This window comes from Bradyrhizobium ferriligni, assembly GCF_056837965.1.
The window spans coordinates 1-57118 of the sequence record NZ_JBXEJO010000058.1 but is presented as its reverse complement, the minus strand read 5'-3'; the positions used below and the strand labels follow the sequence as shown (position 1 = coordinate 57118).

Sequence of the window (57118 nt, the reverse complement as noted above, 5' to 3'; positions counted from 1 at the left end):
GAGCTTGTCTGCGGCATCCAGTGCTGCAAGCAGCTGTGCATAGCCGGCGTCGATCTTGCCGCCGCGCGTCAGCGCGACGGCGTTCTTGATCTGCGCGGCGATCGCCTGCGTGCTGCCGCCGCCTTGCGCCGGCGCACGCCTGGCGGGGGCGTTCTGCGCGGCGGCGATGTCGAACGTCGCGGTCAAGACAGCGCCGAGCGCGAGCACGACACCGAGCGATGCGGCGGCCCTGCGCGCGCGTGCGAAACCCCCGGCGATCGTCATCAACAGCACATCCTCATCCCCAAACGCGTCATCGGATGGCGTCCCCAAATGACGGCGGCGTTGCAGCCGGCGTGCCTGGCTTTAGCGGCGCGGCGTTGCATGAACAAGACAGCGCGGCCGGCCGCGTGGCGGAAGCGGCTTGCCCAGCCTGTGCTTCTTGGTCGCGGCCGGCGGCTTCGGCGTTCATGCCTCGCGTCCGCAAATGCTGCCGTGCGGTGGGTCGCTCGCCGCCGCTTGCAGGCCACCGGCAGTCAAGCTATCGGATGATGTTACCGCCGGTTGCGCCGGCCCGCCTGCCGTTCGCGCCGAGCCGAGGGAATGGCTGGCGGCGGAGCCGCGCACGCCGGCGCACTTTCCCGGCAGCCGTCTTTCGCATCGGTGTGCAAACGAGCGACGGCCGAAAGCTGAGCTTTTTCTGACCATCGTCACTTGCGCCATGCCGTCCGATTCGCGTATGAGGCGCATCCTTCTCTTTCTACAACCATTCCTTCGAGAGCCGATCGCCGATGTCCAACGCCACAATCGACGCCAACAAGGCGCTCGTGCTCGCGCATTACGACGCCGTGACCAACCGCCACGATCCCGATGCGATCCGCGCGCAGCTGGCGCCCGACTTCTTCGACCATGCGGCGGGCAAGCGGCTGAGCGCCGAGGACGTGATCGCGCATTCGGCCGCGATGCATGAGACCTTCGCCGACCTGTCGGCGGTGGCGGAATGCCTGGTGGCCGAGCGCGACATCGTCGCCGGCCGCTTCGTCTGGCGCGGCCGGCACCGCAGCCCATGGCGCGGCATTCAGCCAACCGGCCGCCACGTCGAATTCCGCGGCATGACGTTCTGGCGGATTCAGGACGGCAGGATTTCCGAGCGCTGGGCGGAGATCGATTTCGTCGGGCTGGAGCGCCAGCTCAGGGATTGAGGGAAATCTGCACGACTTCGCCGCGCTGCGACCGTGATCCTCTGCTACAGATCATCGCTGCCGCCTTACCGCTTCATATTTGCGCGAGGATAAACGCATAGACTTCTTTGCGCCATTAAGGTGGCAATAAAATTGGGGAGGGTGAAAATCGCTAACTGCCTTACGAATGCCCTCCAGTGAAAGAGTCGGTTGCATCACCATTACATCGCTTAGAACTAAGCCGTACGCGACGTCGCGTGCCTGGAAATACTCCTCGAATTCCTCTCGTGAGATCGCTGTTTGGTTGCCGAGCGATCGCCAAATCTGCGTCGGAGACCCGCTCGCTATTCTGACTAGATTTGCATAACCGCATATTGCCGCAGTTGGCGCTGTGGCATAAATCCAAACCCGAGTGCCTTGGGCAATCTTCAGTCGGCGTCTCCGAAGCTCGACAGTCTTCTTCCCATGAAAAAGATTGTCCGCATGCTGAGGTTTCAAGGATATTAGGATATCTCTTGCTTCATTCATCGGAATAGCCTGCATCGACAATTGCAGCTAGTTGTTCGTCCGTGATCGGCGTGGCCGAAACAAGGTTGGTTTTAGTCACGCAGCCCATCTGCCGCAGCGCTTCAAACGAGACCGGGTTTCGTAGAGCGACAAGATTGTCGAAGGTGGTGGCAAGCACACGGCTGGACTTTGTCAGCATCTCAATATCATCGACGACGCCGCCTCTCTGAAGAAGCTCTGGCGCTCCTCTAGAGGGAATTGAGGTCGAGTCCACAATCCTACCAAGAGCAACAATCGCTCCCCGTCCGCCGCCACGTTTAGACTCGTAGAAGGCAAGTGCCGCTCCCCGAATCATAGCACGTGAGGCCCTGATCGTGTTGAAGTATGTTCGCCGCGTAAGAAAGTGAGCCTCAGGAACCTCCAGGAACGAGAATTGCCGATCGGTCCCTAAGAGGTCAGCCGCGTAGGATCGCGTTATCGGGACTATGACGGCGTTTCGCTTCGGCAAAGCCAGCAGGGTCGGCGAGAGCAACGTCTCAAAGTCATAGAGTTGAACGGCGCGCGCATCTCCGTTAGATGCAATTCTAATATCTGGTTTATCGTACCTCGGGCATTCTTTCTGGACGCTTAGCCCGGCGAGTCTCTCAACAGAGAGACGAACTCTGTTCCAATTGGCTTTTGTGACAGGCTGTCCCAAAGCCATCTTTGCAAGTTCACCGCGCCCGCTGACGTGTTGGAATCCCTGACCGATGGCGACCCTGCGCGTGATCGGATGAGTCGGAATGTCAGTCATCAGCATTCTGCACGGAGCTTTGGCCGAACAATAGCGTACCTGATCGGAGATGAGGTAATCCGCGACAGTCGATGAAAATGGATGCTCTTGGCGTACGCATACGACGCTGCGAGACGGGTGATCGAGCGCGCTCGAGACCCGCATGATGGCAACGCCTATGATTCCATCGTCGTCAAGAACGGCTAGCTGGCGACATTCCGCGCTAGCTATTTCTGGCTCCAGGGAAATGCCTTCACTCGCAACGAACGCGATTAGGTCTGAAAGGGACACCACAATTTGCCGCACTCGGAGGATTGGAAAGATTCCACCAAAGAGCAGGTGCCCGACATAGGAGACTTTGTCTCCGTCTTGGGAAACGAGCAGAATGAGCTTTTTCTGTCTCGCAGCTTCCGCGTAAGCCGGCTCGGGAAGAAAACCAAGTGCGCCACGCTCGCTATCTGCCTGCTTGCGGATCGAATCCAGAAAGGGAAGGATATCGATAAAATCACGTCGGATAAAAAACTGTTTAGCCATTTCCTCTACCCTACGTTGAGATGTTATCCACCTCCCAAGATTTGGCAAGTGGTTGAGGACTGAGGACGATTGACTTCAATAGGCTCGTATGAACTCCTCGATGCATGCTAAAAATCGTTAGATTTCGATCTTAGGTAACCGGTGAAGGGGGCAAGTCGAAATGTATCGATTCCGAGTGGCTCTATTTCTAACTTTGGCTTTTGCCACCCCCTCCTACGCCGCCCGCTGCGGCGGCAGTTTTCCGGCCTTCGTCCAGTCGTTCTCGCAGGAGGCGGCGAGCGCCGGCATCCAGCAGGACGTGATCTCGGCGGCGCTCGGCGGGGTGCAGCAGGATGGCGGGGTGCTCGCCTTCGACCGGCGGCAGCGCTACACCTTCAACAAGACCTTCGAGCAGTATGTCGCAACCCGGGTCGGGCCCGGGCGCATCAATGGCGGCCGCGCGATGCTGCAGCGGCACGCCGCGCTCTTGTCGAAGATCGAGCAGCAATACGGCGTGCCGCGCCAGATCCTGGTCGCGATCTGGGGGCTGGAGACCGATTTCGGCAAGGGCGACATGGGCAAGCTGCCGGTGTTTCGCGTGCTCGCCACTCTGGCGCATGATTGCCGCCGCACCGATCTGTTCCAGGGCGAACTGCTCGCCGCACTCAAGATCGTGCAGCGCGGCGATCTCCGTCTGAACGACATGATCGGCGCCTATGCCGGCGAGATCGGCCAGACCCAGTTCCTGCCGTCGTCCTACATCAAGTACGGCGTCGATTTCGACGGCGACGGCCATGTCGATTTGCGCCACTCGGTCGCCGACGTGCTGGCCTCGACCGCGAACCTCCTGCACACCAGCGGCTTCAAGATGGGCGCGCCCTATGGCGAGGGCACCGCGAATTTCGAGGCGATGCGCGAGTGGAACAGGGCGGTGATCTATCGCAAGACCATCGGGTATTTTGCCGATCAGCTCATAGGGCGGTGAGGGCGCGGCGGCCTTGTCCGTCATTGCGAGCGGAGCGAAGCAATCCATCTTTCGGCACATGCGGGACGATGGATTGCTTCGTCGCTTCAGCGCAAAATTGCTTCGCAATTTTGTCGCCGAGCTCCTCGCAATGACGATTGTTTCCATCGGGCCGCATCACGCATAGAGAAATGGATTCCGGGCCCTCGCTTCGCGAGCCCCGGAGTGACGGAATGAGTAATGTCCCATGGAAACCATCGGCAGCCAAAAGATCTGGTCGTTCTTCGACCGCCGCGGATGCCAGGTCGCGAAGAACGCGGCGGTGCGGGAGGGGCCGGGCCATCGCGTCAGTTCTTATCTGGAGCTCGCCACCAAGATCGCCGAGCTGCAATTCCTCAACCGCGACCATGTGCTGCTGTTTCGCGGCCAGGGCGCCGACTACAGGAACATCAAGCGCAACTCGTCGCTGAAGCCGACGCTGTTTCGCGGCGGCCGCGGCAATCCCGATCAGGCGACGCTGGTTGGGCGGTTCGATGCGCTGCAACGCGCCGAGCGGATCCTGATCGCCGAATACGCCAGGGAAAAGCTGCTCGGACTGGAGAGGCTGAAGCGGCATCGCATCCTGCGCTGGTCGATCCTGCAGCATTACGAGGTCTGCACCACGCCGCTGCTCGACGTCACCCATTCGATCCGGATCGCCGCCTCCTTTGCCTCGCTGGCTGAGACCGGCACCGCCTTCCTCTATGTGCTCGGCGTGCCGAATCTGAGCGGCGCGATCACCGCGAGTGCCGAGGCTGGCCTGCAGATCGTGCGGCTCGCCAGCGTCTGCCCGCCGTCGGCGGTGCGCCCGCACATCCAGGAGGGCTATCTGCTCGGCGAGTATCCGGAGATGTCCGGCACCGAGCAGAAGGAGAACTACCTTCCCTATGAGATGGATTTCGGCCGGCGGCTGGTCGCAAAATTCTCGTTCGCGCCGGCGTCGTTCTGGAAGAACGACAATTTCCCGCAGGTGGCGAAGAGCGCGCTCTATCCCTCGGAGCGGAGCGATCCGCTGTTCCGGCTGGCGCTCGGGGTGAAGAGGCAGCTCGGCGGGTAATCTCGTGTCGCGATGACGCGCAGGCGTCACTCGCAGGCATATGGATGACCCGCGGGCCGTGCGACATCCTCGGTGTCGTGCCAGGCTTGACCCGGGACCCATAACCACCAATTTCCGTGTTGCACGACGCTGCGGCCCAGCGTGTCTCACCAACTCAATCTTGTGGTGATGGATCCCGGCTTTCGCCCGGACGACGGGTGTATGCGCGTCTGCGCCACCGGGCCTCACGTCGCGGCATCGTGCACTGCTCGTGCAGCATCCTCGCTGTCGTCCCGGGCTTGACCCGGGACCCATAACCACCAATGTCCGTGTTGCATGACGCTGCGGCCCCAGCGTGTCTCACACACCCGATCTTGTGGTTATGGGTTCCGGCCTTCGCCGGGACGACGGGTGATGCGCGGGTTACTCCGCGCCATTGCGCTACTGGCTCGCTCTCGCGGCATCGCGCGCCATCCGCCTCGCCGCCGTCTTCTCCATCATCCGTTGCATCGTCTTCCAGTATGTCGCCGGGCGGAAGCGTTGCAGCAAATCCATGAAGTATGCGTCCTTGCCGATCAGGATGCGCGGCTGGTTTTTCTCGATGCCGGCGATGATGCGCTGCGCGGCCGCGGTCGGCGTGGTCCTGGCCAGCGCGTCGAAGCGCTCGATCGATTGGGCGCGGCGGGCATTGTCGGTGACGCCGGTGCCGGCGCGCGAGCTGCGCGCGATGTTGGTGGCGACGCCGCCGGGATGCACGACGGACAGACGCACCGGGCTGTTCGCCACCGCAAGCTCGTGGCGCAGGCTTTCCGAGAAGCCGCGCACCGCGAACTTGGCCGCGCAATAGGCGCTCTGCCCGGGCGGGGCGATGATGCCGAAGATCGAGGAGACGTTGACGATATGCGCCTCGCGCTGCCGCGAAAGCTGCGGCAGGAAGGCGCGGGTGCCGTGCACCACGCCCCAGAAATTGATGTTGAACAGCCACTCCATCTGCGCCTGATCGAACTCGCCGAACTCGCCGAGCAGCGCGACGCCGGCATTGTTGACGACGATGTTGAGCGAGGGATGCGCTGTAACGGCGGCCTCCGCGAACGCCGTGATCTGGTCCGGCTCGCTGACGTCGAGGCGGTGCACGGTGACCTTGCGCGGGCTCGCTTTCGCGATCTCCGCGGCGGCGGCGTGCAGGCCGGCCTCGTCGCGGTCGGCGATCGCCAGATCGCAGCCGCGCAGCGCCAGTTCATGCGCGAGCGCGCGGCCGATGCCGCTGGCGGCTCCGGTCACGGCGGCGGCGGATCCAGAGATCGCGGTCATGTCAGGTGAGCTCCATCTCAACGGGGGTGGTGGTTGCCAAGCGGGGAACACGGAATTTCCACGCTTTTCTCAAATTGGAACTGAACCATCCAGTGATTTTAGGCATTTAACCTATGTTACGCGCTCGAACCGAAGCATTCAAACCAAGGGAGCCACATCCATGGGACAGTCAAAGCCCTATCGTGCGAAGGCCCTGGTGGTTGAGGACGATCCGATGCAGCGCGAGATGATCGGGCTGCTGCTGGAGGAAAGCGAGTTCGACGTCATCGCCTGCGAGAGCGCCGAGGCCGCCGAGCTGGTGCTGCAGGGCAACGGCGAGAACGTCGTGCTGATGATGACCGACGTCGAATTGGCCGGACACATGACCGGCGTCGAGCTCGCCCATGCCGCGAAGAAATACAGACCCGATCTCGACGTGATCGTCACCTCGGGCAAGCCGCTGCGGCAGCGCCTGCCGGACGGGGCCTTGTTCTGGGCCAAGCCCTGGGCGCCGCTGGACGTGATCCGGGTCGCCGAGATGAAGGCGTCGGAGCTTTCGCATCGCGGATGGCGCAGGTCGTCATAACGGGGTGTCGGCGCGGGCGCCGGGCGGAGGCCCGGCAGCCGCTTCCGCCGTCCCCCTCGCCGTGATATTGGCGGACGATGTCCCGCCCGCCGAGGGTTTGAAGTGACGGATTTGCAGTGACGGATTTGCAGTGACCTGGTCCTTCCTGCTGACGACGCTGATCGTGGTGGCCTCGCCCGGCACCGGCGTGCTCTATACGCTGGCGGTGGCGCTGACCCGGGGAGCGCGGGCGAGCGTGGCAGCGGCGTTCGGCTGCACGCTCGGGATCGTGCCGCAGATGATCGCGGCGATGCTCGGGCTCGCGGCCATTCTGCACACCAGCGCCGTGGCGTTCGCGGCACTGAAATGGGGCGGCGTCGTCTATCTGCTCTACATGGCCTGGCAGGCGTTGCGCGAACGCGGCGCGCTCGCCGTCGAGACCGAGATCAAGCCGCGCTCGCGCCGGCGGGTGATCGTGACCGCGATCCTGATCAACATCCTCAACCCGAAGCTGTCGATCTTCTTCCTGGCCTTCTTGCCGCAGTTCATCGCGGTCGACGAGCCGCACCCGCTGGCGCGGATGGCCGAGCTCAGCGGTGTGTTCATGGCGATGACCTTTGCGGTGTTCGCGGTCTACGGGCTGTTCGCCGCCTCGGTGCGCGACCGCGTCATCACCCGGCCGAAGGTGTTGGCCTGGCTGCGGCGGAGCTTTGCCGCGGGCTTTGCCCTGCTCGGCGCCAGGCTCGCCTTCGCCGAGCGCTGACGTCGCGGCCGACACGCCCTGACGCAGGCAATAAAAAAGCAGGCGTTGCGCCTGCTGCCTTGCGCCCCGTCAGTCGGGGCCGATCGATGTAGGGCCGGTGAATTCGAGGTTGCTGTCGCTGCGACCGGTTGTCCCGGTCCGGGTGCCCGGGCAGGGCAAGAGCCGCTACCCGGGCTGGAATTCGTTACTTCTTGGCGGCCTTCTTCTTGGTGGCCTTTTTCGCCTTCGCCTTCTTCGCCTTCTTCGCTTTCTTAGCCATAGTATCCTCTCAGGGTTTCATGGATTGAACGCGACTCCGAGGCATGCTTGGCGGAGGGCCAGCCTCGCAACATCCTCGATATCAAACTCAGCAGATTCGGAGGCTGCTGCCGCGTGCTGTCACGGCGCCGTCATCGTGTTATCCACAGCTGTTACGTGTTTTCGCCAGTTTTTCGCAAAGCGCGGGCATGTCGCGCGTCGCGGCGTCATCGCATCCGTCATGCTTAACGATGCGCAAACGGCGGATGCGCAGATCTTCATCAATTCAAAACCACAGCACGGATTGCCACGTCGCGGGTGACGCTCCGTTAAGTGGCGCGGCCGCATGCTCTTCCGTAAGACAACGGGGATTGTCATTGGAGGAAACGCCCGGGGGGCGGACGGTCATTTCAGGAGAGGCGAGGCCGATACGGCTCTCGAACAGGGGCGATGTTGAGCGTTCCGACGCTTTGGACGGTATTCATTATCAATTTTCTCGCGCTCGGGCTGATCTGGGCCTATGTCGCGCGCAGCTATCCTGCTTTCGGCGCGGCGCGGTTCTGGACCGCATCCGCCTTGGTCGCCTCCGCCGGCGCCACCTGCGCGATGCTTCGCGTGATGCTGACGGACTCGCTGGTGCCGCTGCTTGCGGCGGGGACCTTGATGGTGTTCGCCGCCGGCCTTGCCGCGATGGGCATCGAGCGGTTCTACGACAAGCCCGCGACCTGGCGCGCCACCCTGCTGACCACGGCGCTGGCCTTCGCCGGTCTCGGCACCTTCATCTTCGCCTATGACAGCATGCCGATGCGCATCCTGGTCTACACCATTGCCCAGGTCACGCCGTTCGCGCTGACGCTGAAGCTGTTGCTGTCGTCCGAGAACGGCCGCGTCAGCCCCGGTGCCCGGCTCGCCGGCATCGTCGCCTCCGTGCTGATCGGCATCTACGCGCTGCGCGCGGTCGGCGCGCTGCTGCAGCCCGGCGAGTTCTCTTTCGTCCGCTTCTCTGCGGGCCAGTCGCTGGTGATCCTGCTGATGGTGTTCCTGTCGATGGCGCTCAATTTCGGCTTCCTGCTGATGGCGATCGACCGGCTGCGCAACGAGGTCGCCGACCTCGCGCTGCTCGACGATCTCACCGGCGTCGGCAATCGCCGCCATCTCTTGCAGCGGCTGACCGAGGAATGCGCGCGCTCCGACCGTAACGGCGAGGCGTTCGCGCTGCTGGTGATCGATCTCGACGGCTTCAAGGGCATCAACGACACCCATGGCCACGCCGCCGGCGACGCCTGCCTGCAGCACTTCACGCTGATGGCGCAGACGCGGCTCCGCCCGGGCGACATGCTGGCCCGCACCGGCGGCGACGAGTTCTGCATCGTGCTGCCGTCCTCGACGCTGCGCGAGGGCGCGATGATCGCGCGCCGCGTGCTCGAGGTCTGCCGCGCCGATGCCGAGCAGTGCACCGGCAAGGACATCCCGATCGCGGTCTCGATCGGCGTCGCGCAATGGACCCGCGAGATCGGCCTGCATCCCGATCGCCTGGTCGCCGCCGCCGACCACGCGCTCTACGACGCCAAGAAGGGCGGCAAGAACGGCTACGCGACCTACGAGCCGAAGCCGGCGCCGGAGATGGCCGATCCGCTGGAGGCGACCCTGCGCAAGCGCGCCTGAGCGTGCTAACGAGCGACCGAACGACGCCGGGACTTCCGCAATGACGCCTCGCCTGCTCGCCGCGCTTGTTGCGCTCGTCCTGTCCTCCGCCGTATCAGCCCAAACCCCCGATCTCGCGGCCATCGCGCGATCGCAAGGCACGCCCGAGATTCCCGGCTTGAAGATGATCTGGCTGGCGCCCTGGGGCGATGTCGCCAAATCGCATCCCTGGCGAAACATCATCGTGCACCAGACCGAGGGGCCGCAGGGCTCGGCGCGATACGGCGCCGAGGCGCAGCACAAGAATCCGACCCGGCGCGGCGTCATGGTCTGGGTCGAAACCGACGGCACGGTCTACTGGTCGGTCGCCGACAACCTCGTTCCGACCCACACCGACGGCGCCGATCGCAACGACAACAAATACATCGACAACAGCAAGACCTATCGCCAGGTGAACAAGGATACCTCGATCGGCGTCGAGTTCGCCGGCAATTACCCCGACGTCACGACCGGCCCGACCGACGCGCAGGTCGCGGCCTGGCGGGTGCTGGTGAAGGTGCTGCGCGCGCGTTACGGCATTCCGCCGGAGCGCGTCTACGCGCACAACTGGATCGACTTCAAGGACGCCCGCTACTGCGAGGGCTGCGCGCTCGCGACCATGGCGCGGCAGTGGGGCGAGTAGGGCGCGTACCCCATTAAAATCCGGGACGCCTTCTTTCCGGGGACGAAGCGGACACCCGATCCGGCCTCAGGGATATCGCCTCCTGACCTTATCGGAAGTCGGTGGGCCCAACCCGGCCGTCTACCGCTGACAGTTATCGGAGCCATTCGCCGGATCGGATGCCTCGCGGGTCAATGTCTCGGTGCAAGGCGACGTAATCGATCTCTCCGCGCGTGGTGCCGATGTCCATCAGCTCCGCGTCGCTTAGGTTGGACAGGGTGGCGCGCAATTCCTGGCGTTCGCGGCGCTCCCGAAAGGCATCCCAATATTTCCAGATGAAGCTGGAGACATGCCGGGTCGATACGGATGTCCGTTCCAGCCATGTTGTGCCGTGCGTCGAGCTCATCGCGCAGTCTCCATGGGATGGTGTTTCTTCCACGGCTTTAGCGCTCCCCTGTTGCCACCATGGTGTCAGGAGCCGTCATGGCCGGCACGAGGATGCCGCGAGAGCGGCGGGTAGGCTTGACCGGCGGCTTACATTTTCCTCACCTGCAGCTTATTCTTGCGATTTCCAGCCGGCCCAAGGCGCTACCCGGTTATCGGGGGCTCTCATCCGAGGGGATTCCAGGGGGATTGGCATCTTGCGCTATCTCTTCGAGGATTACGCATTCGACCTTGACCGGCGCGAGTTGTATCGCGGGGCGGACGTCGTCCGCATCGCCCCGCAGGTGTTCGATCTGCTCGATTATCTGATCCGCAACAGGGAGCGCGTCGTCAGCAAGGACGACCTCATCAATGCCGTTTGGAATGGGCGCAGCGTTTCGGATGCGGCACTGACGACCCGGCTGAATGTCGCCCGAAGCGCAATCGGCGATTCCGGGGAGGAACAGCGACTGATCAAGACGTTACCACGCAAGGGATTCCGTTTCGTCGGACAGGTGCAGGAGGTGCGAGAGGTTGCAGGTCCAGATCCGGCCGATACGCCCGAGAGCGCCCCTGCGGTACCCGACAAGCCCTCCATCGCCGTGCTGCCGTTCGCGAACATGTCTGACGATCCCGAGCAGGAGTACTTCGCGGACGGGATGGTTGAGGAGATCACGACCGCGCTTTCGCGGTTCAAATGGCTGTTCGTGATCGCGCGCAATTCGAGTTTCACCTTCAAGGGCAAAGCCGTCGACATCAAGGACGTCGGGCGCAGGCTTGGAGTCCGCTATGTCCTTGAGGGAGCCGTGCGCAAGGCGTCGGGGAAAGTTCGCATCACGTGCCAGTTGATTGAAGCGGCCACGGGCGCACACATTTGGGCGGACAGGTTCGAGCGTGACCTGACGGACGTTTTCGCGCTGCAGGACGACATCACGCTCGCTGTTGTCTCGGCTGTTCAGCCAGAGTTGTTTCAAGCGGAAATCGCAATGGCGTCGCGGCGGCGACCGGAAGACCTCACCGCATATGATCTTTATCTCCGGGCAACACAGCAAGCCGTCCGATCGACTCGCGAAAGTCTGGCCGAGGCACTCCGACTGGTCCAGCGCGCCCTGGAGCTTGACCCTGGGTTTGCTGCTGCGGCAGCTTTGGCAGGTGCCTGTCATTTGGAAAACGTGCTCAGGAGCTATGCGATCGACCAACAATTCGAACGCGAGGCAGCCCTTCGGCTTATGCGCCTGGCATTGAGCCTCGACGATCATGATCCAGGCACGTTGGCAACTGCCGCATTGATCTCGGCTCTTTTGGTCGGCGATTGTGAGGCTGAGATTGAGATGGCCGATCGGGCGGTCGCGCTCAACCCGAATTCATATAACACATGGAACCGCAGAGGCTGGGTCTATAAGATTGCGGGGCAGCCGGAGGAAGCGATCCGGAGCCTCGAACGCGCCATGCGAATGAGCCCGGTGGACCCGCTCCAATTCACAGCGTTAACCGGGATGGGATTTGCCCTTATTGAGCTTCGTCGCTTCGACGAGGCCATCGTTGCAGGGAGGAAAGCCCTGCGTCAGAACCCTTCCTATCCGGGCGCATACCGCTGCCTCGCGTCCGCTTTCGCCCATCTCGGACGGGACGCTGAGGCCCGTGAAGCGGCAGCCGGTGTGCTTGAGCTCGACCCCACTTTCACAATATCGGCGTGGATCGCTCGGAGCCGGCTATCAATACATGCGAAGCTGATGATCGAGGGTTTTCGGAAAGCGGGATTGCCCGAATGAGCCGCGCTCGTCCGCATCGACAGGCTGATTTATAGGGCCCGATTTGCCGCGGCGCGTTTCCGGAACCGGCGGCTCGAATGTGGACGATGGGTGTTGCAGGACAAGGGCCGGCGTTAACGACGCTTGGCGATTTCCAGCCTGAGCGAAATCGCTTCGAGGCTTGTTAAAACTTGCTGGGGTACCTCCTCCAGGCATAGGGATTTGGGGGAGATATGAGTAAGCGGGCCAAACGTGGAAAGACAGAGACGCTCGCACTGCCGGTGGCCGGAAGGGTTGCAATTGGCGCCATCGCCGCTGCCGCATTGGGGTACGGTTTGCTGTCGCGCCCGGCGAGCGTTCAGCCGATACGGAAGCAAGCCGCGCACCAGGTGCCGGTGCCATCTAGTCCGACGCCGTCGACTCCCATTCACGTAGCGGCGCCGGTTCAGGCTCCAGCGCCAGCTCCGGTTCCAATCCCGGTCCCCGCACCCCGGATCGAAACACCAAAAGCCGCTGATGCTCCCGGACGACTTGTTCGGCAGGTGGTTGACTACGTCAGTCACCAGCCGCCGGGCACCGTCGTCATCGATACCGGAAACACATTCCTCTATCTCGTTCTGAACGGCGGGCAGGCGATGCGCTACGGCATCGGTGTCGGCCGCGAAGGCTTCACCTGGTCCGGTGAACAGGTCGTGGCCCGCAAGACGGAATGGCCGGATTGGCGTCCGCCGGCAGAGATGCTTACGCGCCAGCCCTATCTGCCGCGGTTTATGGCGGGCGGTCCCGGCAATCCGCTCGGCGCCCGGGCGATGTATCTGGGCGATACCGAATATAGAATTCACGGCACCAACAAGCCCGATACGATCGGGAAGCGGGTTTCGTCCGGCTGTATCCGGCTGACCAATGACGACGTCACGGACCTTTATGAGCGGGTGAAAGTCGGAGCGAAAGTGATCGTGCTTCCGGCACAAGCTGCCCATCGACCATCCCAAAGCGCGCCGCCCGATGCTGGCGTCTCAGCGCAGGAGCCGGCGTCGCCGCCGAGCCGGCCCTTGGCAGCCAACGCGCAACCGCAGTCATCTCGACCGAAGATGGCCGACGCCCAGTAGCTCAATGCGGGACTTGCGTGGGTCTTGTTCGATGATCGCTTTCAAGTCCGAGCCGTAAGCTTCAAGGGCCTCAGGGCCTTTGCGCAGCTTCCGATCCGCGCCGGGATTACGACCTTGCGAGCCCAAACTCGTGGTGTCGAAGATTCGCAATGGAATCGACGCAGTGATAATCTAAGGTTGTGTCAGATGAAATGTCGTATCATCTCTAATCGCAGAGGGGGACAACATGATGCGTATGGCCAGCTGCCAGTGCGGACAGCTAAGTCTCACGGTTGAAGGCGAACCCGCCTTGGTTTCAGCCTGTAACTGCACGCGATGTCAGAAGCGTTCGGGATCTGCATTCGCACTTTCATCCCGATGGAACGCTAACCAGGTGAGGGATCGTTCGGGCAAGGGCCTAACTTATAGTCGCAAGGGTGCGTCAGGCGGGAACGTCCTATTCGTGTTTTGTCCCGTATGTGGTTCAACAGTGAGCACAAGTCTTGAACTTTTGCCCGACGTCATCGGCATTCCGGTTGGATGCTTCGCCGATCCAGCTTTCCCTGCGCCCAAGGTAGCTGCCTGGTGCGAGTCAAAGCTTGAATGGGTTCGTTTTCCTGATGGACTTCTCTTGCTGAGGGATCAGACCCAACCAATGGATACGCGCTAGGTGTCGTGGCGCTTTCGGATCAAGGCGGCCACTTCAACTCTGCGGCTGCGGTTCGGGAAACTTCCATTTGCCGCTAAGCGCTTCCGCTCGCGGGCGATACAGCCTGACTGTGTAATTCCAGCCCTTGGTGATCGGCAGGCAGTTCGCTACACCGCTCTCGCACCCGCCGAATTGAAGAGTGATAGAGCCATCAGGTCCCCTCTGAGCGGTTAGATTGTTGAGCGAGTAAGCATTGCTCGCATTCTTCTCGTAATATCCGTCCGCATTGTAAACGCTGACTGACCAGAAGCCATCCACAGGCACGTCCTTTACAGTGAGCTTGTAGACTGTGGTGCCGTCGTTCCTGGCTGGCGTGACGTTCAAATAGAGAGCGTCCTTGTCCGGATTGCCGCCCCATGCGGCGGCGGTCGCGATGAGATGCCGAACGGGATCGACCTGCTGCTTCGTTCCAAATCCCTTCCGAAAGTCAGGCAAGGTCGAGGCCAGGATCAGCAGCGCATCGCGAATCTTCTTTTGGCTCGCCGCATCCCAATTCGGAGTTTCAAGTTTTCCGGGGGCCTTCTGGCTGACCTTCACCGCATCTTGCAGTGCGTGAACCTGCTCCACATCCTTCGGATCGTTGGGATTCACAAGAGTCCGGATCGCCGTAACGATGTAGCGGGATCCGGTGTTCTCCTTCGTGAAAGTGTGCGATCCTTTGCCGTAGAACACGGCTGGTACGTAGTGGTCTTCATTGATGACCATCAGCGACATGAATCGTTTGCCTGCATCGGGCAACGTGATCGTGACTGGTCCCGCGTCAAGATCGAATACGCCCGATGTGTAAAGCGTGTCGCGGTTGAGACGAATGACAATTTGATGATCAATCGACGCTGGCTCACGCCGATGAAGCAATTTCCCCAAGCCTCCCTGCTTGGCAAGGTTGCTTACGTAGAGATCAGTCTCGGCGCGAATGAAATTGTCGACGGTGACTGGCACCGCAGCAGCCGGTGTCTGCGCATGCGTTGCGCTGCCGATTGCCGATGCCGCTAAGCAAACCGAGACAAGCGTCCGGATTTTCATTTTCTTGTTGCTCCCCTGCCAGGCTCGCAAGAATTGCGTAGAACTCACGTCAGAACAAGAGAAAACGTCTGTTCGTGGCCCGAACTGGCTTAGTGAGAGCCATCCGGTCCGGCCCGTACTGACTCAAAGCGGTCGTCCCGACCACCCGCTTGATCCTTCCCTTTGGCACGTTAAACTCGATCGAAATGGTGGGGAGAACAATCATGTTTGAGCGGGCATTGACGGCCTTCATTCTCGCTGCTGCAGCCTTCACGTCTTCAGGCACGTCAGCGAGAGCTGCCTCCGAGGCCGAAACCCAAGCCATCGCCAAGGATGCCTATATCTACTCCTATGCCATGCTGGAGAGCTATCAGACCTGGCGAGCCCAAGCGATCGACAAGAGCTTTTCCGGTTACGTCGGCGGCTTCAATACGTTCCGCCACTACTCCGAGCCGTTCACTCCGGACAACAAGGACATCGTCACACCAAACAACGACACGCCCTATTCCTGGGCATGGCTTGACCTGCGAGCCGAACCAATTGTCGTGAGCGTCCCGGCAGTGCCGAAAGAACGCTACTATGTCATGCAATGGATCGACCTGTTCACCCAGAATTTTGCTTACATCGGCGTGCGGTCAACCGGGTTTCGAGCTGGCAACTATCTGATTGCCGGGCCGAAGTGGAAGGGCAGCAAGCCCGCCGGCATCAAGCAGGTTTTCAAGGCTGAAACGGAAATCGTCGGGACATTGACGCGCACCGCCCTGCAAGGTCCGGACGACGTTCCCAACGTCAAGGCGCTCCAGGCTCAATACAAGCTGCAACCCCTTAGTGCCTTCTTGAAACGGCCCGCACCAACCACCGCACCTGCCATTGACTTTCCGGCCTATGACAAGGGCAAGGCGCGAAGCCACGATTTCATCGGTTACTTGAATTTCCTGCTGCAGTTCGCCGAGCCGCCCGTTCCCAGCGAGGTCGCAATCCGCAAGCGCTTTGAAAAGATCGGCATTGGCCCGGGGAAACCGTGGGATGCGTCTAAGGTTGATCCGGCGACGCTTGCAGCAATCGATGCCGGAGTGAAGGACGGACAGGCGGAAATTGATGCACTGGCGGCCAAGACTTTCAGCACCAATGGCCTATTCGGGTCCCGCGCACAGTTGAAGACAAACTACCTGCAGCGTGACGTCGGCGCGATGAAGGGCCTGTACGGCAACTCGCTGGAGGAAGCATGGTATGGCGGCTACGTCTGCGACGGAAGCAAACCGTCAACCGTGCATTTCACCAAGGCGAACCTTCCGCCGGCAAGGTTCTTCTGGTCCATGACGCTGTACACGCTTCCCGACCGCTTCCTGTATGCAAATTCGATCAATCGCTACTCAATCGGCGACCGGACCAAAGGGCTGCAGTATGGCAAGGATGGTTCGTTGACGATCTATGTGAGCAACGTTTCGCCGGGGAAAGATAAGGAAAGCAACTGGCTGCCGGCTCCGGCAGCCAAATGCAGCCTCGTCGCCCGCGTCTATGGCCCGAGCAAGGCGGCTATGAGCGGAGCCTGGAAACTTCCGCCGCTGGAGGCGGAAAAGTGATGGGTTTCGCATTTTGACCTAAGCAGAAGTGTTCGATCGAGCCGGCCAGCGCGACAAGACACTTTTGCATCCGTCAAGCAGCGGACGTAGATAACTCTGATCAAGGTCGAATTTGAATTCGTGCGACTGGGTCAAGTGGTCGGGTGTCAACGTGACTGTTACCGCGATATGCCCGCGAGAGCGGGACTGAATTGCAATCTCCAAATTCGGCTCCAAACAACGCAGCGCGGCTTCGCCGACCAAAGCCCCATGAAGCGTTTGCAATTGTTCAGCGAACTCCGCCAACTCGGGGACGCTTACAAATGCTCCCTTTGCTTCGACTACTGCACCGGTTGCTTCAACCCGCGCCCGAACATTCAGCCAATTTCCATCCCAATGGTCGGCGGCATCGGGAAATTGACGACCAAACACCCAAAGCGAGAACCCGCCGAACTTAAGGTCTGGTTCGACCGAGCCCATTATTGGCTCCACCACGGCACAGACCTGCACACGGATGGCGCGTCGTCGCGTGCGCCATCCGCTCCTCCAATCGATCTCTTGCGAAGAAAAAAGAGCCTTAGGCCTTCAGGTCCGTGATCCGCATGATCGCGACCACATTCCCATCGTTGTACGCCTGTTCTTTTGTTTCCTTGTTACAGGTCCAGACAAAATTCTTCTTGCCCGTAAAGGTCTTTTCCTCCTGCTCGAGCCGAAGCTCACCTTCGGTGATATGGCAGATCATGGCATTCATCATCGGGGGACCCATGGTCTTCGATCCCGGCTGCATAATGACATCGCGCATCGAGACCGTCTTGAATCCCGGGATCAGGGATGGTGTCTCGCCTTCATATTCACGCACCACGACACCTGGCCAAGGTGCCGTATCCTTGTAGCCCGTGGCCTGAGCCTCGGCGGGCTTGATCATGGCAGTCGAAACCGCTGCCAACGCGATTCCCAGTGCGGACCTTCGATCGACCTTCCTCATCGCTTTTCTCCCGACGTTACCGAACGAGCCGCCGCAAATGCAGCGCGCAAGGTTCGTGGTGAACGGTGGTGCGAAACCGAAAAAAGAACGGCCTCTAAGAGAGCGTGCCTGCCGATGGCACCAGTGCTGCTCGTTTGCCCGGACGGTGATTTCGGCACGTCCCGCTTCAAGGGGCGTGACATTCTACGCCACCTGACGCATCCGGGGAACAGGTGGCGTTGCACGAAGACACTGCGGCCTGTCGGAAATGTCCGAAATTGGCCCGGGCTGTGTGAAAACGTTTTTACACGGCCAAGGCCCTTAGCCGACATGAACCAAGTGCGCCTCGCGTGTCCGCACCCGGCGCTGATGCGGGCATTCGTCGGCAGGCGGATTGATGGGCATACGTCCAGTGCTTCCCGGAATGCCGCCCCCGAAGGCAGTCCCGCTTTGATCTAGATCAAGATCGCCTTAATCGAGTGAGTGTCACCTGTATCAACTTCAGGGCGGCCGGTGCGGCGCCGCGGCATCCGTGGATCGAATAGAGGCCGCGCGCAGATTGGGATGTTGGACCACGGTCCGATATCACGCGAGGATTTTGCCACGTAGCGTGGAAAAGATCGGCTGGGAGGTGACGCCTTGCGAGCGAAGTCCAGGCGCGCGCGCGATATCGCCATTTGCGATGGTCCATCAGATATCAAAAAATGATCTGCACACCCGACGGGTCGTTCCGCATGGGATCGGACAAGCATTATCCGGAGGAGGCGCCGGCACACCTTCGATGCATCAGTCGAGGAGTTTCCCAATGCATCATAAACAGGAGAGCGTAGCCATGTTGAGTTCTACATTGCCCGACGAGCCGTCGCCCTCTACTGGAACGCGGCCCCGCAAGACATCTGGCTGGCTCAAGGGGGCCTGCGCCTCGTTGCTCAGCACGACGATGCTGATGGCGTTGTCCGGGCCGGTCAGTTCGCCGGCCTTGGCGCAAAACCAGCAAAAACCGAACATTCTCTTCATCATGGGGGACGACATCGGCTGGATGCAGCCGAGCATCTACCACCGCGGATTGATGGTCGGGGAGACGCCGAATATCGATCGCATTGGCAACGAAGGCGCGATGTTCACGCACTACTACGCTGAGCAGAGCTGCACGGCCGGGCGTACGGCCTTCCTCACCGGCATGCAGCCGGTTCGCGTCGGCATGACCTTGCCGGAAATTCCCGGCAGCCCATCCTATCTGCGGCCCGGGACGCCGTCGCTTGCCAGGTTCCTGCTCGATCTCGGTTACAACACCGGGGAGTTCGGCAAGAATCATCTCGGCGACCACACCGACTCGCTGCCGACTGCGCATGGTTTCCAGGAATACTGGGGCTACCTGTATCACCTCGATGCCATGCAGGGGGTGAGCTTCCCCGACATCAACAAGACCGCGTCCCAGCAGACTGTCGCGCCGCCATGCAAGAACACTCCGATCCCCGGCGTGCCCGAGGTCCCCGGTGCGGTGGATCCCAAGACCACGGTCTGCCTGACGCCACCGCGTCCGATGCTCGCGTGCAAGTCCTCGGATGGTACCGCCAAGAACATGACATGCAAGGACGAGGGCCCGCTGACCCTCGATCGATCGAAGGGGATCGACGAGGAAATCTCGGCCAAGGTCGTCGACTTCCTCGATCGCAACGACCCGCGCCGCAGCAACAAGCCGTTCTTCGTCTGGTACAATCCGGCGCGCATGCACATCACGACCGTGCTGAACGACAAGTACCTGGGGATGGTGGGCGAGCCCGGCGGCAAGGATTGGGGCATCAATGAAGCCGGCATGAAGCAGATGGACGACAACATCGGCGTGGTGCTCAAGAAGCTCGAAGACATGGGCCAACTCGACAACACGATCGTCGTCTTCACCACCGACAACGGCGCCGAGACAATTACCTTCCCGGACGGCGGCGTCACACCGTTCAAGGGCGGCAAGTTGAGTACCTGGGAGGGCGGCATGCGCGCCCCGATGGTGATCCGGTGGCCAGGCGTCATCAAGCCCGGCACGGTGAAGAACGAAATGTTTTCTGCCCTTGACTGGCTTCCGACTCTCGTCGAGATCGCCGGCGGGCCCAAAGGCGACGCACTGAAGCAGCGGATCGAGGCCGGTGAGTATCCCGGCATCGTCAAGACCACGCTCGATGGCATCAACCAGATCGAGTACCTGAGTGGCAAGTCCGACAAGTCGCCACGCGACCACTTCTTGTATTACTCCAGCACAACCCCGTCGGCGGTTCGCTACAAGAACTGGAAAATGTACTTCGCAATGGTGTCCGACGACCCGGCGGGCTTCGTTTCGGGAGTGCAGCCCTACTCCTGGACCCAGGTCGTCAACATCAAGCGCGATCCCTTCGAAACCTCGGTGGGTTCGCAACAGAAGACACTCTTTGGTATGGGCGGCGCGATTGCTTCTCCGTCGACCGCTTACGTCTATGATTGGAACCTGCTGCCCATCGGCCAGCAGCTTTGGTTGATGCACCTTGAGTCTTACATCAAATTCCCGCCGCTGCAGGACCCGGCCAGCTACAACCTTGAACAGGTCATGCGGCAAGTCAGGAATATGAAGACGGCTGGCCGAAGCGACTAATGACAAACATCAGGTCGCGATTGTGAACAACAGAAGCGGCCGGCCGAAAGCGCCGGCCGCCTGTCCCCCGGCATCTAGAAACCCCACGAGAAACGCAAGATGAGCTCTCAACGAAGAAGGATGGGAAGCGGATCTTTGCATTCGAATAGGTGAGGTCGCCGGCTGACCTTCACGCCCTGTACTCAGCGGATTCGTCGGCAGGCGGATTGATGGCTAGACGCCCCGGATCGAGGTGCGTGCCGAGCACCACTTTGCAAACAACAAAAAAGCCGGCGTTGCCGCCGGCTTTCGTGTCTCTTGGTTCGTCGCTGCGCGATCAGTGCGCGGCTTCGAGAGCGGCGGCTTCCTGCCGGGCAATCGTGCCCTTGACGGCCGACTGCACCTTCTCGAACGCGCGGACCTCGATCTGCCGCACGCGCTCGCGCGACACGCCGAACTCGGCGGCGAGGTCTTCCAGCGTCATCGGCTCGTCCGCCAGGCGCCGCGCCTCGAAGATGCGGCGTTCGCGCGGGTTGAGCACGCCGATCGCACCGTTCAGGGCCTGGCGGCGATGATCGAACTCCTCGCTCTCGGCCATCAGGGCTTCGGCGTTGGGCGAGTTGTCGACCAGCCAGTCCTGCCATTCGCCGGCTTCGCCGTCGTCGCGGATCGGGGCGTTGAGCGACGCGTCACCGCCGAGGCGGCGGTTCATGTCGATCACGTCCTGATCGGTCACGCCGAGGCGCTTGGCAATCAGCTTCACCTGGTCGGGGTGGAGATCACCCTCTTCCAGGGCGGAGATCTTGCTCTTCGCCTTGCGCAGGTTGAAGAAGAGCTTCTTCTGGTTCGCGGTGGTGCCCATCTTCACGAGCGACCAGGAACGCAGAATGTACTCTTGTATTGACGCCTTGATCCACCACATGGCGTAAGTGGCGAGACGGAAGCCCTTCTCGGGCTCGAATCGCTTCACCGCCTGCATCAGGCCGACATTGCCTTCCGAGACGACCTCGGAGATCGGCAAGCCGTAGCCGCGATAGCCCATGGCGATCTTGGCCACGAGCCTGAGATGGCTGGTGACGAGCTTATGCGCCGCGTCGCGATCGTCATGCTCGCGCCAACGCTTGGCGAGCATGTACTCCTGCTGGGGTTCCAGCATCGGGAACTTGCGGATCTCGGCGAGGTATCGAGAGAGGCCGGATTCTCCATTGAGGACCGGCAACGTAGCTGTACGGGCCATTTGAGCGCCCTCCAGTGGTTCAGGCCCCCGATAGCGGCGGGCCCGGCAGGTGGCCGCTGGGTTAAAGCCGGCCATGCTGCGATGTTCCGCGCTGGATATTCAGCGCAGGTGCAACATACACCAAACTGTCCGTGATAGGGAAGGATTGCTGACGTCACGTCCCCGTGTGGCAGGTATAACCTGTTGTCATAACGCGGCTTTTCCGGGAGGGGTGCGCCATACCGCCGCTTCCAGCGCCCGTTGCAGAAGAAGCAAATCCTCCGGCAAAGGCGCCTCCCAGTGCAAAAGTTCTCCGGTCCGGGGGTGCTCCAATGCCAGCAGATAGGCGTGCAGGGCCTGCCGGCCGAGCGCGGTGAGTGCGTCCTTACCTTCCACGCCGAGCTGCCCGGCCTTGGTCTTGAAGTGAGCGCCGTAGACGCTGTCGCCGAGCAGCGGATGGCCGAGATGGGCGAGGTGCACCCGGATCTGATGGGTCCGCCCGGTCTCGAGCCGGCACGCCAGCAGCGAGGCGACCGGCTTGCCGTCGCGGCCGGCAAAGCTCGAGAGCACCTCGAAATGGGTGATCGCCTCGCGGCCGCCCTGGCGCACCGCCATCTTCTCGCGGGCATGCGGGTGACGGTCGATCGGCGCGTCGATCGTGCCGTGGGGCCGGTTCGGCACGCCCCAGACGAACGCCATGTAGCCGCGCTCCATCGGGCCGGTGCGGCCATGGTCGGCGAACTGCGCGGTCAGCGACTGGTGGGCGTGGTCGTTCTTGGCGACCACCATCAGTCCCGTGGTGTCCTTGTCGAGGCGATGCACGATGCCCGGCCGCTTGACCCCGCCGATGCCGGACAGGCTCGAGCCGCAATGCGCGATCAGCGCGTTGACCAGCGTTCCGCTGGCGTGGCCTGCGGCGGGATGCACCACGAGGCCCCTCGGCTTGTCGATGACGATGATGTCGTCGTCCTCGAACACGATATCGAGCGCGATGTCTTCGCCTTGGGGTTCGGCGGGCGTGGCCTCCGGCACGTCGATTATGATCGTATCGCCCTTGGCGACATGATAAGCGGGGTCGCGGACGACGGCGTCCTTGACGGTCACGGAACCGGCGAGGATCAGCGCCTTCAGCCGGGACCGCGACAGCTCGGGACTGCGCTGCGCGAGCACGCGGTCGAGCCGGGCCGAGCCCTCGTCGCCGGCGACGACGACCTCCAGCTTCCGACCGCCATTCGAAGAGACTTGTTGCGAAGACACTTGCAAAGATAGAGCCTTGTGATGACCGACACCGCTGTGACCGAACCGACCCCCGACCAGGCCGCGCTGATCGCGCGGGTGCGGCGCATGATGCTGATCGCGGGCCTGACCTCGGCACTGGCCGTGGCGGTCGTATTGATTGCCATCGGCTACCGCCTTTATCGCAGCGAGGGAAGCCCCGTTTCCGTTTCCGACGTCACTGCTGCGCTGCCGAAAGGCGCGCGCATCGTCGCCACCGGTGTCGCCGGCGAGCGATTGATCCTCACGCTTGATGTGGGCGGTGCAACAGAGATTCGCACATTTGATGCAAAGACGCTGAAACCTGTCGGCAGGCTGAGCTTCGTCAACGAACCCTGATCGCAGCGGTCGCGAAGCCGCGCAGTCGATCAACCAAAAGCTGCAGCGTATTTTTTGCGCATGCGTTCGCGCATCGAGAAGGTGTGCCGCCATCTTTTCGGCCGAGTTGCACGTTCAGCTTGCGCCATGTCGCGATCCAACCCGAGCGCTTCCATCGAACAGTCTGGTGAGTCCGATGTGTCGGGCTCGTGCGCCGACCCGACGCGCCGCGCGGTGTTGACCGCACTCGCGAGCTGCGCCTGCCTCGCCGCGATCGAGCCTGCGGCCGCCGACGATGACGAACAGCCCGGCGCCAATGAGCGGCCGCAAAAAGCCGATCGGCTCGTGCGTGCCGAAGGCGACAAGGCGGGCCAGGTCATCAAGTCGGAAGATCTGACCTTGGGCGGCCCGCCCATTCGCGCCTGGCCGCAGGATCCGAACACCTCGGTCGTCCGCAAGGGCTCGCGGCTGAACGAGGTCGTGCTGGTCAAGCTCGATCCGAGCGAACTCGACGATGCCACGCGCGCCCGCGCCCCCGACGGCATCGTCTGCTACTCGGTCGTCTGCACGCATGCCGGATGTCCGATCACTGCCTGGTTGAAGGAAGAGCAGGGCGACAAGAACGTTCTGAAATGCCTCTGTCACAACTCCGAATACGATCCGCGGCAGAATGCGCAGGTCGTGTTCGGGCCGGCGCCACGTCGCCTCGCGGCATTGCCGCTGACGGTTGCCGACGGCGCGATCACGGTCGCAGCGCCATTCGTCGGAAAGGTGGGTGCTCAGCAAGGAGGATGAGGCCACATCGGGATTTCTGCATGACCTAAACTGAAAAAATCAAAACAGAGCAGGGAGGTAGCATCTCATGACAAGCAAGCAGTGGTTACTGTCGAGTTGCGTCGCATTCACGTGCCTCATTTCGACCTATGCCGTCGCGGGGCCGATCGAAAACTACAGTTCGGTGACCTCAGCGCGTCTCGAAAATCCCGAACCCGGCAACTGGATGCTGTATCGCCGGACCTATGACGGACAGGGGTATAGTCCGCTCAACCAGATCAACACCTCCAACGTCAAGGACCTCAAGCCGGTCTGGACGTTCTCGACCGGCGTCATCGAGGGCCATGAGGCGCCGCCGATCGTCAACAACGGCGTGATGTTCGCCGCGACCCCGATGGGGCAGGTGATCGCGCTCAACGCCAAGACCGGCGAGGAATATTGGCGCTACAAGCGGCAGCTTCCCGACGATCTGTTCCAGCTGCACCCGACCAGCCGTGGCGTCGGCCTGTGGCAGGACAAGGTCTACTTCGCCACCACCGACGACCATGTCGTCGCGCTCGACGCCAAGACCGGCAAGGTGGTCTGGGACACCAAGGTCCAGGACTACAAGAAGGGTCAGTATCTGACGCTGATGCCGCTGGTGATCGACGGCAAGGTGATCGTCGGCGGCTCCGGCGGCGAGTTCGGCGTGCGCGGCTATGTTGTCGCCTACGATGCCGAGAGCGGCAAGGAGCTCTGGCGCACCTTCACCATCCCCGGCGAAGGCGAGCCCGGGCACGAGACCTGGAGCGGCGACGACTGGAAGTCGGGCGGTGGCTCCGCCTGGATGACCGGCACCTACGACAAGGACAACAAGACGATCCTCTGGGGCGTCGGCAACGCTGCGCCGTGGCCGGGCTCGGCTCACGCCGGCGACAACCTCTACACCAGCTCGGTGATCGGCCTCGATCCCGAGACGGGCAAGATCAAGAAGCACTTCCAGTACCACCAAAACGATTCCTGGGACTGGGACGAGGTCGACGCGCCGATGCTGGTCGACCTGCAGCGTGACGGACGTTCGTTCAAGAGCCTGATCCACCCGGGACGCGACGCGATCTTCTGGGTGCTCGAGAACAAGCCGGACAAGATCAACTACGTGTCCGGCTGGCCGTTCGTGAAGACCAATGTCTGGAAGGGCATCGAGGCCGAGACCGGCCGGCCGATCGTCGATCCCGAGCACAAGCCGGTGATCGGCAAGCGGGTCGAGTTCTGCCCGTCGCTGTGGGGCGGCAAGGATTGGCCGTCGGCGGCGTACAGCCAGAGCACCAAGCTCGTCTACGTTCCCGCCAACGAGAATTTCTGCGGCGGCTTCACGGGCGAGAAGCAGCCGCTGGTGCCCGGCCAGCTCTGGCTCGGCACCAAGCCGGAGGACATCGGACTGACGCCGGCACCGAACGCCGATCATTTCGGCGAGTTGCAGGCGTGGGATCCGGCCACCGGCAAGAAGGTCTGGCAGCACGACTTCAAGACCTCGCAGCTGTTCGGCTCGGTGACGGCGACCGCGGGCGACCTGGTTCTCGCCGGCGGCACCAATGACCGGATGTTCCGCATCTTCAACGCCAAGACCGGCGAGCTGTTGTGGGAGCAGAAGACCAACTCCGGTATCATGGCGATGCCGATGTCCTATGAGGTCGACGGAACGCAATACATCGCGGTCCAGTCGGGCTGGGGCGTCGACGCGCAGCGCATCCAGGACGCCCTGGCCGGCAAGGTCAAGGGCTTCGAGAACAACGTCCCGCAAGGCGGCGTGATCTGGGTGTTCGCGCTCGACAAGAAGTGAGCGCGCAATCAGGAGCGTGATCCGATTGAATCGGATCATGCTCCCAAGCTTTTGTCGGACTCAGCGACAGGGGGCGATGCGATCGGGAAGCGGCGGCTGGGGAGACCGCCGCTTCCCGGTCTGCGCTTGCTTTATTTGCCCTTGGTGTCGACCTTCCGCTTCTCGTCGTCGTTCATCTGCTTGATCGTGGGGTCGCGGCTCGCTTCGCCGGTGGTCTGACCTGTGGTCGACGGCGGGCCGCTGCTCGGAACCGAGCTCTGGTCGGGCAGCACCTTGGCCGGGCGCGTTGCGGTCGCTTTCGGCGGCGAGTCCGACTGCGCGAGCGCAGCCTGTGTCGCAAAAAGAAAGACGCCCGCGGACAAGGCGGCCGCGAGCGTCCCGAATGTCTGAGGCGGGGTTCTCATCGATCTGCTCTCTCTAAAGCGCGATCGATGAGAACGGCCCGTCTCGCCTAACGTTCCAGCCTCAGGTCTCCAGCTGTTTGCCGATCGGAAGGGCGCGGATGCGCTTTCCGGTCGCGGCAAAGATCGCGTTGATCAAGGCCGGCGCAAACGGCGGCACGCCGGGCTCGCCGACGCCGCTCGGCGGGGTGTCGGCGCCGGGCGGCACGATGTAGACGTTGGTGATCACAGGCGACTCGTCCATCCGGATCACCGGGAAGTCGTCGAAATTGCCCTGCTGCACCTTGCCGTCCTTGAAGCTGATCTCGCCGTATTTGGCCAGACTCAACCCCATGATCGCAGCGCCTTCTATCTGCGAGTGGATCCGCTCCGGATTGACGTAAGTACCGCAATCGATCGCGGTATCGACCCGCGGCACCGAGAACTTGCCCTTGTCGTCGACCGCCACCTCGACGATGGTCGCGATGTAGCTGACGAAGGAGCGATGCACCGCGATGCCGAGGCCGTGGCCCTTCGGCACCTTGCGGCCCCACTCGCCCTTTTCGGCGACCAGCTCGACCACCTTGCGTAAGCGTGCGGTGTCGATCGGGTAGCTGTCATAGGGCTCGCCGTAGTTCCAGGGATCCTTCACCGAGGACAGGTTGACGATCCGCGGGCTTCCGATCAGCTCCAGCAGCATGTCCTTCTGGTCGCGGCCCGTCGCATGCGCGATTTCCCCGACCATGGATTGCACCGCGAAGGCGCGCGGGATGTTGGAGACCGAGCGGAACCAGCCGATCCGCGTGAACGCGGCCGCTTCCGGATTCTCGCATTGCAGGTTGGCGATCTCGAACGGGTTGTCGATCAGGCCCATGCCGAGCTCGAACGGCGCCTCGTGATTGGCGCCGGCGGCGAAGGTCGAGGCGATGGTCGGCGCCACGCTGCGGTGCCGCCACGCAATCACCTTGCCGCTCTTGTCGAGGCCGGCCTCGATCCGTTCCACCGAGACCGTGTGCAGGAAGTCGTGATGCACGTCGTCTTCACGGGTCCACTGCACCTTGACCGGCGCGCCGAGCTCCTTCGACAGCAATGCCGCCTCGAGCGCGAAGTCGCATTTCGACTTGCGGCCGAAGCCGCCGCCGAGCAGCGTCACGTTGACGGTGACATTGTCCTCGGGGATGCCGAGCGTCTTGGCGACATCCTCGCGGGTGCCGCCGGGGCTCTGCACCGGCGCCCAGATCGTGGCCTTGTCGCCCTTGACGTCGGCAACCGCGACCGGCGGCTCCATGCTGACATGGGCGAGATGCGGCAGATAGTATTCGCCGGTTATAACCTTGTCGGCACTCTTCAGGGCCGCATCGACGTCGCCTTCCTTGCGCACCACGAGGCCGGGCTTGCGCGCGGCTTCCTCGAGCGAGGCACGATAGGTGACGGAGTCGTATTTGGCGTTGGCGCCGTCGTCCCAGACGATCTTCAGCGCGTCGCGGCCCTTGATCGCGGCTCCGGTGTTGCCCGCGATCACGGCCACGCCGCCGAGCGGCTGGAACTTGGACGGCCAGGGCCAGCCCTTGACCTCCATCACCTTCTCGACGCCCGGCACCTTCTTGGCCGCGCTGTCGTCGAACGATTTGAGCTTGCCGCCGGTGACCGGCGGACGCGCGATCACGGCGTATTTCAGGCCGGGCAGCCGGACATCGGCGCCGTAATGCGCCTTGCCGGTGGTGATGTCGTGCAGGTCGACGATCGAGACCTGGCCCTTGCCGAGATAGCGGAAGTCCTTCGGGTCCTTCAGCTTGAGGCCCTCGACGCTCGGCACCGACTCTTTCGCGGCGTCGGCCGCGAGTTCGCCGAAGCCTATCTTCCGGCCGCTCGCGCTGTGCACCACCTCGTGGTTCTGCGCCTTCACCTCGGTGACCGGCACGCCCCATTTCTTGGCGGCGGCGGCTTCCAGCATCGAGCGCGCCGAGGCGCCGATCTGGCGCATCGGGATCAGATAATGCCGCGTGCTGCGCGAGCCGTCGGTGTCCTGGTTGCCGAACTTGACCTCGTCGCCATGCGCCTGCTGGACATGGACGCGCGACCAGTCGGCCTCCATCTCCTCGGCGACGATCAAGGGCAGGCTGGTGCGCACGCCGGTGCCCATCTCGGAGCGGTGCGCCAGGATGGTCACGATGCCGTCAGGGGCGATCGCGACGAACACGCGCGGATCGACCACGACGCCGTGCGGCATCTTGCCGGCGCCGGTCTCATAGGCGAACGCCTGGCGCGTCATCACGGGTGCGGCGAGCACGAAAGAGCCGGCGATGCCGAGCCCCTTGAGGATGCTGCGGCGCGAAACGTTCTCGACCTTCACGTGCTTCTCGAAGCCGCGAAGCTTGCCGGGATTGGTGCGGATATTCATGTCACACCCCCGTCGATGCGAGATGGACCGCATTCTCGATCCGCTGGTAGCAGCCGCAGCGGCAGATATTGCCCGCCATGGCTTCGCGGATCTGGTCGTGGCTCGGCTTCGGGTTCTGGTCCAGCAGCGCCGCGGCCTGCATGATCTGGCCGGCCTGGCAGTAGCCGCACTGCGGCACGTTGACCTGGCGCCAGGCCTTCTGCACCGGATGGTCGCCGGTCGGATGCAGCCCCTCGATGGTGGTGACCTCGCGGCCGACGACGTCGGACACCGAGGTGATGCAGGCGCGGACCGCCTCCTTGTCGACGATCACGGTGCAGGCGCCGCACAGCGCCTGGCCGCAGCCGAACTTGGTGCCCGTGAGGCCTGCTTCGTCACGGAGATACCAGAGCAGCGAAAGATCCGGGTCGCCGTCCCAATTCTGTTCCTGGCCGTTGATTTTTAGTTTGATCATGGTCTGTCCTCGCTCTGCCTAAGCTATTGACCTGTGCGGCGCGAGGTGCGGAACGTCTTCCATGGCCTGCGACCGCGCTGATGTTTGTTGTGCCAAGATATTCGTGAGCCAAATTTTGCCGTGCGCCAAAGGGCCTGCGCGCTTTGTTCCAAGCACTCCTCTCGCTTGTCCGGCGCCGTGCGGGGCGCAGCATGGTGAATGGCTGCGATGTTAGCAGAGGCCGGCGACGGGTGACTTCACAGGCAGGTGTTTTGCATTTCCATTTGGCGAAAGCAGGGCCGCCGTTGCACGACGCAGACATGACATCCTGACGTGGTCATCATGCAATCGGCGCGGCGCGGCCGCACCGCTGGTCCGTGCGCGCGGTGCACCGAGGCCTTTCGGGCAGGGCGCTCTCGGACCGCCGCCGCACCCGAACGGCGTTCGGCGTGGTAAGCATGGCCGGCAAAATCCCCGCCGCAATGCACAAGGCATCTTGCGGCAACCTGATTTCAAGGCTATTGCCTTTCCCCTCAACGCTCCCTTCGTCTAGCGGTTAGGACGCGGCCCTCTCAAGGCTGAAACAGGGGTTCGATTCCCCTAGGGAGCGCCAGAGAATTCAATAACTTAGAAAAGCGATGGAGAAGTCGTCGAATATCCGTTGAATAAGCGTCGGCGGACATTGGCGAACCCCAACACACTGATTCAGGTATCCGGCCACGCGCAGGTTCGCGCGCATGGATCCGACAACTCCGTTGACAATTCGAGCGGCAGTGATCGCCGCAACGACATGCAATCCCCCTCCAAGCACGCGAAATGCTCGCATCTAATTGGCCGCGCTCCATGCGCTGAATGCGCGATGCTTACGGGTGCGCAAATGAAGGCTTCCGCATCTTCAGCGGTGCGACCGAGTTCGGACTAGGTCCACAAGAAGACCGCACCCGCGACAGCGATCGGGAATAGCATTTTGTTAGCCGGCATTTGCTGAAGAATGAATCTGGACTTGTACGGACCGTGCGGGTCAGTCTTGAGCTGACCGCGCGCGATCCGCGATCCAAGGAGGTCGCTGCGAAGCTCTAGTCAGCAAGAATCAGTCTACGGAGACTCGCCTCCGAGCTGCGACACGATCCAATCCGCAAATGCGCGCACCGCGGAGCGTTGCCGGCTGGCACGGGGATAGACGAGGCGGTGACCAATGTAGCGGATATCGGTTGCGCGTCCCACCAGGGGGGCGACCAATCGTCTGGAGGCCAGTTCTCGCTCGGCCAGCAGGGTGGACTCCAGTGCCACGCCCAACCCTTCCGCTGCCGTCGCAATCGCCAGAAAGCTGCGATCAAACCTCATGCCGTGAAGCGCCGGCGCTTCCAATCCGTTGGCAGCGAACCATTGATGCCATTGAATTTGCTTCACGTCGGAACGAATGAGCGTCTGATCGAAGAGATCGGACGGTTTCCTGATCGATTTCGCAAGCGCGGGCGAGCAGAGTGGGGTGACCGTCTCCTCCTTGAGCGGAATGACCTCGAGGCCCTCGGCGCGGGGCTGACCGTAGACGATATCGATATCGAAATCGTCATTGCTGAAGCGCGCATAGTCGGTGCTTGCGGCGAGGCGAACTTCCAGTTTCGGATAGGCGGCCAGGAATTGGGCAAGCCGCGGCGCAAGCCATTGTGCAGCGAAACTCGGCGCCGAATGAACTCTCACCAGTTGCGGTCCGCGTGCGGCTACTTCCTCGAGACCCCGGCGCAGCTGATCGAAGGCCGCTCCGGTGTGACGCATCAGGTTCTCGCCGGCCGCCGTCAGCCGCACGGCCCGTGCGCTGCGCTCGAACAGGACGGTGCGCAGCGTCCCTTCGAGCTTGCGGATCGCATGACTGACGGCGCTGGGGGTCAGGTGAAGCTCATTCGCCGCATCTCGAAACGATCCGGTGCGCGCAGCGGCTTCAAATACGCGAATTGAGGATATCGGGATGTTCGACAGCATCTCACAAGTGAACCAAATTCATCGATCCGTGACAACTGCGCGTTTGTCGAGGGGCTGTCCGCACGTCATTTTCAGCACAGCAAGGAAGAAACAATCGAAGGGAGGCGTGAATGCTGCTCAGCGGTAAGACGGCGATCATTTCGGGCGCGGCCTCGCCCCGCGGCATAGGGCTTGCCACGGCGCGGCGGTTTGCCGCCGAGGGGGCGCGGGTTGCCATTCTGGATATCGAGGCGGGGGCAGCGGCTGATGCCGCTACCACGCTCGGGCCGACCCATATCGGGCTAGGGTGCAACGTCGCCGACAAAGCCTCGTGCGAGAAGGCCGTCGGCAGCGTGATCGATGCCTTCGGTGTTGTCGACGTGCTCATCAACAATGCGGGCATCACCCAACCGGTCAAGTTCCTCGACATTTCGCCAGCCGATTGGGACCGCATCCAGGACGTCAATCTTAAGGGCATCCTGTTCCTGTCGCAGGCGGTGATTCCGCATATGCGCACCCGGAAGTCCGGGTCGATCGCATGCATGTCGTCGGTTTCGGCGCAGCGCGGCGGCGGCATTTTCGGCGGTCCGCATTATTCCGCTGCGAAGGCTGGGGTCCTCGGCCTCGCCAAGGCCATGGCCCGCGAGTTCGGCCCTGACGGCATTCGTGTCAACTGCGTCACGCCCGGCCTGATCGGCACCGATATCACCGCGGGTAAGCTGACCGACGAGATGAGAGCCCGGATCCTGGAGGGCATTCCGCTCGGCCGGCTCGGCGACGCCAGCGATGTCGCGGGGATCTACACGTTCCTCGCGTCCGATCTGTCTGCCTACGTCACCGGAGCCGTGATCGACGTGAACGGCGGCATGCTAATCCACTGAGCGGGGACAGACAGCAATGGAGACCATATCCAAACCGTTACCCAACGCTCCCACTCTTGCTGAGCGCGCCTACAACGTCCGTCGCAATGCGCTGCGAATGGGGGAGGTGCAGGGACAGGGCTATATCGCGCAAGCGCTCGACATTGCCGACGTCCTTGCGGTGGCCTATTTCCACGCCATGCGTTACCGGCCGGAAGATCCCGCCTGGGAAGAGCGTGACCGCTTTCTGCTGTCAAACGGGCACTACGCTATCGCGCTCTATGCGGCGCTGATTGAAGCCGGGATCGTCCCCGAGCAGGAACTTGAGAGCTATGGCAGCGACGATAGTCGCCTCCCGATGTCCGGGATGGCGTCCTACACGCCGGGAATGGAAATGTCCGGCGGTTCGCTCGGCCTGGGGCTCAGCATCGCCGTTGGCGTGGGGCTTGGGCTGAAGCGGAAGAAATCAACGGCTCGTGTGTACACGCTGTTCTCGGACGGCGAACTCGACGAAGGCTCGGTCTGGGAAGCTATCCAGTCCGCAGGGCACTACAAGCTCGACAATCTGATTGGCATCGTCGATGTCAACAATCAGCAGGCGGATGGTCCGTCGACGCAGGTCATGGCTTTCGAGCCGCTGGTCGAGAAGCTGCAAGCGTTCGGCTGGTTCGCGCAGCGGGTGGATGGCAACGATCTGGATGTCGTGGTGGCAGCATTCGACGCGGCAAAATCGCATTCTGAACCGAAGCCCCGGATGATCATCGCCGACACGCTGATGGGCAAGGGCGTTCCATTCCTGGAGCAGCGCGAGAAAAACCACTTTATTCGCGTCGAGGCACATGAATGGCAGCTTGCGCTTGCCGCGCTAGAAGCCGGGAGGCAGTGATGAAGTCCGTCAGAGCAGCACCGCAGCCAGGTAAGCCGCGCCTGACCACCTCGGCGATGATCGCATCGATCGCGTCTGAGGGGCAGAGGACGAAGCCGGCCCCCTTCGGTCACGCGCTGGTCGAGCTGGCGCGCAACCGGGACGACGTGATCGGGATGACGGCCGACCTCGGCAAGTACACCGATCTGCACATCTTCGCCAAGGAGTTTTCAGATCGCTACTACCAGATGGGCATGGCCGAGCAGCTTCTGTTCGGCGCCGCATCGGGCATGGCAGCCGAAGGCTTCATGCCATTCGCCACGACGTACGCGGTGTTTGCATCGCGCCGTGCGTATGACTTCATCCACCAGACGATTGCCGAGGAAGATCGCAACGTCAAGATCGCCTGCGCGCTGCCGGGCCTGACCTCCGGCTACGGCCCAAGCCACCAAGCGGCGGAGGATCTCGCGCTGTTTCGGGCCATGCCGAACATGACGGTGATCGACCCCTGCGATGCGCTCGAGATCGAACAACTCGTGCCGGCCATCGCCGCGCACAACGGACCGGTCTATACGCGGCTCCTTCGTGGCCAGGTGCCGCTTGTCCTCGATGAGTACGACTACAAATTCGAGCTCGGCAAGGCGAAGACGATTCGCGACGGCAAGGATGTCCTGATTATCTCGTCTGGCCTCATGACCATGCGCGCCCTGGAAGCAGCCCAGGCACTTGCCAGTGATCATATCGATGCGGCCGTGCTTCATGTCCCGACCATCAAGCCGCTTGATACCGAGACGATCCTGCGCGAGGCAGGGAAGGGCGGTCGTCTCGTCGTCGTGGCGGAGAACCACACGTTGATAGGTGGCCTCGGTGAGGCGGTTGCCGCGCTCCTGATGCGCGCGGGTGTACATCCGATCTTCCGGCAGATTGCGTTGCCAGATGAGTTCCTCGACGCCGGCGCGCTTCCGACGCTGCATGATCGCTACGGTATTTCGACGTCGGCGGTCGCACGGCAGATCAAGCAATGGCTCTAGCGGCACGCGCTTAGCGCCAATCAGGAATGGGCAACATTTTCCCGCCTGCATATCTCGTGCAGGCGACGACTGATGGCTGCTGTCATTCTGCCGGCGTCCGAGAGCCGGTGCAAGTCCAACGGAGGAGAAGCATGCGGTGCATCAAGCGCGCCGCGAAAGAACCGACATTGTTCGGTTCAGCACAAGGAGGAATCATGACTTCGCGTAGACATTCGCCTCTCAGCCGACGGTCGGTGTTGATGGGAGCCGCTGCCGTGCCGCTGTGCGGCATTCTCACGCGTGGGGCGTTCGCGGCCGAATTCACCTACAAGTTCGCGACGGGGCAGGATCCGACGCATCCCGTCAACATCCGCGCGCAGGAGGCGATTGACCGCATCCGCGAAGCTACTGGTGGGAGGCTGGAGATCAAGCTGTTTCCTGCCAACCAGCTCGGCTCCGATACAGAGCTTCTGACCCAAGTCCGCAATGGCGGCGTGGAGTTCTTCAATCAGTCCTCGTCGATCCTCGCCACCCTGGTGCCGAGTGCCGGCATCGTGAACACCGGCTTTGCATTCGCTGATTACGAAACCGTCTGGAAGGCGATGGACGGCGACCTGGGGGCTTACATCCGCGCCCAGATCGCGAAGACACCGATTATGGCGGTCTCGAAGATCTGGGATAACGGCTTTCGGCAGGTGACGTCATCCGGCCGCGAGATAAGGACGCCCGACGATCTGAAGGGCTTTAAGATTCGCGTTCCGCCGGCGCCAATCCTGACCTCGCTGTTCAAGGCGCTCGAAGCCGGGCCCGCGCCGATCAACTTCAACGAAGTCTACTCTGCGTTGCAGACCAAGGTCGTCGATGGGCAGGAAAACCCTTTGCCAATCATCGCAACCACACGGCTCTACGAAGTCCAGAGTACCTGCAGCCTGACCGGTCACGTCTGGGACGGATACTGGGTCCTCGGAAACAAGCGCGCATTCGAGCGCTTGCCGAAAGACGTGCAGGAAATCGTCGCGCGCGAGCTCGACCGTTCGGCAGCCGACCAGCGAGCCGACATTGCAGAGCTGAGCCAGTCACTTCGTGCCGACCTCGCTGCAAAAGGCCTCAAATTCGCCGATGTCGACCGAGCCGCCTTCCGCAAGGCACTGTCGAAGACCAGCTTCTATGCCGACTGGAAGGCAAAGTTCGGCGATGAAGCGTGGACCCAGCTCGAGAAGGCCGCGGGGCAACTCTCATGACCGCCGTCAATCACACACCGAACATCGAGCCGAGCGTGGCGGTAGGCGGACCGCAATCCAGCTTGCAACTGTGGGCCGCAAACGCGAACAAAGTGCTCGGTCATGTCGTGGCGATCCCCGCCGCACTTCTGGTGCTGGCCGAGATCGTAGTGTTATCGGCCGGCATCGTCGGAAGGTATGTCTTCCATTCGCCGATCATCTGGTCCGACGAGCTCGCCGGCATCCTATTCTTGTGGCTCGCCATGCTGGGGTCCGTGATTGCCTTTCAGCGGGGCGAGCACATGCGGATGACGGCCATCATTGGCATGCTCAGGGCGGATACCCGAGCATTTCTGGACGTTGTTGCCGCGGCGGCCTCATTGGCGTTTCTTGTGCTGGTGATCCATCCGGCCTACGAATTTGCGGCCGACGAGGTGTTCGTCACGACGCCAGCGCTTGAAATCGTCAACAGCTGGCGTGCTGCAGCGCTGCCTGTTGGGATCGGCTTGATGCTGGTCGCGGCAGTGCTTCGGCTTGTGCGCATCGCCAGCCTGCGGAGCATGGTGACGGCCTTGGCGCTCGTTGCGGCCATCATCACTGCGTTTGCGGCGCTGGCCCCGGTGTTGACGCCGCTCGGCAATCTGAATCTGCTGATTTTCTTCGTCTGCGTGGTCGGCGCCATGGTATTTGCGGCGGTGCCGATCGCGTTTGCGTTCGGCCTCGCGACGGTGGGCTATTTGACACTTACGACCAGTACCCCCGACGTCGTCGTCATTGGGCGCATGGACGAGGGCATGAGCCATCTGATCCTGCTCGCCGTGCCGCTGTTCGTGTTCCTGGGGCTCCTGATCGAGATGACTGGCATGGCGCGTGCCATGGTCAGCTTCCTTGCAAGCCTGCTTGGGCACGTTCGCGGTGGCCTGCACTACGTTCTGGTGGGTGCGATGTATCTGGTCTCCGGCATTTCCGGCTCCAAGGCGGCCGACATGGCAGCGGTGGCCCCCGTGCTGTTTCCGGAGATGCGGCAGCGCGGTGCCAAGCCCGGCGACCTCGTGGCCCTCCTGGCGGCAACGGGCGCACAGACCGAAACGATTCCACCTTCATTGGTGTTGATCACAATCGGATCGGTCACGGGAGTATCGATCTCCGCGCTGTTCACGGGCGGCCTCCTGCCGGCGATCGTGCTCGCTATCATGCTCGCCACGGTGGTCTGGTGGCGATATCGCGGCGAGGATCTATCGCACGTCACGCGGGCGAGGAGGCGGGAGATCGGCCGCGCCTTCATCATCGCGCTTCCCGCGATTGCGCTGCCGTTCGTGATCCGCACCGCGGTGGTCGAGGGCGTTGCGACGGCGACGGAGGTGTCCACGATAGGCATCGTCTATTCCGTATTCGCGGGCCTCGTGATCTACCGGCAATTCCCCTGGCAGCGGATCTACCCGATGCTGGTGGAGACGGCGTCCCTTTCCGGCGCAATCCTGCTCATTATCGGTGCGGCGACTGGAATGGCGTGGGCGCTTACCCAATCCGGTTTCTCGGCCTCACTTGCCAAGTTCATGACCGCGCTTCCCGGTGGCGTGCCGATGTTCCTCGCCGTGACAATCGTCGCCTTCGTCATCTTGGGGAGTGTCCTCGAAGGCATTCCGGCCATCGTGCTGTTCGGGCCGCTGCTGTTCCCGATTGCCCGTCAGGTCGGCGTTCATGACGTGCATTATGCGATGGTCGTCGTTCTGGCGATGGGCATCGGTCTGTTCGCTCCGCCATTCGGTGTCGGCTATTATGCCGCCTGCGCCATCAGCCGGATCAACCCCGATGAAGGCATGAAGCCGATCGTCGGCTACATGCTCGCGCTATTGATTGGCACGCTCATTGTCGCCGCCGTGCCCTGGATCTCGATCGGTTTCCTGTAGGAGAGAATGGCGGCCGGCCGACGGCCGCCACAACCGCCTGTCATGGGAATCGCGGCAGATGCAGTGGCAACCCCGCGCAGGGAACGTCGAGCTCTTCGACCTGTCCCTTGCCCACCTCGGTGACCCGCAGCCTCTTCCCGTCCAGCGTAAAGGCGCAGTTCGTAGGTTGAGGGCCATCCAGCGTCAGGCGGTCCGCCACCGCACCCTCGCGATCGAGCACGGTGACATTCTTCTGATTGTAGACGGTGCAGTAGAGACGGCCGTCGGTCCCGAATGCCATGCCGTCCGGACCCTTGAAATCAGGATTGGGGTCGGGCTGCAGAACATTTCCGAACACGACGCGCTTCGGAGTAGTTTGGCCGAACACGTCGTAGCGATAGATTTCACCGGTGAAGGACGCATTGGCATAGAGTTGGTTATCGGGGCCGAAGGCGATGCCATTGGTGAAGCGGATCTTGCGGTCGAGCACACGCCGCACCTTCATCGCCACTGGATCGATCTCATAAACCCGACCGTCCCAATCGAGGTCCATGTAGCCGTTAACGAATTCCTGGCCGTTGATGAAATCCGTCGCAGCCATGCCGGAATCGGTCATGTACAGCAGTCCGTTCGGACCAAAACAGAGATCGTTCGGAAATAGGAAGCGAACCGTCTCGTCGCCTTCCATGCGGCGGACCTCGTTTCCGTGCTCGTCGATGCAGATCAGGGCCCGAAGGCCGGCCTCGGCGATCCAGATCCGGCTGTGGCCGTCGGTCGTCAAGCCGTTTGGCCGGCCGGCCGTTTCCCTGATCATTGTGCGATGTCCCTGCGGATCGAGGTGCGTGACGCACAGGGTCGCAGCCGACATTTCGGTAACGTACATCGATCCGTCAGGCAGGCAGACGGGTCCTTCCGGCGCTCCGATTCCGGTCGCAAAGAGTCTCGATGCCATTCTTTCCTCCCTCTGATCCTTCTTCGGAATGACCTGCTGCGTGTCGCGCGGCGATTAGCTGATGACCTGGCCCGATGCCGGATCGATGAGGACCGCGCGGTTGAGGTCGATCGCAAGTTCGACCCTCTCGCCATGGCTCTCGACATCATGCGCCTGGAGTTCGGCAATCGCGTCCACTCCGCCGATCTTGAAAGTGGCCAGAGTGCGCGTGCCGGTTGGTTGGATGAGGTCGGCAACGGCCAGATAGGAGACCACGCCCTCGCGCATGGAGCCGCCCGTCGCGCGGCTGAAATGCTGCGGTCTGATACCAAGCAAGACCGGGCGTCCATCCGCGCCCACGAGCGACGAAGCTCTCGATGCCGGAAGTGCCAGTGCTCCGTCATTCTCGAACGCAGCCGAGATGCCAATTCCGGTCGACACCAGCTTGGCCGGTATGAGGTTGATCGACGGTGATCCGAGGAAGCCTGCAACGAAGCCGGTCTTCGGCCGCTCGAAGAGTTCCAGCGGCGGGCCTTGCTGTTCGATCTTTCCGTCGCGCAACAGCACGATCCGGTCGGCAAGGGTCATCGCCTCGACCTGGTCATGGGTTACGTAGATCATCGTGGTCGTGATCTCGTGATGCAGGCGCTTGATCTCGGTCCGCATTTCGTCGCGCAATTGCGCGTCGAGATTGGAGAGCGGCTCGTCGAACAAGAAGATTTCCGCCTTGCGGACGATCGCGCGTCCGATGGCCACGCGTTGGCGTTGTCCGCCAGACAATTGGCGAGGATAGCGTCCGAGAAGCCCGCCGATTCCGAGCATCTCGGCGGCCTCGCTGACCCGCTTCCGGATCTCAATCTCCGGCGTCTTGCGCGCGCGCAAGCCGAACGCGATGTTCTCGTTGACGGTCAGGTAGGGATAGAGGGCGTAGTTCTGGAACACCATCGCGATATTGCGTTCGCGCGGCCGAAGATCGTTGACGACCGCACCGCCGATCGCAATCGTGCCCCCGTCGGGGTCTTCCAGACCCGCGATCGTGCGCAGCAATGTGCTCTTGCCGCAACCGGAGGGCCCGACTAGAACGGCGAATTCTCCGTCGTTGATGGTCAGATCGACTCCCCGAACTGCATGAACATTTCCGTAGTACTTGTGAACTCCGGACAGCCTGACGTCCGCCACGCGTGATCTCCCTTACCCCCTGACTGCACCCAGCGAGATGCCGCGCACGAGGTAGCGCTGCATCACGGTAACTGCGACGAAGATCGGCAACGTGCCCAACACCGACATGGCCGCGATCTTCGCCCAGAAGTTCGACTGGCCGCCGAAGTAGTGGGTCAGCATGACCGGAAAGGTGATGACCTCGGTCCGGCTGAGCACCAGCGCGAACAGAAAGTCGTTCCAAGCGAACACGAAGGTGAAGACTGACGTGGCAATGAGCCCGGGGCGCACCATTGGAAAGACCACTTTCCAGATCACCTGCCAGCGGTTCAATCCATCGACCAGCGCGCTTTCCTCGAGCTCAAGGGGAACATCGACGATATAGCCGCGCATCATCCAAATCACGTACGGCAGATTGAACGCGGTATAGAGCAGGATCAACCCGAAGAAGCTGTCGACCAAGCCGAGATAGACGTAGATGAGGAATACGGGAAAGACGACCGCGATCGGCGGGATCATGCGCTGCGAAATGATCCACATTGCGAGATTTTCGCCGCCGGTGCCGAAGCGCGCGAGACTGTAAGCGCACAGCGTGCCCAAGACGATAGCGACAATGGAGCTGACACCGGCCAGAACCAGGCTATTGGCGATCGCCACCACGTCGCCATCCTTGAACAGAACGTAGTAGTTGGCAAACTGGATCTGGCCGGGCACCCAGAGCGGAGGAACATGGTAGATCTCATCGGGCGTCTTGAACGAGATCATGAACAGCCAGTAGACCGGGAACAGAAACAGCAGCGTCAGGGCGATCGCGCCGAGATAACGCAAGGCGAGAATGCGCGTCTTTCGTTTCGGGAGCATCGCCACGGTCATCGTGCGAGCTCCATTCGCTTGAGGACCAGCGTCGTGATCACGGTCAGCATCGCGATCACCAGGAAGGCAATGGCGGCCGTATAGCTGGTCTCGAATTGCGAGAAGCCCTGTACGTAGGTGTAGAGCGATATGGTCTCGGTCATCGAGCCGGGACCGCCTTCGGTGAGCGCCCAGATGATGTCGAAGATGCGCACGAGATCCAGTCCGCGGATCAGGCAGGCCACCGCAACCACGGGCGCAATCGCGGGCAGGATGATCGCTCGAAGCACGCGCAGATAGGACGCACCGTCGAGTTCGGCGGCTTCGAGCTGCGATGGATCAACGTTTGAGAGCGCCGCGAGCAGCAGCAGGAACATGAACGGTGACCACTGCCAGACCTCGCAAATGATGATCGCCGGATAGACGTAGGAGGGATTGACCGTCCAGAGGATGCCCACCGGCTCGCCGGCAAAGAAGCTCAGGATCTGTCCGATCGGCCCGAACCGGACGTCGAACATCAACCGCCAGGTGGCGCCGGCGACGATTGGCGAGATCACCGTCGGCAGCACGAGAACCGCGACGAAGAGCTGACGGCCGGGCATGCGGTCGATGAAGAGCTGGGCCATGAGGAAGCCGATCAGGAGTTCGAGCGGCAGGGAGATGACGGTGATGATCGCGGTGTGCCCCAGTGCTGCCCAGAGTCGGGCGTCCCTGAACAGTACGGCGTAATTCTTGAAGCCGACGAAGGACGTGTTGTTGTCGGTCATCGTGATGTTCTGGAAGCTCACGATAAGGGAGTAGATGAGCGGGAATAGACCGACCAGAAGGAGGATGAGGATCGCCGGGGCAATGATGAGATAGGGCAGGCGATCCTCGAGCACGCGTCCTAGCGTACGGCGGCGAGCCGGCTTGGCGATCTCAAGGGCGGTGGAGGACATGCTGACGATCCGGAGGATACGTTGCGCGGGGACAGCCGCAGGGACTGTCCCCGTGCAAATGCGATGGCCGGTATTGACTACCGCGGATAGGCGCCGGGCTTTGCCGCCCAGACCTTGTAGACCGCCTTCTGAGTGTCGACGCCGACCTTCTCGGTGATGGCCTCGAATTGCTGCGCCATGCGGTCGAGAACGGCCTTGGGATCCTCGCCGGCCCAAAGGCTGGAGATCGCCTTGGTCATCGCCTCGTCATATTTGTCCTGCTGCAGCAGGGAAAGATCGAGCAGGCCTTTCTCGCCGGAGAGTTTGACGGTGTCGAGATACGCCGGCGCATCCGGCCACACCGAGCGGTATTTCTCGCTCGCGTAATGGGAAGTCCGGAAGGGATCGCGCAGGGTGTAGGGCAGTTGGACGCGCTCGAGACTGGTCTTCTTGCTGTTCAGCCACTGGATGAACAGATAGGCCGCCTCCTTGTTCTTGCTGGTTGCCGATACTGACAGGTCGAAACCGACGCCGAGTTCAGGACGTCCAAGCGGCGTCAGTGCGTAGCCCACCTTGCCGGCCACCTGCGATTTTGGCACCCACTTCAGCGCCTCCTCGCCGGAGCCGTAGCCGGCCGCCCAGCGGCCGTAGGGTGGCCAGGAGATCGTCATCGCCGTCGTGCCCTGGAGGAAGGCAGCGAGATTGTCGACGAAGTTCCACTGCTCGACGCCAGGCGGCATGAACTTGTTCTCGGCCTTCATCTGAGTAAAGACCTTCACGCCGACGTCGCTGTTGACGGTCGCCCTCATGGTGTCGGGGTTGAAGAACTTACCGCCCTCCATTCGAAAGCGTTCCTGGAACATGTATTGCGGATAGGGCGCGGTTCGGAAGAAGCCGGCGCCGTATACCTTGGGCGCCATCTTGTCGGTGATGAACTGGCCGATCTCGTCGAACTGCTTCCAGTCTTTGGGCGGGGCGATGTCGTAACCGAACTTGGCCTTGAATGCCTCCCTCATCTTCGAATCCTCGAAGATGTCCTTGCGGTAGTAGAGAAGCATGACGTCGCCATCGTCCGGGAAGCCGTAGATCTTGCCGTCATACTGCATCTGGTTGTCGCGATAGGCGGCCGCGATGTCCTGCAACTCGTCGCGATAGCCGTATTTGTCGACATATTTGTCCAGCGGCTCCAGCGCGCCGGCGCGCGCCAGATCGGGCATCCAGGAAGGTATCACGTTCAGCGCGTCATAGGCCCCGGCACCGGATTTGAAGTCCTGGAGGATCTTGGTGAACATCTGATCGGTTGGGACTTCCACGACCTTCACTTTGATGCCGGTCAGTTGCTCCCATTTCGGACCCGAATAGTTCAGCGGATCGAGCGACTGGAGGCCGGCTTCCCAGACGATGCTGATGGTCGTGCCAGAATATTTCTTCGCTGCTTCGACCGCGATGTCTGCTGCGTCCTTGTCCGCGGCGGGCGCTGCAGCACCGGTCAAGGAAAGCCAGGCGGCGGCCCCTTGGAAAGTCATGAACCTCATTCGTGCTTCCTCCTCCTTTTTTGGGCACTCGTAGGTCGTTAGGCCCCTCGCGCCTCTCACGTGGTGTTGGTAGTCAAACTCCTGCGTGCGCAGGACCGTTAGCGGCTGCGTTGTATTCGGTGACGTTGCAATCGATGCGAGGACCCACCGCAGGTGAAGCTGCGATCGAGAAGCTCAAGTGGTCTGTGTGGAAGAGTTGCGCTCGGGTACCTGCAGGGCTTGTGGCGTACGAAGCATTCCCGGCTTGGCTTCCTAGAAGCACGCATCCCCCCAAAAGCTTGATGCCCTGATTTTGGCCATTAGTTTGCGTCGTGGCGGAACTGGTCGACAAATGATAACTTTGCAAGCAAGGGTGAGCCGCATTCACTTGTTACCCCCTGAACTAAAGACTGGGCGAAGAGTAAGGGGGGCCGGCAGCATCGCGCGCCGGCGCTAGTGCCCCGGCTTCGCCACTCGACCTTACTTTGCTTCCAATCCGGCCCAGGCGGCGCCAGCCGATTACGATGCCGGTCAAAGAGAACAGGAAGCCGAGCGAACAAAGACCAACGATCAACGTGCTGCGCAGGCCCGGATGCGCCGCCAGGCGCGGGAAATCGAGTGTATGCAACGCGTAAAGCCAGCGATGGGCGCGGCGCGAAGCATCCCATCGTTGCAGCACGCGTCCGTCAGCGCCATCGACGTCGAACCAGACATCGCCGCACGTCGCACGATAGACCGGAGCACCCGGCAGGGTCGACTGCGCGGGATAGTCGTCGTCCGCAGCAACCACCGCAGGCACGCCGCATCCGCTCGCCAACCGCCCTGCGAATTCCTGAACCTCCGGGGAACTCAGCCATCCTGCCCCGTCGCCGAGCTGTTCACTCGCCCTGAACATGACCTGACGTGCGACGTCGTGCCCGACGTTGTACGCGATGTTCGGCAAGGCGCTCCCCGGATTCTCAGACGTAGATTTGCGGCGGTATGCGACCAGTCTGGTCGCTCGGCAATGCACGGGTGTTGCGGATGTGATTGTCATGACGATGCTTGATTGGCAGGCAACTCGTCATAGCGCCCGAAGTGATACAGGAGTGCCGAGCAAATCCAGCTCGCAACAAAAATCGCGACGACGATGTAGCCGAGGTCGTCCATATGAGAATTCAGGCTGCGGACGAGGCTCCAAACGCCATCGTTCAACCCAAGCCTGTCGCTCACCAAACCGAGGACTTCGAGTCCACCAATGAAGATGGCGACGACGACAGACACGGACGTTAATGTCAGATTGTACCAAAGCTTGCGGACAGGTTTGACGAAAGCCCATCCGTAGGCGCTCGTCATCAATGCACTGTCGGCGGTATCCATCAACGTCATGCCCGCGGCGAAGAGCAGCGGAAACAGGAGGATCGTCCACAACGATGTTCCTTGTGCTGCCTGAGTGGCGGATATCCCGAACAAGCCAATTTCGGTCGCCGTGTCAAAGCCGAGGCCGAACAGAAATCCGACGGGGAACATGTGCCAGGATCTTGTGACGATCTTGAACAGGGGCCGAAACAGACGGCTCAGCGGACCTTGCGGCGACATGAGTGGTTCGAATTGATCGGTCGTGATGCGTTCGCCGCGGTTTACGCGCACAAATGCCGACCAAACGGACTTTAGAATGAAGTAGTTGGCCAGCCCGATCGCCAGCAGGAAGAAGGCTGAGATGAGGGTGCGGATAAGGTTGAAGTCTCCGAGTGCGCTGATGTCCATCGATAAGGCGGTCCCGGAGATCGCAATCGACGCCAGCAAGACGATGCTCGAATGACCAAGTGCGAAGTAGAATCCCACGAGGGTCGATGGCTTCTGCTCCTGCATCAGTTTCCGCACCACGTTATCTATCGCCGCGATGTGATCGGGGTCGAATGCATGACGCAGCCCGAAGACGTAAGCCAACAGCGCCGTCCCGAGCAGTCCGGGGCGGTCGCTAAGTGCCTGCAAGGTCCAGACCCAAATGGCGACGTTGGCAGCGGTCAACAGAGCGATGGTAACCAGGAGTCTCGCCCCTTGCTGGGACCACCGATAGTTCGCCATCACTATTCCACCGTCGTCCTGCATGTTTCTGGGGTAGTCAGGCCCTCAATCCATCCATTAGGAGTGAGCCACGGCGCACCCGACGTTGTTTCGGTATTCCGCGGGAGGAGCCTGGAAGGCACGAATGAACGCACGGCGCATGTTTGCAGGGCTGCCGAACCCGACGCGATGTGCAATCTGCTGGATGGGTAGTGGCGTCGTCTCCAGTAGGATGCGGGCGGCCTCGACCCGAATATTTTCGACAAAGCGTGCCGGGGTCGTCATCATCTCATCCATGAAAGCGCGGCTGAAGTTTCTCGGGCTCATGGCGGCACGCTTGGCGAGTGCTTCGACCGAAAGATCAGCGGTTAGATTGTCTAATGCCCAGTCCATGACTTGGCTGATCTGAGTGTTTCGGATCGATTGTGCTTTGAGGAATTCGCTGATCTGGGGCAGGGTGCCCGGCCTCCTCAGGAAAACGACAAGCATCCTGGCGACGTCGAGAAACGTCGCTTGGCCGCAGTCGTTCTCGATCAGGTAAAGACAAAGGTCGATCCCGGCCATTCCGCCGACCGCGGTGTAGTAAGCGCCATCGCGAACGAAGAGCCGGTCCGATTCCACGCGCACTTGCGGAAACATCGTCGAGAACTGCTGCGCATGATCCTGATGGGTCGCAACGCGGCGCCCATCAAGGAGGCCGGCCGAAGCCAGGACGAATGTTCCGGTGCAGGTCGCGCAGATCCGGCGTACGGACTGCGCACATCGGGTCAACCAATCGGTCAATATCGGGAAGTCGTTTCTGGATTGCTGAGGGCTCTGACTACCTGCGACCAGTATGGTGTCGTAGGCGATATCCAGGTCAGGTGAGATAATCTTGTCTGGTAGCATGCGGATGCCGGACGAGCCCACGATTGGGCCCGGCGCCGCGCCAATGAGATCTACCTTGTAGCGAACTGGCGTCGTTTTCGACTTGTTGGCTTCGTTGAAGGCATCGGTTGGCCCCATGAAATCGATGGCGTTGGATCCGTTGATGACCACGATTCCAACTCGCAGGGTCGGGATGTTAGCTTCATTGTCCTCGTGAGACGGATGAGGAGACTGGGTGTCGGCGATCGCCATCGATAGGTGCCTCGACGTTCGATGATCCGAGGTCATTCGCAGACGCACGGATCCACTCCCGGAGCCGGCGTCATTGCCGGACTTCGGAATCACCAGTCGTCGAAATGACCGTTCGATGGCAGGAAATGTAGGCTATCCGGCACGATGCAGCGGCCAAAGTTACGTCAGCGTCGGCCATTCGCAGCGCGGATCGGCGTATGAGGTTGGGGCGTCGGGAGATGACGGGTTGCAGAAGGGGGGCGCCGTTCCAACCTGACGCGGCGCGAACGCACGCTCTCGCGTTTCACCTAAAGGCGAAGACCAGTGTGATAGCTAGTTCTGAACGGTTTATGGCCTGTTGGGCGTTGAATGGCCCACCGGGACGTGATCGGTACCGGCCCATGCACTCCGAAACCTAAGCCGGTATTCGCCGGGGCCAACGCCAAGGTTTCTGATGAATGCTCGCCTCATGCCGTCGGCGTTGCCGAAGCCGCAGCGTATAGCGATCTGCTGCAACGACTTTCCGCTGTCTTCGAGGAGCAGCCGGGCCGCATCCAGCCTTGCTGCGTCTACGAACTCGGTGGGCGTCATATTCATTTCCTGACGAAACACTCGCGTGAAGTTTCGGATGCTCATGCCGGCCTGTTCGGCCAGATTGTCCACCGAGAGCGATCCTCCGAGATTGTCGAGGACGTATTGTTGGACCGACTGGATCTTGGTTTTCCCGGACATTTGCGCAGCGAGATGCGCGCTGAATTGTGACTGCCCACCGGGGCGCTTCAGGAACATGACCATATAGCGCGCGACGATTAGCGCCAGGTCTCGACCATAATCCTCCTCGACTAGCGCCAGCGCGAGATCCATTCCGGCGGTCACCCCGGCGGTGGTACAGAGATTGCCGTCCCTGATAAAAATCTGATCGGAGTCAATATCGAGATTTGGATACTCGGCCCGTAGACGCGCCGCGCATTCCCAGTGCGTTGTGACCCGTTTGCCCGCAAGCAAGCCGGCTGCAGCGAGTAGGAAGACGCCCGTGCAGACGGAGCCGAGCCGGCGCACAGTGCGGGCGCGTCGGCGTAGCCACTGCACAATTGCCGGATCAATCGTTTCGAATGAAGGGTCGCCGCCGACCAGGAGCGTGTCGATCGGCTCGTCGGGTTCGAAGATGTGACGGTCAGCCAGGAAACGAAGCCCACCAGTTCCAAGCACGGGATGCGTGGAGCCGGCTATGACTTGCACGGTGTAGGCGTTCGGGTCTCCGAGCCGCCTAGCCGCTTCCCAGAACACTTCGGCCGGGCCGACGATGTCGAGGGACTGAACACCTGGCGGAGCAAGCAATGCGATGCGCATCAATAATCCTCAGTGGGCCCAAATTTCTCGCAACTTGCGTTCCGCGTGTTTGCTGTCGATGCGTCACTTTCGGCCAAAATTGCGCAACAATCGGACTCATCGCAACGGTTTGCGTATCTCAAGCTGCACATGGACGGTCGGTTAGCCCTGTCGGTCCCGTACTAGCGGTCGCACCGAGCCATGCTCGCGCGAAGCCGGTAGGGCACAAGCATACATCATCTCAGCTGAAGTCGGGCAATCGACGGAGCGAGCCAGAACAGGCGGGCGGACCGTTGCCCGTGCAAATACGGTGGCGGACCCGACCTCGAAGCGGGGGGGCGGCCGGCTATTACCTGGGACCGTATAGAAGAAGGTAAGAAGACGCGAGCCGGTGGGTTGTCCTCTCGGTCGTGGAACCTGCCCAAGTAGGCGCACGCCATCTTCGATATTGGTTCTTCGGCCAAACCGACCGAGGGAGCGCCTAGGAAGCCGGCTCGCCCGATGTGACCACTAAGCCCGATCGCTGGACCATCCGCTCCAACACGGTAAGCCAGATCCCGTAGTAGTCCCAGCTTGGGTCGGCCTTGTCGTGCGTGGCTTCCCACGCGGCGATGCTTGATATCATTTCCGAGCGGAAGTCATCCCATTCGAACACACCTTGCTTTGAAAGCGCCAGCGCCATGCCGAATGCCTGGCGCTGCCACGGTGCTCCAAAGCAAAGGCTTCCATTGTCCTTGGGCGGCATGTCGGGTTTCCCCAACATGCTTCCCAAGGCAAAGTGCTCAAAGTTCGTCTGCATCGTCGAACTCTTAGGGAACTGGCGGCTTCACGATGGCGACGCCCATCATCGATTCGGGCGTTACGAGGACTGCGAGCTGCTCCTCGTTGAAGCCGTCGGTGCCCGGGGGCCGCTCCGGAACGACGAACCAGCGGATCTGCGCGCTGCTGTCCCAGGTCTTGATCTCCTTGGCCGGATCGATGTTAAGACCGAACTCGCTCAGCACTTTCCGCGGTTCGCGCGCGGCCCGCGCCCGGAACGATGGGTCCTTATACCAGTAGGGCGGGAGACCCAAGACCGGCCAGGGATAGCACGAGCAAAGAGTGCAGATGATGAGGTTGTGCACGTCTGGCGTGTTGATTGCGGCCTTCATGTGCTCACCTTCTGCGCCGGCGCCCTTGGTGACGAAGTTCATTCTTTCGACCGCAGCCATGGTGTCTTCAGCGAGAAGCTTCTTGAAGGTCGGATCGACCCATGCTCTTGCAACAAGCTTGGCTCCGTTGAAGGGACCCATCTCGGTCTCGAAGATGGTCATGATCTTGTCGACCGTGTCGTTCGTAATGACGCCCTTCTCGATGAGAAGCGCCTCCAGCGCGCGTGCGCGCGCCTCATTCTCGGTCTCGCGGTCCTTGGAATATTCGAAACGTTGCATGGTTGGCTCCTCAGGATGCGATCGCGGGTTCGAGGTAAGCCTCGAAGAGGTCCGCATAGAAGGTGAAGTTCTTCTCGGTGTTGCCCGGCCATAGGACTTCGGGATCAAACTTGACGCAATACACCGGCATCGCGTCGCCGATTCCGTCGGGGCCGATGTCGCAGAGGTAGGTGTAGGCGTCGTGATAGACGCTATCGATGACACCGGGCTTGTTCCTGAGGTGACCAGGCAGGCGCGTGTGGTCGACTGATTTGGGATCGGCGACGCGGACGGCGTCACCCGGCGAAAACCGGGGCGGAGCTTTCCGCTCCCGCTTCGGATCGTCACCGATCAAGAGATATTTTCGCACACGATCATCCACGCCAGTGTCGCCGCCTTTCGGCATCACCGGAGGTGAGGCAAGGAATTCCTTGGTGCGGGCGTCGAGTTCGGCCTGCGTGATGTATCCCTTGGCGACGAAATACCCCGATATCCCTCCAAGCCACTTCTCGTAGTAGCGGTACTTGAAGTAGTCGAAGGGGTTCATCCCCTCTGCGCCCTTACGCAGATCGGCCCAAGTCCATGTCGTCTTGAACGTGCTTGGCGTCGCCTCAAGGTCAAGTTGCGGGCTTAGCGCCATCATCGCTGTATGGATGCCGAAGATCCTCTTTTCCCAGGCTTCCACGAAAACCCGTGTTTCAAGCGCGATGGGATCGAGGCCTTCCAGACCTCCGAGGTAGTGCTGTAACTTCATGGCTGCTTTCCTTCAGGTTGATCAAGCCACAGCCCGGCGCGCGGCCAGAATGTCGGCAAACTTCTCGGACACGAAACCGAAAGTGGCCCCGACCAGCATGGAAAATGCCGCGATCAAGGCCGGATTGGCGATGCCCGCGTCGGTGATCGAGTGTCCTGTGGCAGCCACGGTTCCGACCGTCGAGGCGAAGCCGAAAACGATCGCCGGCGGAAATCCAAGCGCGCGGTGGGAGGAGGCCAGAATCATTGCGCCGCTCCCAAGAGCGACGCAAAGCCCGGCGAATGCCGCTGAGTTTGGAAAAGCCGCGATGGCAAGCAGACAGAGGATGGAAATGACGATCCCGACCGCGTTCGAGGCGATCGATCTGACGAAGCCGGCTGCCCCTCCACCACACGCAAAGAACGAAGCCCACGCAATGAACGTGACCCAGACCGGATGGGCAGAATGGTCCCGGTGAGATAGGTATCGATGCCGCAGAGCGCGGCGATGCTTGTCGTCAAGGCAAGTAATGGCGTCATCTCGGTCTTCCCCTATTGCAGAATGATTAAACGGAGCGGCTAGGCCACGAGACTTGTCCCTGGCCGGGTCAGGCTGGACAGCTCGCTACGAATTCGAGCTGGATCGAGCCCTTTTCCGATGAAGACAATCGCGCTGGTGCGGAGCTCGCTCGCGGCCCAAGGACGCCCAGGACGGCCTTCGAGCGTCATGTGAACGCCGTGGAAAACCCAGCGTCGCGCCTCGCCTGCCAGCGAGAGGATACCCTTACAGCGCAGCAAAGTTTCGCCGTTCTGTTGAACAAAGGCGTTCAGCCAGCGGAAGAACAGCGGGCCGTCAAGGGGAAGCTCCTCGCGGACTTCTACGCTGACGACCGACAAGTCGTGCTCGTGCTCCAGGTCGGAGAGCAGCAGGGGTTCGATGGCGAGGCAGTTTTTGAGGTCGAACGCCTTGACGTCGACGATCGAAGCGACATCAACATGGCCATTGATTGCTCCAACGGCTCGCACCATCGGATTGATGGCTCGAATAGTGGCCTCGCATCTGGCGAAGCCGCCTCCGTCGACCAAATCGAGCTTGCTTATTACCGCGACGTCGGCAAAAGCGATCTGCTCGGCTGCGACGTTCTCCTCGGAACTCTGATCGGCAAGCCATCGCTCGATATGGACAGCATCGACCACCGTAACGACCGCGTCGAGCGTTGTGGCGGCTGAAAGAACTTCGTCCACGATGAAGCTCTGAATGATGGGCGCCGGATCAGCCAGTCCAGTCGTTTCGATAAGAATGCGGCGGATCGGTCGTTTTCCGGAGATAAGGTTGGTGATCGTCGAAACGAGATCGCTTCGCACGGTACAGCAGATACAGCCGTTGTTGATCTGGAGAACCTCTTCATCGACGCCGACGACGAGCTCGGCGTCGATGCTGATGGCTCCAAACTCGTTAACGATAACCGCGGTATCCGCGAGGAGGTCGTTCGATAGCAACTGATTTAGCAGCGTCGTCTTGCCTGCCCCGAGAAAGCCGGTCAGAACAGTGACCGGAATTTTTCGCGAAGTATCAAGCGCCATCTCGTTCCTCCTATCGTTCGCCGGAGGCTAGGTTTCGAGGAGCGAATAGACAACGTTCCGGAGCGCGCGAATCCGGCCAATCAGGTCGAAGGCGATGCGATTTGGAGTGTCGTTGCCCAATCGTGCTTCAAACATGCCTAAACGTACGGCACTGGGCCGCGAAACTCAGGACGGCTCTCGCTTGGTTCCGACTCGCGGTGAGCGACGTCTGCTACGGCGTCGGTCCCGAAATTGAGCTCGGCCAGAGCTGAGTTAGGCGGAGGAGAGAATGGGCAAACGTAACTTTGGCCAGCGTGCAAATTCTGCCAAACAGCGTCAAGATCGTGCAGCGATCGCGGTAGGACGGCGATACTTAAACGTCCGGTAAGCGGGCCGGGACAGTCTGGCGAAGATTGTTTCGTCGAGAGAATCCCATGTTGTTTCGCGGTTTGAGAGCTAAGTTCCTTGTCATCATCGGTGTCGCGCTTGCCGGCATGATCGCCCTGGTCTCGATTGCGCTATATAATATCCGCAGTCAGATGATGGTGGATCGACAAGCCAAGATCCAGCAGATGGTCGATGTCGGCCATGGAATACTGGCGCACTATCAAAAACTTGTAGTTGAGGGAAGGCTGGGACGCGAGCAGGCTCAGGCCGCTGCAATCTCGGAGATCAAGGGACTGCGCTACGACAAGGTCGAGTTCTTCTGGATCAATGATATGGCTCCGAACATGATCATGAGCCCGGCCAAGCCTGAACTCGACGGCAAGCCAGTCGGAGACTTGAAGGATCCAAAAGGCAACCATCTCTTTAGGGGCTTTGTTGAGTTGGTGCAAAGGCAGGGCGCCGGTTTCTACGGCTATCTCTGGCCCAAGCTTGGCTCCGAGCAGCCGGTTGCCAAGCTGTCCTATGTCCGGAGGTTTGCACCCTGGGGCTGGATTATCGGGACCGGCATCTATCTTGACGACGTCGATGCAATCTTCCGACAGACTGCCTGGACGTTCGCCTGGCTATGCCTTGTTGTAGTCGTCCTCGTAATCATCGTTTCCTTGGCAATCAGCCGCACCGTGACGCGGTCGCTTACCACCATTACCTCTCTTACCGAGAAGCTTGCATCAGGCCGGGACGGCTTCGAGGTGCCGTACACGACGCGCCAGGACGAGGTCGGAAGTCTTGCCCGGGCCTTGCGTGTGTTCAAGGAAAATGCGGCTGCTGTTCGTAAAATGCACAGCGAGCAGGAGAGGCTGAAGAAAAGCGCGGACGAAAACAAACGCAGGATTATGGTCGAACTTGCCGGCAAGTTCGAGGCGAGTGTTGAAAGCATGGTGCGGGAGGTATTCGGCGAGGCAAGCGAAATGCAGAAAGCCGCCGAGAGCATGTCAACGAGCGCTGACCATGCCAATGGACGAGCGAATTCAGTCGCAGACGCATGTCACGAGGCTTCCGAGAACGTGCAGATGGTTGCGTCCGCCGCTGGCCAGCTGTCGGCTTCCATCAACGAGATAAGCGGTCGCGTAACGCAGGCGGCCCAAGTCGCCGATAAGGCTGCTTGCGACGGGCAGCGCGCCAATGCGACCGTGCAGGGGCTTGCCGCTGCGGCCTCCAAGATTGGTGAGGTCGTCGGGCTTATCAACCAGGTAGCGGCTCAGACGAACTTGCTCGCGCTGAACGCTACGATTGAGGCCGCTCGTGCTGGCGAAGCCGGAAAGGGCTTTGCTGTCGTGGCTGCCGAGGTGAAGTCGCTCGCGACACAGACCGCCAAGGCGACCGAGGAGATCGGCACGCAAATTTCCTCGATACAGGCCGAGACGTCATCCGTCGTCGACAACATTCAGAGCATTCTTGCGACGATAACCGAGGTCAACGAGATATCGTCTTCGATTGCCTCGGCGGTCGAGGAGCAAGGCGTCGCGACGAAGGCTATCGCCCAAAGCGTGCGGGACGCGGCGTCCGGCACGAACCGCGTCTCACAGAACATAGCGGACGTCAACGCCGCAACGTCAGAAACGGGAGAGGTGGCGGGCACCGTCCTCGCGTCCAGTGCGCGTCTGACAGGCAAGTTACGGTTGTTGCAGGACGAGGTCAGCGGTTTCGTCGCGAGTGTCAGGGCGGCATGAGACGGATCGCGGTCGAGCGCCGAACGGTTCCAGGCTAAAGGCGTTGCTCTTTCATAAGGCGATAGAGGTGCGCCCGGCTGATACCTAACAGTTCAGCCGCACGTCGCTTGTTACCGTCAGATTGCTCCAAGGCAGTCCGGATCTCTGTTACCGTCTGAGACTGGATGCGCTGCTTGAGCCGCTGAGGCGCAGCATCCTCGTCCTGTTTCGACGGCGGATTCGCTGAGAACAATGTCAATCGCCCGGTTACGACGAAGCGGGTCAGCGTGTTTTCCAGCTCGCGAACATTGCCGGGCCACGAATGTGCAAGAAGCGACGCGATCTCTCTTCGGCCCAAAGTGGTCTTCACCGCGCTCAGCCGAACCGCGATCCGCGCCAGCAGTATTCTGGCGAGAAATTCGATGTCCTCGCGATCGCGAAGGGGGGGAACGTCGATCGGTAGAACGCCGAGGCGATAGTAGAGGTCTTGCCTGAAACGGCCTGCCCGCGCGAGTTCGGGAAGCGATTGATTCGTAGCGCAGACGACGCGGGTATTCACGGCAACCGGCGTCGTGCCGCCAACGCGCACGATTTCGCTGGCCTGGAGAACACGGAGCAAGCTGCCCTGTAGGTGCAGCGGCATATCTCCGATTTCGTCCAGGAACAGGGTCCCTCCGGAAGCCAACTCGAACTTCCCGAGTTTCCCGCGATTGCGTGCGCCCGTGAATGCGCCGCCTTCATAGCCGAACAGCTCGGCTTCAATCAGTTCGCTCGGAATCGAAGCGCAATTGATCCAGACGAAGGGGCCCTCGGATCGGCTTGAATGGGCGTGGATGGCATGGGCGGCCAATTCTTTGCCGGAGCCAGTTTCTCCCGTGATCAACACCGGAAGATCGTGCGCTGCGACAACCTCGAGTGAGTTTCTGTAGGCATCCATACGTTCGCCCTGGCCCGCGATGTCGCTCATGCTGAATCGCGAGCGCCACGACTTACTGCCTTGGGGCATAGCCAACTCGGCTTGCGTGGCCCGCCGGAACGTTCTCTTAAGGGTGCCGAGGTCCGAAAACAGTGCGAGGCCAACCGCGCCAATGATCCGGCCGTCCTGAAGGACGGGAACCTGTCTAGTTATCAATTGATGGCCGCGCACCTTCAAAGGGTAGCCCACGTGACTTCCTTCTCCGCGCGCCACGAGGTGAAGCTTGGTTTGTGCCCCCACGACATCGGTGATGTGTCGGCCAACGAAGTCATCCGCAACGCCGCCCAGGAGTCTGCAGTACGGCTGGTTGATCAGGACGACGGTACCTGAAGTATCGACTGCAACGAGGCAATCTGAGACGTGATCAAGGACAAGCCTCAGAAAGCCGGCTTCCTCCGTAGAGCCTGCAATCCACTCTGAAAGAACCATGATGACCTCGTCCTCGATGTGTCACTAAAATGCGACGCGAGCGTCACGTAATTGATACGATAGTGAGACGATTAGCCGGCGTCAAATAGCAGCACCGAACGCTGATCGATGAAATTACGTAACAATATAAATGAGTTATGCGACAGCTCGCGACGGAGCGGCGAAGTGGCACAGCGCTTGCGAACTCTCCTGACTGAGAATGAACTCGGGAGGAGACAAATGACGTCCATCAGGACCACCACAATCGGGGACACCGTCGTGCAAGTGTCGGGAGAAGGAATGCCGCTGGTGTTCGTGCACGGCTTCACGACAACGGCGGAGTTCTGGCGCGAGCAGGTAGAGGCGTTCTCTGCCCGTCATCAGATGGTTCGTATCAATCTGCCTGGTCACGGCCGTTCGCCACGTCCCGAAGACCGAAGCTACACGATCGATGCATTCGTCGAGGACGTGCTGAAGGTGTATCGCGCGTTGGCGATTGAATCGGCAGTTCTGGTCGGGCTCTCGATGGGCGGCACCGTCGCGCAGAACTTCGCGCTCGCCTATCCCGAGCGTGTAAAGGCGCTGGTGCTGGTCGGGGCCACGCCGCACGGACTGGGCGCCGACGTCAACGTCGATAACGTTCTCAAGGCCATCGACGATCTGGGGGTGGTGGCGGCAAACCAAAAGGTCATCGAACGATCCTTTGGTTCTGTTGCGGGCCCAGCGCTTGTTGATTTCGCCAAGACCGAAGTCACGCAGACGCCTGCCTTCGTGGCACGTCAGGCCATTACGTCGCTCAATGCGTCAGATACTCGCGGCACGCTCGGAAGGATCGTCATGCCGACGCTGGTCGTCGTCGGCGAAGAGGACATCATCACTCCCCCAAGTGAGTCACAGGCCTTGGCTAAGGGGATCCCCAATAGTCAGCTTCATAGCGTGCGCTGGGCGGGTCATTTCCCGATGCTAGAGCAACCAGAGGCTTTCAACCGCTTGCTGGGCGACTTCCTGGCCCGACAGGGCTTGTTGCCGCCACGGCTGACGGACGAAGCGACATCCCATTCGCAGCGCAGCGTTTGATCCGGGAGGACAGAATGTCAGTTCACACCATTGGTTCACAAATCGAACGCACTTCCAGCCATCTCGATCGCGGCACCAAGCGAATTATTTTCGCGGCCGCCCTTGGTACGGTTTTCGAATGGTATGATTTCTTCATCTACGGCTCTCTGGCAGCGTTCTTCAGCACGCTGTTCTTCCCGAAGGGGAATGAAACGGCTGCGTTGCTGGCTGCGCTTGCAACATTCGGAGCGGGCTTCGTCCTTCGCCCGTTTGGCGCGGTGGTATTCGGACGCCTCGGCGATCTTGTCGGCCGCAAGAAGACCTTTCTCGTAACCATGCTGGTGATGGGTCTCGCGACCGCGGCGGTTGGCTTGCTGCCAACATTCGAGACCGTCGGCTGGTGGGCTCCGACTGTGTTGGTCGGCTTGCGTCTGCTGCAAGGACTTGCCGTCGGCGGAGAATTCGGGGGAGCAGTAACATATGTTGCCGAGCACTCCGATTCGAACAAGAGAGGCTTCACAACGAGCTGGATCCAGATCACGGCGACTCTCGGACTGTTCCTCTCGCTGCTCGTGATCATTTTGTGCCGTTCATCCATGTCAGCGGAAAGTTTCGCGAGTTGGGGGTGGCGCGTTCCGTTCGTTGGATCGATCGGCCTTCTGCTTCTCTCGCTCTACATCCGGCTCAAGCTTCACGAGTCACCGGTGTTCCAGCAAATGAAGGCCGAGGGCAAGGGCTCGAAGAATCCGATCGCCGATACATTTGCCGACGGTCGTAATCTGCGGCTGGTGCTCGTCGCCATTTTTGGAGTTGTGGCTGGTCAGGCGGTCATCTGGTACACGGGCCACTTCTACAGCCTCTATTTCATGACCACTACGCTCAAGATGAGCCAGGACCAGGCCAATTTCTACCTCCTGGTCGCGCTCACTCTCGGAACGCCATTCTTTCTCTTGTTTGGCTGGCTGTCCGACAAGGTCGGGCGCAAGTGGATCGTAGTGATAGGGTGTGCCTTGTCTGCTGTGCTGATAATCCCCTTGTTCCAAGGTTTGGCGACTTACGGGAATCCAGCGCTTGCCGAATTCCGCGCCAAGACCTCAGTGGTGATTCATGGTAACGACTGTAGCGAGGATCAATCCTTGGCCGGTCAGCTCTTCCAGCCTCAGGCGACGAAGGACTGCACACGGGCGAAGGCGTTTCTGACCGCGCGTGCAGTTCCGTATGCCGTGAAGGCGGATTCTGCGTCACTTAACATCCAGGTTGGCGACGAGACTGTCACCGGCTTCGATGATGCGAAGCTTCTGAAAGTGTTGACGGACAAAGGGCTGCCGTCGGCCAAAACACCCGCTGAACCCAACGGACCCATGGTCGTGGCGATCCTCTTCGCCTTGGTGTTCCTGGCGACAATGGTCTACGGACCACTGGGGGCCCTTTTGGTCGAACTGTTTCCTGTTCGTATCCGCTACAGCGGCGTCTCCGTTGCACTCCAGCTCGGTAACGGTTGGATCGGCGGATTCGCACCGTTTGTGGCAACCGCAGTTGTCATTGGGACCGGCAACATTTTCGGTGGGCTCTGGTACACCGTGGCGTTCGCGGGTTTAACGGCGATCGTCGGAGCTCTGTTGCTTCCGGAAACCCGTGGTCAAGACATCAATACTTGATTGTGCGGGTCATTTGCGGCCGGCGAGGTCGAGATATCTCACTCGCCGGTTCGGAGCATCAGAGCGGAAGATGGCATTCGACCACCAACGCACTGCGTCAGATCCGCTGGCAGACCGGCTTGTCTGCTCAATCTCCCCAGACTGGACTGGGCCGCCGCTATCTCGGTGGCGGCCCCCTTTTTCCGCTGAATTGTCAAGGGGCCCGATCGCTATGTCCCGGATACTCAGATCTCGAGGCGTTAGTCAGCGTTAGACTTGAGTTCGGCCTTAACGATGTTGAAGAACGCGGTCGTGCTCGAAAGGCTTTACCGCACGATGATTGGAGAAGTTCGGTGAGCGCAGAGAACAGAACTGCCGCTGAGAGAGTCTATTCGGTGCTGGCCGACCGGGCCAAGCGCGCTTGTGTCAATGACGCCAAATATCGCGAGATGTACGCGCACTCGGTCAAGGACCCGAACGGCTTCTGGGCCGAGCACGGCAAGCGGATCGACTGGATCAAGCCCTTCACCAAGGTCGAGAACGTCTCCTTCGCACCGGGCAACATCTCGATCAAATGGTTCGAGGATGGCGTGCTGAACGTCGCCTGGAACTGCATCGACCGCCATCTCGACAAGCGCGGTGACCAGACCGCGATCATCTGGGAGGGCGACGATCCCTCCGAATCCAAGCACATCACCTACCGCCAGCTGCACGACGAAGTCTGCAAG

The 57118-nt window shown here is 61.3% G+C and carries 51 protein-coding genes, 1 tRNA gene and 1 pseudogene (1 of these 53 cut by a window edge); 25 read left to right on the top strand and 28 right to left on the bottom strand.

Translation table 11 applies throughout. The features are described from left to right. On the bottom strand, positions 1 to 264 hold the start of the coding sequence (locus AC1VNY_RS29885; RefSeq protein WP_482407876.1) for a CHAT domain-containing protein. The gene continues 2541 nt to the left of window position 1, outside the view; 264 of the gene's 2805 nt are visible here — the first part of the coding sequence; its start codon is at positions 262 to 264; its stop codon lies off the left edge, out of view. 506 nt (positions 265 to 770) lie between these two features. Here AC1VNY_RS29885 and AC1VNY_RS29880 point away from each other — a divergent pair. Then, a complete protein-coding gene (locus tag AC1VNY_RS29880) occupies positions 771 to 1181 on the top strand; it encodes an ester cyclase (protein WP_482407875.1) in 411 nt (136 codons plus the stop codon). 499 nt (positions 1182 to 1680) lie between these two features. Here AC1VNY_RS29880 and AC1VNY_RS29875 read toward each other — a convergent pair whose 3' ends face one another. Further along, a complete protein-coding gene (locus tag AC1VNY_RS29875; RefSeq protein WP_482407874.1) occupies positions 1681 to 2973 on the bottom strand; it encodes a hypothetical protein in 1293 nt (430 codons plus the stop codon). A gap of 160 nt (positions 2974 to 3133) precedes the next feature. On the opposite strand from AC1VNY_RS29875, the gene AC1VNY_RS29870 reads away from it, so the two are divergent. Then, entirely contained in the window at positions 3134 to 3937 is an 804-nt protein-coding gene (locus AC1VNY_RS29870) for a lytic murein transglycosylase (protein WP_482407873.1), read from the top strand. Positions 3938 to 4163: 226 nt separating this feature from the next. Further along, a complete protein-coding gene (locus AC1VNY_RS29865) occupies positions 4164 to 5012 on the top strand; it encodes an FRG domain-containing protein (RefSeq protein ID WP_482407872.1) in 849 nt (282 codons plus the stop codon). 420 nt (positions 5013 to 5432) lie between these two features. Here the strand turns inward: AC1VNY_RS29865 and AC1VNY_RS29860 are convergent, their stop codons facing one another. Continuing rightward, a complete protein-coding gene (locus AC1VNY_RS29860; protein ID WP_482407871.1) occupies positions 5433 to 6302 on the bottom strand; it encodes an SDR family NAD(P)-dependent oxidoreductase in 870 nt (289 codons plus the stop codon). A 160-nt stretch (positions 6303 to 6462) separates the two neighbouring features. Here AC1VNY_RS29860 and AC1VNY_RS29855 point away from each other — a divergent pair, with 160 nt between their 5' ends. From AC1VNY_RS29855 to AC1VNY_RS29840, 4 genes are all read left to right on the top strand, one after another. Next, positions 6463 to 6867, top strand: a complete 405-nt coding sequence (locus AC1VNY_RS29855; RefSeq protein WP_304498844.1) for a response regulator — start codon at positions 6463 to 6465, stop codon at positions 6865 to 6867. A 130-nt stretch (positions 6868 to 6997) separates the two neighbouring features. Beyond that, positions 6998 to 7609 carry a LysE family translocator gene (locus AC1VNY_RS29850; protein ID WP_482407870.1) on the top strand — a complete coding sequence of 204 codons (612 nt, stop codon included), beginning with the start codon at positions 6998 to 7000 and terminating at the stop codon, positions 7607 to 7609. 687 nt (positions 7610 to 8296) lie between these two features. Then, entirely contained in the window at positions 8297 to 9511 is a 1215-nt protein-coding gene (locus AC1VNY_RS29845; protein WP_482407869.1) for a GGDEF domain-containing protein, read from the top strand. A 40-nt stretch (positions 9512 to 9551) separates the two neighbouring features. Next, positions 9552 to 10172, top strand: a complete 621-nt coding sequence (locus AC1VNY_RS29840) for a peptidoglycan recognition protein family protein (protein ID WP_482407868.1) — start codon at positions 9552 to 9554, stop codon at positions 10170 to 10172. Positions 10173 to 10305: 133 nt separating this feature from the next. Here the strand turns inward: AC1VNY_RS29840 and AC1VNY_RS29835 are convergent, their stop codons facing one another. Further along, positions 10306 to 10557: a YjiS-like domain-containing protein gene (locus tag AC1VNY_RS29835; RefSeq protein ID WP_482407867.1), complete on the bottom strand. Its 252-nt coding sequence runs from the start codon at positions 10555 to 10557 to the stop codon at positions 10306 to 10308. A gap of 235 nt (positions 10558 to 10792) precedes the next feature. Here AC1VNY_RS29835 and AC1VNY_RS29830 point away from each other — a divergent pair, with 235 nt between their 5' ends. The 3 genes from AC1VNY_RS29830 to AC1VNY_RS29820 all read left to right on the top strand — a co-directional run bounded on the left by AC1VNY_RS29830 (position 10793) and on the right by AC1VNY_RS29820 (position 14083). Then, positions 10793 to 12346: a winged helix-turn-helix domain-containing tetratricopeptide repeat protein gene (locus tag AC1VNY_RS29830; RefSeq protein ID WP_482407866.1), complete on the top strand. Its 1554-nt coding sequence runs from the start codon at positions 10793 to 10795 to the stop codon at positions 12344 to 12346. 212 nt (positions 12347 to 12558) lie between these two features. Beyond that, positions 12559 to 13434, top strand: a complete 876-nt coding sequence (locus AC1VNY_RS29825; RefSeq protein WP_482407865.1) for a L,D-transpeptidase — start codon at positions 12559 to 12561, stop codon at positions 13432 to 13434. A 226-nt stretch (positions 13435 to 13660) separates the two neighbouring features. Beyond that, positions 13661 to 14083 (top strand): GFA family protein, encoded by a 423-nt coding sequence (locus AC1VNY_RS29820; protein ID WP_482407864.1) that lies wholly within the window; start codon positions 13661 to 13663, stop codon positions 14081 to 14083. A gap of 33 nt (positions 14084 to 14116) precedes the next feature. Here the strand turns inward: AC1VNY_RS29820 and AC1VNY_RS29815 are convergent, their stop codons facing one another. Then, positions 14117 to 15145 carry a DUF1214 domain-containing protein gene (locus AC1VNY_RS29815; protein ID WP_482407863.1) on the bottom strand — a complete coding sequence of 343 codons (1029 nt, stop codon included), beginning with the start codon at positions 15143 to 15145 and terminating at the stop codon, positions 14117 to 14119. A gap of 203 nt (positions 15146 to 15348) precedes the next feature. Between AC1VNY_RS29815 and AC1VNY_RS29810 the strand changes: the two genes are divergently transcribed. Then, positions 15349 to 16707 carry a DUF1254 domain-containing protein gene (locus tag AC1VNY_RS29810; RefSeq protein ID WP_482407862.1) on the top strand — a complete coding sequence of 453 codons (1359 nt, stop codon included), beginning with the start codon at positions 15349 to 15351 and terminating at the stop codon, positions 16705 to 16707. Between the two features lie 18 nt (positions 16708 to 16725). On the opposite strand, the gene AC1VNY_RS29805 is transcribed toward AC1VNY_RS29810, so the two are convergent. After that, positions 16726 to 17166 carry a WapI family immunity protein gene (locus tag AC1VNY_RS29805; RefSeq protein WP_482407861.1) on the bottom strand — a complete coding sequence of 147 codons (441 nt, stop codon included), beginning with the start codon at positions 17164 to 17166 and terminating at the stop codon, positions 16726 to 16728. Positions 17167 to 17263: 97 nt separating this feature from the next. Beyond that, complete coding sequence (locus AC1VNY_RS29800; protein WP_482407860.1) at positions 17264 to 17671, bottom strand: hypothetical protein; 408 nt, start codon at positions 17669 to 17671, stop codon at positions 17264 to 17266. Between the two features lie 919 nt (positions 17672 to 18590). On the opposite strand from AC1VNY_RS29800, the gene AC1VNY_RS29795 reads away from it, so the two are divergent. Further along, positions 18591 to 20270, top strand: coding sequence for an arylsulfatase (locus tag AC1VNY_RS29795; RefSeq protein ID WP_482407880.1), 1680 nt, complete (start codon positions 18591 to 18593; stop codon positions 20268 to 20270). Between the two features lie 316 nt (positions 20271 to 20586). Here AC1VNY_RS29795 and rpoH read toward each other — a convergent pair whose 3' ends face one another. Together rpoH and AC1VNY_RS29785 are read right to left on the bottom strand one after the other, a co-directional pair. Then, positions 20587 to 21486 (bottom strand): RNA polymerase sigma factor RpoH, encoded by a 900-nt coding sequence (gene rpoH, locus AC1VNY_RS29790; RefSeq protein ID WP_028343435.1) that lies wholly within the window; start codon positions 21484 to 21486, stop codon positions 20587 to 20589. 186 nt (positions 21487 to 21672) lie between these two features. Further along, positions 21673 to 22722, bottom strand: coding sequence for an RluA family pseudouridine synthase (locus AC1VNY_RS29785; protein WP_482407859.1), 1050 nt, complete (start codon positions 22720 to 22722; stop codon positions 21673 to 21675). Between the two features lie 21 nt (positions 22723 to 22743). Between AC1VNY_RS29785 and AC1VNY_RS29780 the strand changes: the two genes are divergently transcribed. From AC1VNY_RS29780 to AC1VNY_RS29770, 3 genes are all read left to right on the top strand, one after another. Further along, positions 22744 to 23079 carry a hypothetical protein gene (locus tag AC1VNY_RS29780; RefSeq protein ID WP_018269854.1) on the top strand — a complete coding sequence of 112 codons (336 nt, stop codon included), beginning with the start codon at positions 22744 to 22746 and terminating at the stop codon, positions 23077 to 23079. A 126-nt stretch (positions 23080 to 23205) separates the two neighbouring features. Continuing rightward, positions 23206 to 23853: a QcrA and Rieske domain-containing protein gene (locus AC1VNY_RS29775; protein ID WP_482407858.1), complete on the top strand. Its 648-nt coding sequence runs from the start codon at positions 23206 to 23208 to the stop codon at positions 23851 to 23853. A 67-nt stretch (positions 23854 to 23920) separates the two neighbouring features. After that, complete coding sequence (locus AC1VNY_RS29770) at positions 23921 to 25651, top strand: methanol/ethanol family PQQ-dependent dehydrogenase (RefSeq protein WP_482407857.1); 1731 nt, start codon at positions 23921 to 23923, stop codon at positions 25649 to 25651. A 131-nt stretch (positions 25652 to 25782) separates the two neighbouring features. On the opposite strand, the gene AC1VNY_RS29765 is transcribed toward AC1VNY_RS29770, so the two are convergent. The 3 genes from AC1VNY_RS29765 to AC1VNY_RS29755 all read right to left on the bottom strand — a co-directional run bounded on the left by AC1VNY_RS29765 (position 25783) and on the right by AC1VNY_RS29755 (position 28886). Continuing rightward, complete coding sequence (locus tag AC1VNY_RS29765; RefSeq protein ID WP_482407856.1) at positions 25783 to 26055, bottom strand: hypothetical protein; 273 nt, start codon at positions 26053 to 26055, stop codon at positions 25783 to 25785. 61 nt (positions 26056 to 26116) lie between these two features. Continuing rightward, positions 26117 to 28432 carry a xanthine dehydrogenase family protein molybdopterin-binding subunit gene (locus AC1VNY_RS29760; RefSeq protein ID WP_482407855.1) on the bottom strand — a complete coding sequence of 772 codons (2316 nt, stop codon included), beginning with the start codon at positions 28430 to 28432 and terminating at the stop codon, positions 26117 to 26119. 1 nt (position 28433) lies between these two features. Continuing rightward, positions 28434 to 28886, bottom strand: coding sequence for a (2Fe-2S)-binding protein (locus AC1VNY_RS29755; RefSeq protein WP_028333166.1), 453 nt, complete (start codon positions 28884 to 28886; stop codon positions 28434 to 28436). A 517-nt stretch (positions 28887 to 29403) separates the two neighbouring features. Between AC1VNY_RS29755 and AC1VNY_RS29750 the strand changes: the two genes are divergently transcribed. Further along, positions 29404 to 29478 (top strand) — tRNA-Glu (locus tag AC1VNY_RS29750). A 482-nt stretch (positions 29479 to 29960) separates the two neighbouring features. Here AC1VNY_RS29750 and AC1VNY_RS29745 read toward each other — a convergent pair. Beyond that, the gene (locus tag AC1VNY_RS29745) at positions 29961 to 30845 is read right to left on the bottom strand and encodes a LysR substrate-binding domain-containing protein (RefSeq protein WP_482407854.1); all 885 of its coding nucleotides are present in this window, start codon (positions 30843 to 30845) and stop codon (positions 29961 to 29963) included. 110 nt (positions 30846 to 30955) lie between these two features. Here AC1VNY_RS29745 and AC1VNY_RS29740 point away from each other — a divergent pair, with 110 nt between their 5' ends. From AC1VNY_RS29740 to AC1VNY_RS29720, 5 genes are all read left to right on the top strand, one after another. Beyond that, positions 30956 to 31705 (top strand): SDR family NAD(P)-dependent oxidoreductase, encoded by a 750-nt coding sequence (locus tag AC1VNY_RS29740; RefSeq protein ID WP_482407853.1) that lies wholly within the window; start codon positions 30956 to 30958, stop codon positions 31703 to 31705. A gap of 16 nt (positions 31706 to 31721) precedes the next feature. Then, positions 31722 to 32570 carry a transketolase gene (locus AC1VNY_RS29735; protein WP_482407852.1) on the top strand — a complete coding sequence of 283 codons (849 nt, stop codon included), beginning with the start codon at positions 31722 to 31724 and terminating at the stop codon, positions 32568 to 32570. After that, positions 32570 to 33580: a transketolase family protein gene (locus tag AC1VNY_RS29730; RefSeq protein WP_482407879.1), complete on the top strand. Its 1011-nt coding sequence runs from the start codon at positions 32570 to 32572 to the stop codon at positions 33578 to 33580. Before AC1VNY_RS29735 ends, AC1VNY_RS29730 begins: the two co-directional genes overlap by 1 nt. Before the next feature lie 194 nt (positions 33581 to 33774). Next, a complete protein-coding gene (locus AC1VNY_RS29725) occupies positions 33775 to 34800 on the top strand; it encodes a TRAP transporter substrate-binding protein (RefSeq protein ID WP_482407878.1) in 1026 nt (341 codons plus the stop codon). After that, on the top strand, positions 34797 to 36689 hold the full coding sequence (locus AC1VNY_RS29720; RefSeq protein ID WP_482407851.1) for a TRAP transporter large permease: 1893 nt from the start codon (positions 34797 to 34799) through the stop codon (positions 36687 to 36689). Before AC1VNY_RS29725 ends, AC1VNY_RS29720 begins: the two co-directional genes overlap by 4 nt. 40 nt (positions 36690 to 36729) lie before the next feature. Here AC1VNY_RS29720 and AC1VNY_RS29715 read toward each other — a convergent pair whose 3' ends face one another. From AC1VNY_RS29715 to AC1VNY_RS29650, 14 genes and pseudogenes are all read right to left on the bottom strand, one after another. Beyond that, positions 36730 to 37620: an SMP-30/gluconolactonase/LRE family protein gene (locus tag AC1VNY_RS29715; protein WP_482407850.1), complete on the bottom strand. Its 891-nt coding sequence runs from the start codon at positions 37618 to 37620 to the stop codon at positions 36730 to 36732. 54 nt (positions 37621 to 37674) lie between these two features. After that, positions 37675 to 38778: an ABC transporter ATP-binding protein gene (locus AC1VNY_RS29710; RefSeq protein WP_482407849.1), complete on the bottom strand. Its 1104-nt coding sequence runs from the start codon at positions 38776 to 38778 to the stop codon at positions 37675 to 37677. A 12-nt stretch (positions 38779 to 38790) separates the two neighbouring features. Then, a complete protein-coding gene (locus AC1VNY_RS29705) occupies positions 38791 to 39630 on the bottom strand; it encodes a carbohydrate ABC transporter permease (protein WP_482407848.1) in 840 nt (279 codons plus the stop codon). After that, a complete protein-coding gene (locus AC1VNY_RS29700; RefSeq protein ID WP_482407847.1) occupies positions 39627 to 40547 on the bottom strand; it encodes a carbohydrate ABC transporter permease in 921 nt (306 codons plus the stop codon). The genes AC1VNY_RS29705 and AC1VNY_RS29700 overlap by 4 nt, the downstream gene beginning before the upstream one ends. A gap of 77 nt (positions 40548 to 40624) precedes the next feature. Then, positions 40625 to 42061, bottom strand: a complete 1437-nt coding sequence (locus AC1VNY_RS29695; protein ID WP_482407846.1) for an ABC transporter substrate-binding protein — start codon at positions 42059 to 42061, stop codon at positions 40625 to 40627. Positions 42062 to 42542: 481 nt separating this feature from the next. Then, positions 42543 to 42863: pseudogene (locus AC1VNY_RS29690) on the bottom strand (PepSY domain-containing protein); the annotation flags it as partial. Positions 42864 to 43072: 209 nt separating this feature from the next. Further along, positions 43073 to 44107, bottom strand: a complete 1035-nt coding sequence (locus AC1VNY_RS29685; protein ID WP_482407845.1) for a HoxN/HupN/NixA family nickel/cobalt transporter — start codon at positions 44105 to 44107, stop codon at positions 43073 to 43075. Between the two features lie 57 nt (positions 44108 to 44164). Continuing rightward, positions 44165 to 45205 carry a GlxA family transcriptional regulator gene (locus tag AC1VNY_RS29680; protein WP_482407844.1) on the bottom strand — a complete coding sequence of 347 codons (1041 nt, stop codon included), beginning with the start codon at positions 45203 to 45205 and terminating at the stop codon, positions 44165 to 44167. Positions 45206 to 45532: 327 nt separating this feature from the next. Further along, on the bottom strand, positions 45533 to 46534 hold the full coding sequence (locus tag AC1VNY_RS29675) for a GlxA family transcriptional regulator (RefSeq protein WP_482407843.1): 1002 nt from the start codon (positions 46532 to 46534) through the stop codon (positions 45533 to 45535). Positions 46535 to 46994: 460 nt separating this feature from the next. Further along, the gene (locus tag AC1VNY_RS29670) at positions 46995 to 47312 is read right to left on the bottom strand and encodes a nitrile hydratase accessory protein (protein WP_482407842.1); all 318 of its coding nucleotides are present in this window, start codon (positions 47310 to 47312) and stop codon (positions 46995 to 46997) included. Between the two features lie 10 nt (positions 47313 to 47322). Then, positions 47323 to 47943, bottom strand: coding sequence for a nitrile hydratase subunit alpha (nthA, locus tag AC1VNY_RS29665; protein WP_482407841.1), 621 nt, complete (start codon positions 47941 to 47943; stop codon positions 47323 to 47325). A gap of 10 nt (positions 47944 to 47953) precedes the next feature. Beyond that, positions 47954 to 48676 carry a nitrile hydratase subunit beta gene (nthB, locus tag AC1VNY_RS29660; RefSeq protein ID WP_482407840.1) on the bottom strand — a complete coding sequence of 241 codons (723 nt, stop codon included), beginning with the start codon at positions 48674 to 48676 and terminating at the stop codon, positions 47954 to 47956. Positions 48677 to 48697: 21 nt separating this feature from the next. After that, entirely contained in the window at positions 48698 to 49093 is a 396-nt protein-coding gene (locus tag AC1VNY_RS29655) for a DUF1097 domain-containing protein (RefSeq protein WP_482407877.1), read from the bottom strand. Positions 49094 to 49233: 140 nt separating this feature from the next. Then, on the bottom strand, positions 49234 to 50238 hold the full coding sequence (locus AC1VNY_RS29650; protein WP_482407839.1) for a CobW family GTP-binding protein: 1005 nt from the start codon (positions 50236 to 50238) through the stop codon (positions 49234 to 49236). 413 nt (positions 50239 to 50651) lie between these two features. On the opposite strand from AC1VNY_RS29650, the gene AC1VNY_RS29645 reads away from it, so the two are divergent. Further along, positions 50652 to 52334, top strand: a complete 1683-nt coding sequence (locus AC1VNY_RS29645) for a methyl-accepting chemotaxis protein (RefSeq protein ID WP_482407838.1) — start codon at positions 50652 to 50654, stop codon at positions 52332 to 52334. 34 nt (positions 52335 to 52368) lie between these two features. Here AC1VNY_RS29645 and AC1VNY_RS29640 read toward each other — a convergent pair whose 3' ends face one another. Beyond that, entirely contained in the window at positions 52369 to 53718 is a 1350-nt protein-coding gene (locus tag AC1VNY_RS29640; protein WP_482407837.1) for a sigma-54 interaction domain-containing protein, read from the bottom strand. Between the two features lie 279 nt (positions 53719 to 53997). Between AC1VNY_RS29640 and AC1VNY_RS29635 the strand changes: the two genes are divergently transcribed. The 3 genes from AC1VNY_RS29635 to AC1VNY_RS29625 form a co-directional block, all read left to right on the top strand. Then, positions 53998 to 54774 carry an alpha/beta fold hydrolase gene (locus AC1VNY_RS29635; protein WP_482407836.1) on the top strand — a complete coding sequence of 259 codons (777 nt, stop codon included), beginning with the start codon at positions 53998 to 54000 and terminating at the stop codon, positions 54772 to 54774. A gap of 14 nt (positions 54775 to 54788) precedes the next feature. Next, positions 54789 to 56411, top strand: coding sequence for an MFS transporter (locus tag AC1VNY_RS29630; protein WP_482407835.1), 1623 nt, complete (start codon positions 54789 to 54791; stop codon positions 56409 to 56411). 332 nt (positions 56412 to 56743) lie between these two features. Then, positions 56744 to 57118: acetyl-coenzyme A synthetase N-terminal domain-containing protein (locus AC1VNY_RS29625; RefSeq protein WP_482407834.1), on the top strand; the 375-nt coding region annotated here is incomplete at its 3' end.

Coding starts and splice junctions, on each gene's coding strand:
- AC1VNY_RS29880 (WP_482407875.1), top strand. CDS start 771: ATGTCCAACGCCACAATCGACGCCAACAAGGCGCTCGTGCTCGCGCAT.
- AC1VNY_RS29875 (WP_482407874.1), bottom strand. CDS start 2,973: ATGGCTAAACAGTTTTTTATCCGACGTGATTTTATCGATATCCTTCCC.
- AC1VNY_RS29870 (WP_482407873.1), top strand. CDS start 3,134: ATGTATCGATTCCGAGTGGCTCTATTTCTAACTTTGGCTTTTGCCACC.
- AC1VNY_RS29865 (WP_482407872.1), top strand. CDS start 4,164: ATGGAAACCATCGGCAGCCAAAAGATCTGGTCGTTCTTCGACCGCCGC.
- AC1VNY_RS29860 (WP_482407871.1), bottom strand. CDS start 6,302: ATGACCGCGATCTCTGGATCCGCCGCCGCCGTGACCGGAGCCGCCAGC.
- AC1VNY_RS29855 (WP_304498844.1), top strand. CDS start 6,463: ATGGGACAGTCAAAGCCCTATCGTGCGAAGGCCCTGGTGGTTGAGGAC.
- AC1VNY_RS29845 (WP_482407869.1), top strand. CDS start 8,297: ATGTTGAGCGTTCCGACGCTTTGGACGGTATTCATTATCAATTTTCTC.
- AC1VNY_RS29840 (WP_482407868.1), top strand. CDS start 9,552: ATGACGCCTCGCCTGCTCGCCGCGCTTGTTGCGCTCGTCCTGTCCTCC.
- AC1VNY_RS29835 (WP_482407867.1), bottom strand. CDS start 10,557: ATGAGCTCGACGCACGGCACAACATGGCTGGAACGGACATCCGTATCG.
- AC1VNY_RS29825 (WP_482407865.1), top strand. CDS start 12,559: ATGAGTAAGCGGGCCAAACGTGGAAAGACAGAGACGCTCGCACTGCCG.
- AC1VNY_RS29820 (WP_482407864.1), top strand. CDS start 13,661: ATGATGCGTATGGCCAGCTGCCAGTGCGGACAGCTAAGTCTCACGGTT.
- AC1VNY_RS29815 (WP_482407863.1), bottom strand. CDS start 15,145: ATGAAAATCCGGACGCTTGTCTCGGTTTGCTTAGCGGCATCGGCAATC.
- AC1VNY_RS29810 (WP_482407862.1), top strand. CDS start 15,349: ATGTTTGAGCGGGCATTGACGGCCTTCATTCTCGCTGCTGCAGCCTTC.
- AC1VNY_RS29805 (WP_482407861.1), bottom strand. CDS start 17,166: ATGGGCTCGGTCGAACCAGACCTTAAGTTCGGCGGGTTCTCGCTTTGG.
- AC1VNY_RS29800 (WP_482407860.1), bottom strand. CDS start 17,671: ATGAGGAAGGTCGATCGAAGGTCCGCACTGGGAATCGCGTTGGCAGCG.
- AC1VNY_RS29795 (WP_482407880.1), top strand. CDS start 18,591: ATGCTGATGGCGTTGTCCGGGCCGGTCAGTTCGCCGGCCTTGGCGCAA.
- rpoH (WP_028343435.1), bottom strand. CDS start 21,486: ATGGCCCGTACAGCTACGTTGCCGGTCCTCAATGGAGAATCCGGCCTC.
- AC1VNY_RS29780 (WP_018269854.1), top strand. CDS start 22,744: ATGACCGACACCGCTGTGACCGAACCGACCCCCGACCAGGCCGCGCTG.
- AC1VNY_RS29775 (WP_482407858.1), top strand. CDS start 23,206: ATGTCGCGATCCAACCCGAGCGCTTCCATCGAACAGTCTGGTGAGTCC.
- AC1VNY_RS29770 (WP_482407857.1), top strand. CDS start 23,921: ATGACAAGCAAGCAGTGGTTACTGTCGAGTTGCGTCGCATTCACGTGC.
- AC1VNY_RS29765 (WP_482407856.1), bottom strand. CDS start 26,055: ATGAGAACCCCGCCTCAGACATTCGGGACGCTCGCGGCCGCCTTGTCC.
- AC1VNY_RS29760 (WP_482407855.1), bottom strand. CDS start 28,432: ATGAATATCCGCACCAATCCCGGCAAGCTTCGCGGCTTCGAGAAGCAC.
- AC1VNY_RS29755 (WP_028333166.1), bottom strand. CDS start 28,886: ATGATCAAACTAAAAATCAACGGCCAGGAACAGAATTGGGACGGCGAC.
- AC1VNY_RS29745 (WP_482407854.1), bottom strand. CDS start 30,845: ATGCTGTCGAACATCCCGATATCCTCAATTCGCGTATTTGAAGCCGCT.
- AC1VNY_RS29740 (WP_482407853.1), top strand. CDS start 30,956: ATGCTGCTCAGCGGTAAGACGGCGATCATTTCGGGCGCGGCCTCGCCC.
- AC1VNY_RS29735 (WP_482407852.1), top strand. CDS start 31,722: ATGGAGACCATATCCAAACCGTTACCCAACGCTCCCACTCTTGCTGAG.
- AC1VNY_RS29730 (WP_482407879.1), top strand. CDS start 32,570: ATGAAGTCCGTCAGAGCAGCACCGCAGCCAGGTAAGCCGCGCCTGACC.
- AC1VNY_RS29725 (WP_482407878.1), top strand. CDS start 33,775: ATGACTTCGCGTAGACATTCGCCTCTCAGCCGACGGTCGGTGTTGATG.
- AC1VNY_RS29720 (WP_482407851.1), top strand. CDS start 34,797: ATGACCGCCGTCAATCACACACCGAACATCGAGCCGAGCGTGGCGGTA.
- AC1VNY_RS29715 (WP_482407850.1), bottom strand. CDS start 37,620: ATGGCATCGAGACTCTTTGCGACCGGAATCGGAGCGCCGGAAGGACCC.
- AC1VNY_RS29705 (WP_482407848.1), bottom strand. CDS start 39,630: ATGACCGTGGCGATGCTCCCGAAACGAAAGACGCGCATTCTCGCCTTG.
- AC1VNY_RS29700 (WP_482407847.1), bottom strand. CDS start 40,547: ATGTCCTCCACCGCCCTTGAGATCGCCAAGCCGGCTCGCCGCCGTACG.
- AC1VNY_RS29695 (WP_482407846.1), bottom strand. CDS start 42,061: ATGAGGTTCATGACTTTCCAAGGGGCCGCCGCCTGGCTTTCCTTGACC.
- AC1VNY_RS29685 (WP_482407845.1), bottom strand. CDS start 44,107: ATGGCGAACTATCGGTGGTCCCAGCAAGGGGCGAGACTCCTGGTTACC.
- AC1VNY_RS29680 (WP_482407844.1), bottom strand. CDS start 45,205: ATGGCGATCGCCGACACCCAGTCTCCTCATCCGTCTCACGAGGACAAT.
- AC1VNY_RS29675 (WP_482407843.1), bottom strand. CDS start 46,534: ATGCGCATCGCATTGCTTGCTCCGCCAGGTGTTCAGTCCCTCGACATC.
- AC1VNY_RS29670 (WP_482407842.1), bottom strand. CDS start 47,312: ATGCAGACGAACTTTGAGCACTTTGCCTTGGGAAGCATGTTGGGGAAA.
- nthA (WP_482407841.1), bottom strand. CDS start 47,943: ATGCAACGTTTCGAATATTCCAAGGACCGCGAGACCGAGAATGAGGCG.
- nthB (WP_482407840.1), bottom strand. CDS start 48,676: ATGAAGTTACAGCACTACCTCGGAGGTCTGGAAGGCCTCGATCCCATC.
- AC1VNY_RS29650 (WP_482407839.1), bottom strand. CDS start 50,238: ATGGCGCTTGATACTTCGCGAAAAATTCCGGTCACTGTTCTGACCGGC.
- AC1VNY_RS29645 (WP_482407838.1), top strand. CDS start 50,652: ATGTTGTTTCGCGGTTTGAGAGCTAAGTTCCTTGTCATCATCGGTGTC.
- AC1VNY_RS29640 (WP_482407837.1), bottom strand. CDS start 53,718: ATGGTTCTTTCAGAGTGGATTGCAGGCTCTACGGAGGAAGCCGGCTTT.
- AC1VNY_RS29635 (WP_482407836.1), top strand. CDS start 53,998: ATGCCGCTGGTGTTCGTGCACGGCTTCACGACAACGGCGGAGTTCTGG.
- AC1VNY_RS29630 (WP_482407835.1), top strand. CDS start 54,789: ATGTCAGTTCACACCATTGGTTCACAAATCGAACGCACTTCCAGCCAT.